At 63.2% G+C, this 57,671-nt stretch carries 46 protein-coding genes and 1 tRNA gene (2 of these 47 running past the window's edge); 32 read left to right on the top strand and 15 right to left on the bottom strand.

Annotation, left to right across the window (positions count from 1 at the left end):
• From pheT to BM338_RS09995, 4 genes are all read left to right on the top strand, one after another.
• A protein-coding gene (pheT, locus tag BM338_RS10010; RefSeq protein WP_090450733.1) for a phenylalanine--tRNA ligase subunit beta crosses the window boundary here: on the top strand, positions 1-318 show its 3' end. The gene continues 2,061 nt to the left of window position 1, outside the view; only the last 318 of its 2,379 coding nucleotides appear in the window; its start codon lies off the left edge, out of view; its stop codon occupies positions 316-318.
• 1 nt (position 319) lies between these two features.
• Positions 320-619 carry an integration host factor subunit alpha gene (ihfA, locus tag BM338_RS10005; RefSeq protein ID WP_026635111.1) on the top strand — a complete coding sequence of 100 codons (300 nt, stop codon included), beginning with the start codon at positions 320-322 and terminating at the stop codon, positions 617-619.
• Positions 600-956 (top strand): MerR family transcriptional regulator, encoded by a 357-nt coding sequence (locus BM338_RS10000; RefSeq protein WP_090450732.1) that lies wholly within the window; start codon positions 600-602, stop codon positions 954-956. The genes ihfA and BM338_RS10000 overlap by 20 nt, the downstream gene beginning before the upstream one ends.
• Positions 957-1,020: 64 nt before the next feature.
• A tRNA-Pro gene (locus tag BM338_RS09995) sits at positions 1,021-1,097 on the top strand.
• 60 nt (positions 1,098-1,157) lie between these two features.
• Here the strand turns inward: BM338_RS09995 and BM338_RS09990 are convergent.
• From BM338_RS09990 to serA, 3 genes are all read right to left on the bottom strand, one after another.
• Positions 1,158-1,469 (bottom strand): UBP-type zinc finger domain-containing protein, encoded by a 312-nt coding sequence (locus tag BM338_RS09990; RefSeq protein WP_090450731.1) that lies wholly within the window; start codon positions 1,467-1,469, stop codon positions 1,158-1,160.
• A gap of 13 nt (positions 1,470-1,482) precedes the next feature.
• Positions 1,483-2,490 (bottom strand): NAD(P)H-quinone oxidoreductase, encoded by a 1,008-nt coding sequence (locus BM338_RS09985; protein ID WP_255367253.1) that lies wholly within the window; start codon positions 2,488-2,490, stop codon positions 1,483-1,485.
• 110 nt (positions 2,491-2,600) lie between these two features.
• On the bottom strand, positions 2,601-3,833 hold the full coding sequence (serA, locus tag BM338_RS09980) for a phosphoglycerate dehydrogenase (RefSeq protein WP_090450730.1): 1,233 nt from the start codon (positions 3,831-3,833) through the stop codon (positions 2,601-2,603).
• Between the two features lie 100 nt (positions 3,834-3,933).
• On the opposite strand from serA, the gene BM338_RS09975 reads away from it, so the two are divergent.
• Positions 3,934-5,319 carry an FAD-binding oxidoreductase gene (locus BM338_RS09975; protein ID WP_090450729.1) on the top strand — a complete coding sequence of 462 codons (1,386 nt, stop codon included), beginning with the start codon at positions 3,934-3,936 and terminating at the stop codon, positions 5,317-5,319.
• A 242-nt stretch (positions 5,320-5,561) separates the two neighbouring features.
• A complete protein-coding gene (gene pip, locus BM338_RS09970; protein WP_090450728.1) occupies positions 5,562-6,518 on the top strand; it encodes a prolyl aminopeptidase in 957 nt (318 codons plus the stop codon).
• A gap of 18 nt (positions 6,519-6,536) precedes the next feature.
• Here pip and BM338_RS09965 read toward each other — a convergent pair whose 3' ends face one another.
• From BM338_RS09965 to BM338_RS09945, 5 genes are all read right to left on the bottom strand, one after another.
• Positions 6,537-8,336, bottom strand: coding sequence for an EAL domain-containing protein (locus BM338_RS09965; protein WP_090450727.1), 1,800 nt, complete (start codon positions 8,334-8,336; stop codon positions 6,537-6,539).
• 252 nt (positions 8,337-8,588) lie between these two features.
• Complete coding sequence (locus BM338_RS09960; protein WP_090450726.1) at positions 8,589-11,411, bottom strand: lamin tail domain-containing protein; 2,823 nt, start codon at positions 11,409-11,411, stop codon at positions 8,589-8,591.
• Between the two features lie 136 nt (positions 11,412-11,547).
• A complete protein-coding gene (gene upp, locus BM338_RS09955) occupies positions 11,548-12,189 on the bottom strand; it encodes a uracil phosphoribosyltransferase (protein WP_090450725.1) in 642 nt (213 codons plus the stop codon).
• Positions 12,190-12,689: 500 nt separating this feature from the next.
• Positions 12,690-13,043 (bottom strand): PsiF family protein, encoded by a 354-nt coding sequence (locus BM338_RS09950; protein WP_090450724.1) that lies wholly within the window; start codon positions 13,041-13,043, stop codon positions 12,690-12,692.
• A gap of 159 nt (positions 13,044-13,202) precedes the next feature.
• Positions 13,203-14,699: an aminotransferase class III-fold pyridoxal phosphate-dependent enzyme gene (locus BM338_RS09945; protein WP_090450723.1), complete on the bottom strand. Its 1,497-nt coding sequence runs from the start codon at positions 14,697-14,699 to the stop codon at positions 13,203-13,205.
• A gap of 290 nt (positions 14,700-14,989) precedes the next feature.
• On the opposite strand from BM338_RS09945, the gene BM338_RS09940 reads away from it, so the two are divergent.
• The 13 genes from BM338_RS09940 to BM338_RS09875 all read left to right on the top strand — a co-directional run bounded on the left by BM338_RS09940 (position 14,990) and on the right by BM338_RS09875 (position 33,317).
• Positions 14,990-15,916, top strand: a complete 927-nt coding sequence (locus BM338_RS09940) for an ABC transporter ATP-binding protein (protein ID WP_090450722.1) — start codon at positions 14,990-14,992, stop codon at positions 15,914-15,916.
• Positions 15,916-16,710, top strand: coding sequence for an ABC transporter permease (locus tag BM338_RS09935; RefSeq protein WP_255367252.1), 795 nt, complete (start codon positions 15,916-15,918; stop codon positions 16,708-16,710). The genes BM338_RS09940 and BM338_RS09935 overlap by 1 nt, the downstream gene beginning before the upstream one ends.
• Positions 16,711-16,749: 39 nt before the next feature.
• A complete protein-coding gene (locus tag BM338_RS09930; RefSeq protein ID WP_255367251.1) occupies positions 16,750-17,964 on the top strand; it encodes a sensor histidine kinase in 1,215 nt (404 codons plus the stop codon).
• On the top strand, positions 17,964-19,115 hold the full coding sequence (locus BM338_RS09925) for a sensor histidine kinase (protein ID WP_090450720.1): 1,152 nt from the start codon (positions 17,964-17,966) through the stop codon (positions 19,113-19,115). Before BM338_RS09930 ends, BM338_RS09925 begins: the two co-directional genes overlap by 1 nt.
• Positions 19,112-19,714: a response regulator transcription factor gene (locus tag BM338_RS09920; RefSeq protein WP_090450719.1), complete on the top strand. Its 603-nt coding sequence runs from the start codon at positions 19,112-19,114 to the stop codon at positions 19,712-19,714. Before BM338_RS09925 ends, BM338_RS09920 begins: the two co-directional genes overlap by 4 nt.
• Positions 19,715-19,808: 94 nt before the next feature.
• A complete protein-coding gene (locus BM338_RS09915) occupies positions 19,809-20,996 on the top strand; it encodes a DUF3142 domain-containing protein (RefSeq protein WP_255367250.1) in 1,188 nt (395 codons plus the stop codon).
• Positions 20,997-21,065: 69 nt separating this feature from the next.
• On the top strand, positions 21,066-23,501 hold the full coding sequence (locus BM338_RS09910; protein ID WP_090450717.1) for a hypothetical protein: 2,436 nt from the start codon (positions 21,066-21,068) through the stop codon (positions 23,499-23,501).
• Between the two features lie 72 nt (positions 23,502-23,573).
• Positions 23,574-24,605, top strand: coding sequence for a tRNA preQ1(34) S-adenosylmethionine ribosyltransferase-isomerase QueA (gene queA, locus BM338_RS09905; RefSeq protein WP_090450716.1), 1,032 nt, complete (start codon positions 23,574-23,576; stop codon positions 24,603-24,605).
• Positions 24,606-25,046: 441 nt separating this feature from the next.
• Complete coding sequence (gene tgt, locus BM338_RS09895; protein WP_090450714.1) at positions 25,047-26,171, top strand: tRNA guanosine(34) transglycosylase Tgt; 1,125 nt, start codon at positions 25,047-25,049, stop codon at positions 26,169-26,171.
• Positions 26,172-26,503: 332 nt separating this feature from the next.
• Entirely contained in the window at positions 26,504-26,845 is a 342-nt protein-coding gene (gene yajC, locus BM338_RS09890) for a preprotein translocase subunit YajC (RefSeq protein ID WP_090450713.1), read from the top strand.
• Between the two features lie 86 nt (positions 26,846-26,931).
• The gene (secD, locus tag BM338_RS09885; protein WP_090450712.1) at positions 26,932-28,803 is read left to right on the top strand and encodes a protein translocase subunit SecD; all 1,872 of its coding nucleotides are present in this window, start codon (positions 26,932-26,934) and stop codon (positions 28,801-28,803) included.
• A gap of 16 nt (positions 28,804-28,819) precedes the next feature.
• Positions 28,820-29,776, top strand: a complete 957-nt coding sequence (gene secF / locus BM338_RS09880; protein ID WP_090450711.1) for a protein translocase subunit SecF — start codon at positions 28,820-28,822, stop codon at positions 29,774-29,776.
• A gap of 451 nt (positions 29,777-30,227) precedes the next feature.
• The gene (locus BM338_RS09875; protein WP_090450710.1) at positions 30,228-33,317 is read left to right on the top strand and encodes a TonB-dependent receptor; all 3,090 of its coding nucleotides are present in this window, start codon (positions 30,228-30,230) and stop codon (positions 33,315-33,317) included.
• A gap of 238 nt (positions 33,318-33,555) precedes the next feature.
• Here the strand turns inward: BM338_RS09875 and BM338_RS09870 are convergent, their stop codons facing one another.
• The 3 genes from BM338_RS09870 to BM338_RS09860 form a co-directional block, all read right to left on the bottom strand.
• Complete coding sequence (locus tag BM338_RS09870; RefSeq protein WP_090450709.1) at positions 33,556-34,653, bottom strand: sterol desaturase family protein; 1,098 nt, start codon at positions 34,651-34,653, stop codon at positions 33,556-33,558.
• Positions 34,654-34,803: 150 nt separating this feature from the next.
• On the bottom strand, positions 34,804-35,508 hold the full coding sequence (murU, locus tag BM338_RS09865; protein ID WP_090450708.1) for an N-acetylmuramate alpha-1-phosphate uridylyltransferase MurU: 705 nt from the start codon (positions 35,506-35,508) through the stop codon (positions 34,804-34,806).
• The gene (locus BM338_RS09860; protein ID WP_090450707.1) at positions 35,505-36,518 is read right to left on the bottom strand and encodes an aminoglycoside phosphotransferase family protein; all 1,014 of its coding nucleotides are present in this window, start codon (positions 36,516-36,518) and stop codon (positions 35,505-35,507) included. The genes murU and BM338_RS09860 overlap by 4 nt, the downstream gene beginning before the upstream one ends.
• Positions 36,519-36,628: 110 nt before the next feature.
• On the opposite strand from BM338_RS09860, the gene BM338_RS09855 reads away from it, so the two are divergent.
• The 5 genes from BM338_RS09855 (at position 36,629) to BM338_RS09835 (ending at position 44,335) form a co-directional block, all read left to right on the top strand.
• Entirely contained in the window at positions 36,629-37,915 is a 1,287-nt protein-coding gene (locus BM338_RS09855) for a nucleotide sugar dehydrogenase (RefSeq protein ID WP_255367249.1), read from the top strand.
• A 483-nt stretch (positions 37,916-38,398) separates the two neighbouring features.
• The gene (locus BM338_RS09850) at positions 38,399-38,779 is read left to right on the top strand and encodes a hypothetical protein (protein WP_090450706.1); all 381 of its coding nucleotides are present in this window, start codon (positions 38,399-38,401) and stop codon (positions 38,777-38,779) included.
• A gap of 171 nt (positions 38,780-38,950) precedes the next feature.
• Positions 38,951-40,141, top strand: coding sequence for a TolC family protein (locus tag BM338_RS09845; protein WP_255367248.1), 1,191 nt, complete (start codon positions 38,951-38,953; stop codon positions 40,139-40,141).
• Positions 40,138-41,238: an efflux RND transporter periplasmic adaptor subunit gene (locus tag BM338_RS09840; RefSeq protein WP_090450704.1), complete on the top strand. Its 1,101-nt coding sequence runs from the start codon at positions 40,138-40,140 to the stop codon at positions 41,236-41,238. The genes BM338_RS09845 and BM338_RS09840 overlap by 4 nt, the downstream gene beginning before the upstream one ends.
• A 1-nt stretch (position 41,239) precedes the next feature.
• Positions 41,240-44,335, top strand: a complete 3,096-nt coding sequence (locus BM338_RS09835) for an efflux RND transporter permease subunit (RefSeq protein WP_090451237.1) — start codon at positions 41,240-41,242, stop codon at positions 44,333-44,335.
• Positions 44,336-44,764: 429 nt separating this feature from the next.
• Here the strand turns inward: BM338_RS09835 and BM338_RS09830 are convergent, their stop codons facing one another.
• Both BM338_RS09830 and BM338_RS09825 read right to left on the bottom strand, forming a co-directional pair.
• Positions 44,765-46,117: an ammonium transporter gene (locus BM338_RS09830; RefSeq protein ID WP_090450703.1), complete on the bottom strand. Its 1,353-nt coding sequence runs from the start codon at positions 46,115-46,117 to the stop codon at positions 44,765-44,767.
• Positions 46,107-46,445, bottom strand: coding sequence for a P-II family nitrogen regulator (locus tag BM338_RS09825; protein WP_090450702.1), 339 nt, complete (start codon positions 46,443-46,445; stop codon positions 46,107-46,109). The genes BM338_RS09830 and BM338_RS09825 overlap by 11 nt, the downstream gene beginning before the upstream one ends.
• 237 nt (positions 46,446-46,682) lie before the next feature.
• On the opposite strand from BM338_RS09825, the gene BM338_RS09820 reads away from it, so the two are divergent.
• The 6 genes from BM338_RS09820 to BM338_RS09795 are packed head-to-tail and all read left to right on the top strand — an operon-like array spanning position 46,683 to position 52,429.
• A complete protein-coding gene (locus tag BM338_RS09820) occupies positions 46,683-47,144 on the top strand; it encodes an SUF system Fe-S cluster assembly regulator (RefSeq protein WP_090450701.1) in 462 nt (153 codons plus the stop codon).
• Positions 47,141-48,613 (top strand): Fe-S cluster assembly protein SufB, encoded by a 1,473-nt coding sequence (gene sufB, locus BM338_RS09815; RefSeq protein WP_090450700.1) that lies wholly within the window; start codon positions 47,141-47,143, stop codon positions 48,611-48,613. The genes BM338_RS09820 and sufB overlap by 4 nt, the downstream gene beginning before the upstream one ends.
• Positions 48,610-49,059 (top strand): lysozyme inhibitor LprI family protein, encoded by a 450-nt coding sequence (locus BM338_RS09810; RefSeq protein ID WP_218156325.1) that lies wholly within the window; start codon positions 48,610-48,612, stop codon positions 49,057-49,059. The genes sufB and BM338_RS09810 overlap by 4 nt, the downstream gene beginning before the upstream one ends.
• A 2-nt stretch (positions 49,060-49,061) precedes the next feature.
• The gene (gene sufC / locus BM338_RS09805) at positions 49,062-49,829 is read left to right on the top strand and encodes a Fe-S cluster assembly ATPase SufC (RefSeq protein ID WP_090450699.1); all 768 of its coding nucleotides are present in this window, start codon (positions 49,062-49,064) and stop codon (positions 49,827-49,829) included.
• Positions 49,826-51,145, top strand: coding sequence for a Fe-S cluster assembly protein SufD (gene sufD / locus BM338_RS09800; protein ID WP_090450698.1), 1,320 nt, complete (start codon positions 49,826-49,828; stop codon positions 51,143-51,145). Before sufC ends, sufD begins: the two co-directional genes overlap by 4 nt.
• Positions 51,146-51,184: 39 nt before the next feature.
• Positions 51,185-52,429 carry an aminotransferase class V-fold PLP-dependent enzyme gene (locus BM338_RS09795; RefSeq protein ID WP_090450697.1) on the top strand — a complete coding sequence of 415 codons (1,245 nt, stop codon included), beginning with the start codon at positions 51,185-51,187 and terminating at the stop codon, positions 52,427-52,429.
• 105 nt (positions 52,430-52,534) lie between these two features.
• On the opposite strand, the gene BM338_RS09790 is transcribed toward BM338_RS09795, so the two are convergent.
• Together BM338_RS09790 and BM338_RS09785 are read right to left on the bottom strand one after the other, a co-directional pair.
• Positions 52,535-54,583 (bottom strand): M13 family metallopeptidase, encoded by a 2,049-nt coding sequence (locus BM338_RS09790; protein ID WP_090450696.1) that lies wholly within the window; start codon positions 54,581-54,583, stop codon positions 52,535-52,537.
• 863 nt (positions 54,584-55,446) lie between these two features.
• Positions 55,447-56,121 carry a helix-turn-helix transcriptional regulator gene (locus BM338_RS09785; RefSeq protein ID WP_090450695.1) on the bottom strand — a complete coding sequence of 225 codons (675 nt, stop codon included), beginning with the start codon at positions 56,119-56,121 and terminating at the stop codon, positions 55,447-55,449.
• Positions 56,122-56,205: 84 nt separating this feature from the next.
• Here BM338_RS09785 and BM338_RS09780 point away from each other — a divergent pair, with 84 nt between their 5' ends.
• The gene (locus BM338_RS09780; protein ID WP_090450694.1) at positions 56,206-57,612 is read left to right on the top strand and encodes an MFS transporter; all 1,407 of its coding nucleotides are present in this window, start codon (positions 56,206-56,208) and stop codon (positions 57,610-57,612) included.
• Positions 57,613-57,644: 32 nt separating this feature from the next.
• Positions 57,645-57,671, top strand: the 5' portion of a protein-coding gene (locus BM338_RS09775; protein WP_090450693.1) for a Fe-Mn family superoxide dismutase. It continues 552 nt past the right edge of the window; 27 of the gene's 579 nt are visible here — the first part of the coding sequence; its start codon is at positions 57,645-57,647; its stop codon lies off the right edge, out of view.

Raw genomic sequence — 57,671 nt, 5'->3', positions numbered from 1 at the left:
GCCCGCCGTCTGCCCAAGGCCCAGCCGGTGCCGCGCTTCCCTTCGGTACGCCGCGATATCGCCGTGGACCTGCCGGAAGAAGTGCAGTGGTCACAGATTGAACAGTCCGTCCGCGGGGCCCTGGGCGACCAGCTCAAGGAGCTGCGCCTGTTCGACCGCTACAGCGGCAAGGGGGTCGAGACAGGCCGAAAGAGTCTCGCTATGGGCTTGATTTTGCAGGACGCTTCACGCACGCTTACTGACGACGACGCGGATCGCTGCGTACGTGAAGCAGTAGCTGCGTTGGAGACAGCATGCAAGGCAAGATTGCGAGGATGACATGGCGCTGACCAAGGCGGAGATGGCCGAGCGCCTCTTTCTCGAGGTGGGCCTCAACAAGCGAGAGGCCAAGGAATTCGTGGACGCCTATTTCGAGGTCGTCCGCGAGGCATTGGAAAAGGGCGAGCAGGTGAAGTTGTCGGGTTTCGGCAACTTCGACCTGCGTCAGAAGAACCAGCGCCCGGGACGCAACCCGAAAACCGGCGAGGAGATCCCGATCTCCGCCCGTCGAGTGGTGACGTTCCGTCCGGGGCAGAAACTCAAGGTGAGAGTCGAGAGCTATGCTGGACCAAGGGAATAACACTGAACTCCCGGCCATTCCGGCCAAGCGTTACTTCACCATCGGTGAGGTCAGCGAACTGTGTGGCGTGAAGCCGCACGTGCTGCGCTATTGGGAGCAGGAGTTTCCCGCCCTCAATCCGGTCAAGCGCCGCGGCAACCGTCGCTATTACCAGCGCCATGACGTGCTGATGATCCGCCAGATCCGCGGTCTGCTGTATGACGAGGGCTTTACCATCACCGGCGCCCGTGCCCGGCTGGAAGGTCCGCAGGCCCGCATGGAGGCCAGCATGTCCCACCAGATCGTGCGCCAGGTGCGCATGGAACTGGAAGAAGTGCTGAGTCTGCTGCGCCGCTGAGGCGCGCCAAATAACTTTCATCAAAGTCTGGCGAACTGCTAGACTTGCCCACTTGCCGTATCGTCGGGGCGTAGCGCAGCCTGGTAGCGCATTTGCCTGGGGGGCAAAGGGTCGTCGGTTCGAATCCGGCCGCCCCGACCAATGCGGTGACTCATTCAAAACGGCGCCTTCATGGCGCCGTTTTTTTGTGCCTGATCTTCGCTACGGCACGAAGCGCGGAATCGGCCCCGGATGCGGCGTCTTGCGATCGGTCAGATCGAAGAAAAACTCGTCGACATAGCACCAGCCCCAACCTTCCGGTGGATCGTAGCCTTCGATGATGGGGTGACTGGTCGCGTGGTAATGCTTAGTCGCATGTTTGTTGGGCGAACTGTCGCAGCAACCCACATGGCCACAGGTGCGGCAGATGCGCAGATGGACCCAGGGGCTGCCGGTCTTGAGGCATTCCTCACAACCGGCGGCACTCGGGGTAACGTCGTGGATACCGTCCAGATGGGTGCATGACGTGCTCATGGCATCGCCTCCGTTAGCTGACCTGTAGCACGATCTTACCCACGTGCTCGCCAGCTTCCATTAAACGATGGGCCTCTGCTGCCTGAGTGAGCGGAAAGACGCGGTAGATCATTGGCAGGCAACGGCCCGCTTCGAGCACCGGCCACACGTGACGATGAAGATCGCTCGCGATCTCGGCCTTCTCGGCCGGAGTGCGTGCGCGCATCGTGGAGCCAGTGACGGTCGCGCGCTTGAGCGCCAGCATCTGCAGGTCGATCTGCTCCGCCACGGTGCCGCCCAGAAAGCCGATCACTACCAGCTTGCCATCGCGTGCCAGCGCCGCCAGATTCCGTTCGAAGTAGGCGCCGCCCATGATGTCGAGAATCACATCGACGCCATGACCGTCGGTCTTGTTGAGCACGGCGAGGGCGAAGTGCTCTTCCCGATAGTTGATCGCTTCCGCGCCCAGTTCGCGAATCGCCGCACACTTGCGCTCACTGCCAGCGGTGGCGAACGCGTAGATGCCGAACTCGCGGCATAGCATCAGCGCCGTGGTGCCGATACCGCTGGTGCCGCCATGAATGAGCGCGCGTTGCCCTCTGGTGGCCTGACCGATGCGGAACAGGTTCGCCCATACAGTGAAGAACGTTTCCGGTATCGCGGCGGCCTGTACGGAGGTCAGACCGCGCGGCCGCGGCAGGGTCTGGCCGGCAGGGAGCACGCAATACTCGGCATAGCCGCCACCGTTGGTGAGGCCGCATACCTCGTCGCCCAGTGAGAAGCCGGTGACGCCTTCACCGATGGCGACCACTTCGCCAGCCACTTCCAATCCGGGCGTCGGATGCGCGCCGGGTGGCATGGGATAGTTGCCCAGGCGTTGAATGACATCGGGCCGGTTCACGCCGGCCGCTTCGACGCGCACCAGTAATTCGCCTTGCCCTGGTGAGGGCGTGGATACGATGCGCGGCTGGAGCACGTCGGGGCCGCCCGGCGCGGTGATCTCGATCTCCGTCATCCGTTCCGGTAATGCCACTGTGCTCATGATGCGAACGCTGATAATGCAGGCGACGTCGCCGGCGGGGTCATCACGTTACGCCGCCTGCCAGTGAAGGACGCGTGTGTGTCTGTGCGCGTCCGTAAACTTGCGCCTTGTCAGTACAGCACGCGACTGCGCAGGGTGCCTGGAATGGCGGCGAGCTTGTCCTTGAGGATGCCCGCCTGCGCTTCGTCGGCGGAGACATCGATCACCACGTAGCCCACCTGCGGGTCGGTCTGCAGGAACTGCGCGTCAATGTTGATGTTGCCCGCCGAGAACAGCTCGTTGATGCGCGATAGCACGCCCGGCACGTTGCGATGAATATGCAGCAGGCGGCGGCTGTTCGGATGCTCGGGCAGGGTCACCTCGGGGAAGTTCACCGCCGACAGGGTGGAGCCGTTGTCGCTGTAGCGCACCAGCTTGCTCGCCACTTCAATGCCGATGTTGTCCTGCGCTTCCAGTGTGCTGCCGCCGATATGCGGGGTGAGGATAACGTTGTCCATGCCGACCAGCGGCGAGACAAAGACATCGTCGTTGCCCTTGGGCTCCACCGGGAACACGTCTACCGCGGCACCGGCCAGATGCTCGCTGCGCAAGGCAGCGGCCAATGCATCGATATCCACCACCGTGCCGCGCGACGCGTTGATCAGCAGCGAGCCTTTGCGCATTTTGGCCAGTTCGGTCGCACCGATCATCAACTTGGTCGCGGGCGTTTCCGGCACATGGAGGGTCACTACATCGGCGCGTTCCAGCAGATCGGCCAGGCTGCTGGCGGCACGAGCATTGCCCAGCGACAGCTTGGTCTCGACGTCGTGGAAAATGACGCGCATGCCCAGCGCCTCGGCTAGCACGCCGATCTGCGTGCCGATATGGCCATAGCCGACGATGCCCAGCACCTTGTCGCGCGTTTCGAAGCTGCCCGCCGCCGACTTGGTCCAGCCGCCGCGATGGCATAGCGCGTTCTTCTGCGGAATACCGCGCAGCAGCATGATCGCCTCAGCGATCACCAGTTCGGCCACGCTGCGGGTGTTGGAGTAGGGCGCGTTGAATACCGGAACGCCAAGCGCGCGTGCCGCTTCCAGATCCACCTGGTTGGTGCCGATGCAGAAGCAGCCCACCGCGATCAGGCGGCGCGCGTTTTCCAGAACCTCCTTGGTGAGATGGCTGCGCGAGCGGATGCCCACGATATGCGCCTCGGCGATGCGCGCTTTGAGTTCCGCTTCCGGCAGTGACTTCTCGTGAAATTCGATCTGGCTATAGCCGGCGCGGCGGAAGCTTTCGACCGCATTCTGGCTCACGCCTTCCAGCAGCAGGACCTTGATGTCTTCTTTCGGATACGAGGTTTTCATGAGTGCCGGGCAGAGTTGGCAAAGCGGCACTATGCGGCACCGCAGCACTGGACCGCAACGCCCTTGGCTGGCAGGCTGGGCGGACGTCCCTGGAGCCGCTATGACCGCTACATCCCTGGCCCATCCCGCCCTGGCCGATCTTGCCGGCCGCCTGCCGGCGCTGCGCCTGCTCACCGAGCCTTCCGACCTGGAGCACTACGGCCGCGATTGGACCCGGCGCTGGGTACCGGCGCCGCTGGCCGTCGCGTTGCCGGCCAGCGTGGGGGAAGTGCAGGACATCGTGCGTTGGGCCAATGAGCACCGGATCTATGTGGTGCCTTCAGGCGGCCGCACCGGTCTGTCGGGTGGCGCCGTAGCGGCCAATGGGGAGTTGGTGCTGAGTCTGGAACGGATGAATCGCGTACTCGACTTCGACGCGGTCGACCGCACGCTCACCGTGCAGGCCGGCATCACCCTGCAGGCGGTGCACGACGCGGCGCGCACGCATGGCCTGATCTACCCGGTCGACTTCGCCGCGCGTGGCTCCTGTTCCATCGGCGGCAATATTGCCACCAATGCCGGTGGCATCCGCGTGATCCGTTACGGCAATACGCGCGAGTGGATTGCCGGCCTGACCGTGGTGGCCGGTAATGGCGAATGGCTGCAACTCAATCGTGGTTTGATCAAAAACTCCAGCGGCTACGACCTGCGTCAGCTGATGATCGGTTCCGAAGGCACGCTCGGCGTGGTGGTGGAAGCCACCCTGAAACTCACCGATCCGCCGCCGCCGTCGCAGGTGATGTTGCTGGCATTGCCCGACATGGCTGCGCTGATGCAGGTGTTTGGGCTGTTTCGTGCCAAGTTGAGTCTGCAAGCCTTTGAGTTCTTCACCGACGTAGCGCTCAAGCATGTGCTGGCGCATGGCGCGCAGCGTGCCATCGACGGTGAGCATCCCTACTACGTCGTGACCGAGTTCGACGCCAACGAAGACGCCGCGCTGGCCGCATTCGAGCAAGGTGCGGAGCAGGGCTGGATCAGCGACGGTGTGATTGCCCAGAGCGAAGCGCAGGCCGCCGCGCTGTGGCGCCTACGCGAGGGCATCACCGAAAGCCTCGCGCCGCATCGCCCCTACAAGAACGACATCTCGCTGCGCATCAGCGTACTACCGGTATTCCTGCAGGAAATCCAGGCGTTGCTCGGGCGCGAATACCCGCAGGCTGAAGTGGTGTGGTTCGGCCATATCGGCGACGGCAATCTGCACATCAATGTGTTGAAGCCGGAGGCATTGAGCGACGCGGATTTCATCGCGCAGTGCGAGCACGTCACGAAATTGCTGGCCGATACCTTGCAGCGCCACGGCGGCAGCATTTCGGCGGAACACGGCATCGGTCTGGTGAAGAAGCCTTACCTTGGCAGCACGCGCAGCGAAGCAGAAATCGCGCTGATGCGTGGGGTGAAGCAGGTGTTCGATCCGAAGGGATTGTTGAATCCGGGGAAGGTGTTTTAGCCATCTCTTATCGGGAGATGATGTCGCAAGAGCGCACCCCCTCCCAGCCTCCCCCTGCAGGCAGGGGGAGGGGCTAAGAGCTTGTAACACCCTGCTCCCTCCCCTGCTTGCAGGGGAGGGTTGGGGAGGGGTAAGCCCTTGTGACGACGCCGCCCGACTTCAGGCGATAAGCGCCTGCACCTATCACTATCAACAGCCATGCTAGCCTTCGCGATTTCCATCGCCGTATGAGGAACCCCCACATGGCCCAGGACCGCCGCACGCTTTACCCCGAGATCGCGCCATTTGACAGCGGCATGCTCAAGGTCTCCGACCTGCATACGCTGTACTACGAACAGAGCGGCAATCCCAACGGCAAACCGGTGGTGTTCCTGCATGGCGGCCCCGGCGGCGGCACCAATCCGAAGTACCGGCGCTTCTTCGATCCGAAGGTGTACCGCATCGTGTTGTTCGATCAGCGCGGTTGCGGCAAGTCCACGCCGCACGCGGAACTCATCGACAACACCACCTGGCATCTGGTCAGCGACATCGAGCGCTTGCGCGAGCATCTGGGCATCGATCGCTGGCAGGTATTTGGCGGTTCGTGGGGTTCGACGCTGGCGCTGGCCTACGCGCAGACGCATCCGGACAAAGTCACCGAGCTGGTGCTGCGCGGCATCTTCATGCTGCGCCGCTGGGAGCTCGAATGGTTCTACCAGAAAGGCTGCGATGCGCTGTATCCGGACGCGTGGGAAACCTATCTCAGCGTCATCCCTGAGGCCGAGCGCGGCGACCTGATGAGCGCCTATTACCGTCGCCTCACCAGCAGCGATGCCAAGGTGCGTGTGGCGGCTGCGCGCGCGTGGTCAGTGTGGGAAGGCGCCACCAGCTATCTGTATCCAGACCCGGACCACATCGCCTCCAGCGGTGAGGACGAGTTCGCACTGGCCTTCGCGCGCATCGAATGCCACTACTTCGTGCACGGCGGTTTCTTCGAGCACGACGATCAGCTGCTGCGCAACGTGGAGCGCATCCGCAAGATTCCCGGCGTGATCGTGCAAGGCCGCTATGACGTGGTGTGCCCGATGCGCAGCGCCTGGGATCTGCATCGCGCCTGGCCGGAGGCCGACCTGCGCATCGTGCCGGATGCCGGGCACTCGGCACTCGAACCTGGCATCACTGCTGAACTGGTAGAAGCCACCGATCGCTTTCGCGGTTGAACCCGATGGCTGGCGCAGTCAGACCGGCTGCGCCAGCGATGCCACCGAGCGCGAGAACACATGCAGGCCCACATTGGCGCGCTTGGCATGACGTTTCGCCCGGGCCGCCAGCGTAGCGATGGATTCGGCGCGCTGCGGCAGCGGCGGCAGCACTTGTACGGCGCCGATCACCACCGTGGTGAACGGAAAGAACTGCGGCTCGCCGCGACGATCCTTGCCGCGCAGACCGCCGCGCGCACGGTCGATCGGATCGAACAATGCTCCCGCGCGTGCGTTGAAGCTGTCAATGATGCGCTGGCAGCGCACGACCCAGTCGTCGCTCTGGAACAACACTACGAAATCGTCACCGCCGATATGGCCGATGAAATCCAGCGCCGGATCGATGTGCTCACCCAGCACGCCCGATAGCAGGCGAATCATTTCGTCGCCGCGGAAATAGCCATAGCGATCGTTGAAGGGTTTGAAGTCGGTGAGATCGACATGCGCGACGGCGAATGCCTCGCTACCGCCAAGCAAGCGTGCAAGATGTTCGGTGGTGGGGATGTTTCCCGGCAGGAAAGTAAGCGGGTTGGCGTGGCGTGCCGCGTCGATACGCAGCTCGCTGACTCTTCGCACCAGCGACTCGCCGGTGCCCAACCCGCGATAGCGGCCGCCGCTGGTGACGATGAAGCCGTCGCTCAGATAACGCTGATCTTCACCGCGCAAGACCTCGGCGAGGCTCTCCAGACTTCGCTGCTCATCGCATATCAGCGGCGCGTGATTCATCAGCGCCGTACAGGATTTGCGCGCCAGCAATTCGCGCGCGAAAGGTTGCGCCATGCGCTCGTTGACCAGGCGCCGGTTGATCAGGCCAATCGGGCGACCGTCCTGCACCACCGCCACGGCATGCAGTTCGGGATAGTCCACGAACAAAGCCATCACGTCGTCGTTGCTCTGCCGTGGATCGACTGACGGCGCTTCCATCGCCAGATGCCCGACCTGAGTCGGCCGCTGTGTGACCGGGCCGCGCGGGCGCGGATGTACGGGCACGGAGGGAGTCAGTAGCGCCTGGCGCGCTTCGTCACGCGGTTCCGCGACCGGCGCGCTCGCGGGATAGCCGATCAGGAAACCCTGCGCATAGGGAATGCCCAGCTCGCGGATCAGGCGCAGGTCCGCCGGGTCTTCCACGCCTTCGCCGACCAGGTCGGTGCCCAGTGTTTCGGCCACCTGGCACAGGGCGCGTACGATGGCCAGGCGCTCGGCGCTACGCGAGAGTCCATTGATGAGATAGCGGTCGATCTTGACGATGTCCGGATGGATCTCGTTCCACATCTCGAAGTTGGAATGGCCATTACCGAAATCGTCCAGCGCGATACGCATGCCATGCGCGCGCAGATAACCGAGCGCGTCGGCAAGCAACACCGGATTGGCCACCACGTCGCGTTCGGTGACCTCGATGGTTACGCGAGCGGGATCGAGGCCGCCAGCAATCAGCGCGGCGAGCACATCGTCCGGACGCATCAGGTCCTGCAGGATGGCGCGTGCACTTAGATTCACCAGCAGTCGGCCGTTGGCCGCTGATGCGGTGAAGGCCGTGCTGATAGTGCGCGCGGCGTGCAACTCCAGATCGGCCAGGCGCCCTTCGGCGCGGGCGATATCGAGCAGGTCGAGCATGCTGACTGTATCCGGCGCGAAGGCGCAGCGGCTCAAGCCCTCGTGGGCCACCACTTCAAGGGTGTCTACCCGCACCAGGGGCTGGAATACCGGCAGCAGATTCCCAGGCACCAGCGCGCGCTCCAGCACATCGTGGCGTGAATCCTTGCGCGGTGGCACAGGCATAAGGACAGGACGGCTCGTGCGGGTACGGCCCGGGTGGAGGGGACCATGACGAAGTCGGCCCATCACACGTACTCAATTGGGGTGAACACTGAAACGGCGAGGTGGCCATCCATGGACCGGCAGCGCCGACACGGCGTGCAGTGGGGCAAGATCGCACCCGAATGTGTCGGGTGGATGACTCCCGCCGGGGCCGGAAACGAAAAACCCCCGCCTGTCGCCAGGCGGGGGTGGCTAGAGCGAGGCGTCGCGGCCTCAGTGGCCGTGGTGTTCCTTGCCATGCTTGTCGTCGTGATCGTCGTCACGGTCATGGCCGCGATCGTGATCGTGATCGCCGTGCGGGTCGAACATCGCCGGTGCGAACAGGTCGACCACCAGGCCGTCATGGTCGGAAGCGCCGATCGCCTTGGTCCAGTCCGGTGCGTTGGCGGCATCCATCTCGGTCTGCACCGGAGCGTCGATGTCCGCGCGGCCGTACTGCATCTGGATGAAGCGGCGCGCGGCGGCACGATTCAGCAGGGCATGATCAAGCACCTGCACCGTCGGCACTTCGCGGCCGGAGTTGCCGGTGCCCGCCTTAGTGTAGCCCTGGATCTCGCCGAACTTCTCGGTGAACAGGAACGAATAGCGATCGTTCTCCGGCACCGCTTCCACTGCATTCCACAGCGCCGGCTGCACCAGGTTGCGGCCGAGCTTGAGCAGGTTCTCGCTGTCCTTGTACTTGCCCGAGATCAGGCCGACCACGTCCACCCAGCCATCGCTGAACTGATAGGCGTTGAAGTCGCCCACCACCAGCAGCGGCTGCGAGGGGAAGCGGGTCTGCAGGCTCTGTACCTGACGCGCCAGTGACGTGGACTGCTCGAAGCGCTTCTGACGGTCGCGCGTGGCGCTAGCATCGTTCTTGTCGACATTGGTACGCGCCTTCGGATGCACCGAGATCACCTGGAAGCGCATGCCGCGCACTTCGGCCGTCAACAGCAACGGCGGATGATCGTGGATGAAGGCGGTGCTGCCGTTGTCGTTCCAGGTTTCGTCCGCGGCAAGCTGCTGCACCGACAACACGCGTACGCGGTCGCTGCGCACCAGGAAGCCCACGTTGATGCCGCTCGGATCGTGGCCCGGCACCAGGTAGGCCTCGTACTTCGCCGGGTAATCGTCGCCCAGCTGCTTGGCCAGGCCCTGCAGTACGGCGAGGCTCTTCACTTCTTCCACCGACAGCACGTCCGGCAGCTTCAGCACGCTGCCGATGTATGCCGACAAGCGCTGCGTCTTCAGCGCCACTTCGGCCGGCGTCGGCTCCTTGCTGTTGCCGCTGCAGGTGAAGGTGGTGTTGAACTCGCTGTCGCAGAAACGCTCGGTATTGAACGCACCGATGCGCAGCGCACGCTCCGGTGTCCGTGTGACAGCGCGCGGCATCGGCGCGGCGTGCTTCACTGTGATCGCCGTCGGAATGAAGGTGTACGCACCGAAGTCATACGAGATCACGCCTTCCGCACGGAAGGTGGTGCCGGCGACAAACGGGGTGTTCGCCGATACGGCGCCGAAGTCGGCCGTATTCATCTTGAACACTTCCGGGTTACCACTCCAATTGGGCAGGTCGACGCCCGTCGGCACCGGTACGCCGTAGCGCACACCCGGCTGGCGCAGCGAACGCTTGCCATTGGCGGTGATGCTGACTTCAGCGAACGGCTGCGTGCTGAAGCGCTTGTTGCCCGTATTGATCATGCCGTGCTCGATCACCACGCGCATGCCCACGAAGCACTGGAAGTTGGTGGCGCCGCAGGAAAGCTTGGCGGGATCGGAAGAGGGCGTCTTGCGGTCGAACACCACCGGTGCCGGCAGCGCCGTACCATGCGACGTGACATTGACCTTGGCATTCTTCAGCTCGGTCAGGTGGTAGTAGTTGTCGACCGTGGCGTCCACGTCCACCACATCGCCGATCGCTACCGTCGGCTTGCTGGCGGTGAACACGTAGATGCCGTTAGAGGTGAGTGGATCGGCGTCAGCGCGCGTGTCCGGCGTCTGCATGGTGAAGCCGGCCGGGCCTACTGCGGTCACGATGTTGCCGCTGGTCTTTACCGACTTGCCGACCAGCGGCGAAGTCTGTTCGCGGCCCTGGATTTCCCAGATCTCCGCTACCACCGGGATGTCGTACAGGATCGCGCCGATGGCGCTGTCGCGGGCCAGCGAGGCGCCGCCGGTGGGCTGGCTCAGCTTGACCAGGAAAGCCTTGTCGGGTGCGCCGGTGCTGCGGCCGTGTACGACGACGTTGAAGCTCGCCTGGGTCTGGCCCTCGGCGATGGTCAGCGTGGTATCGACGGCTTCGTAATCGCCGTTGGCGACAGTGGCGCTGTCGTCCTGCGTTGCCACGTGCACGCTGACGCCACCCGCGGGCGCGGGCTGGTTGAGCGTGATAGCGAACGGCATGGCCAGGTTGCCGGCGCCGTGCACGGTCACGCTGGCATCGGCGATCGACAGGGCCAGATTCATCACCACGCAGCTGCTGCTGGCGTTATGTGGCGCGGTGGGTGTTACCACCACAAAGTCCGCCTGGTTGTCGCCGGTGTTCTGCGGCAGGCCAGCGCCATTGGTCTGGCGGCCGTAGCCCTTGTCCGCATTGGTGGAACCCAGCGAGGCCAGCGGCGTGCCGGCCTTGTAGGCGGAGCCAGCGGAAAGACCGACCTGATCCACCATCTGGCCACTGGCGTCGAGGACGGCAATGCCGCCGTCATCGGTCACGCCTGTGTTGTACTTGAGGTCACCGGCGACGCTGCCGGAGTAGCCGCCGCTCGCGCTGTTGGTCAGCAGCAGATGGCAGCCCGGAGCAATCGAGGTGCCCGCCGGAAAGGTCAGGCGCGTGCCTGTGGTGCCGCTGGCGTTGGACGCATTGAACTTGAAGCCGGAAATGTCGAGCGCGGTGCTGCCGCCGTTGAACAGTTCGACGAACTCGTCGTTGCCGCCAGCCGGGCCGCGCAGACGGAACTGGCTGATGCTGAGATCGGCCGCTTGCGCGGCGCCGACCGATACGAGACCTAACAACGCGGCCCACAAGGCGCGCCGGGCGAATCTTGCTTGCATTTCCCCACTCCCTCGCTGGGGGCCGTCGGCCCCTTCTTACGGCGAGGCTAGCAAGAATTTACGACAGTTCTGAGTAAGGGTTCTCGACTCGGAAGGTTGTTGCAGGAACGCACAGGGAGCGCTCCCGCGGGGATGGTTAGCCGGTAGGGAGTTGCTTGGTGCCGAAGATCTTGTCGCCGGCGTCGCCCAGGCCGGGCAGGATGTAGCCGTGCTCGTTGAGGCGCTGGTCGATGGCGGCGGTGTAGATCTCGATATCCGGGTGCGCCGCTTCGATCCGTTTCAGGCCTTCCGGCGCAGCGACCAGGAACAGCCCCTTGATGCGTTTGCAGCCCGCCGCCTTGAGCATGTCCACGGTGGCGATCAGGGTACCCGCCGTCGCCAGCATCGGATCGACGATCAGCGCGATGCGCTCGTCCATGCGGCCGGTGAGTTTCTCGTAGTAGGCGATTGGCTGAAGCGTTTCCTCGTCGCGCTGCAGGCCGACCACGCTGACCTTGGCGGCCGGAATCAGGTCCAGCACGCCGGGCAGCATGCCCAGGCCGGCGCGCAGGATCGGCACGATGGTGATTTTCTTGCCCTTGATCTGCTTCACCGTCAGTGGGCCGGCCCAGCCGTCGATGTGCTGTTCTATTGTTTCCAGATCCTTGGTGGCCTCGTAGGTGAGCAGCGCGGCTACTTCGGAGGCGAGTTCGCGGAATTCCTTGGTGCTGATGCCGGCGCGGCGCATCAGGCCGAGTTTGTGCTGGATCAGGGGGTGGTGGACTTCGACGATCTTCATGGGGATTCCTGCGGGCTGGATTTTCTGATTGTGGCGCAGGAGAGGGCGGGGATGCTCGCGACGTGGCTTCTACTTCGTCATTCCGGCGTAGGCCGGAATCCAGTGGCGTTGTCGCTCGGTTTTAGCGTCTGCGTGTGCTGGCTCGCCTGCCGCGGGCTTCCGAACCGCTGCCGCGGCTCGGGTCACTTTCTCTTTGCTGGCCCAAAGAGAAAGTAACCAAAGAGAAATGGCCTGAGAGCAGGCGGAGTGCTCTGTAGCTGCGCATCTTCCAGTGTCAGACGTCGGGATGGTTTTCTTCGAGGTCCGATCGTCTATCCCTCATCGAAGCGCCACATCTCCCTCTCCCCTCTGGGGGGAGGGTTGGGGTGAGGGGTGGGTGCTCGGGATAGCGTTGCTACTGCGTCGGCGGGTTTTTGCTTTGGCCTTTTCTCTTGCCCAAAACGCGCGAGGCGCCGTTCCTAAGAACGGCGCCTCGCGGCAGCTTGGAGCTGGTATGGCGCTTACGGATGAGCGCTCAGGCAATCCTTCATGAAGGACTTGCGGGCGTCGCCTTTCAAGGCCTTGGTCTTGGCGTCGACGTTACAGCTCTTCATTTTTTCCTGCTGCGTCTGCTTGGCGGTCGGCGCGGCGGCGGTGTCGCCTTTCATGCAGGCGCTGACAGCGGACTTGAACTCGTCACCCTTCTTGCCCTTGGCCTGCTTGCTGCAATCGGACATGTGCTGCTGCGACGAGGTGAGTTCCTTCTTGGCCGGAGCGGCGGCCGTGGTGCTGGCAGCCTGCGGCGAAGCGAACGCGGACGTTGCGGCGAAGGCCAGTACGGCGCTGGCGGCGATCAGGCTGAAACGCAAAGACATGGCGGGTACCCTCCTGGATGACCGGCGAGCGCCGGCGTCGCAAGTCTATGCCGGTGCGCGGTTTTGGCTAGAGGGGGAGGCCAGGTTTCGTGCACTTTCGATTCATGCTGCGACGGGCTGGCGTTCAGCGCCGCCGCAACATGAAGGGGGCGCGACGGCTCAGGCAGCCTCGGCGTTGACCTTCCGTGGGCCCTGCAACAGCGCCTGGCGTACCGCGGCCACGACCAGGTCGACTTCGGCGCTGGTGACGTTGAAGTGCGGGGTGAAGCGCAGCGAATTGACGCCGCCGTGGATCACGCCCACGCCGCGCCCACGCATGTACTCCTCGGTGGAGCCGGCGCCGTAGCACTTGAAGTCCGGCGACAGTTCGCAGGAGAACAGCAGGCCAGTGCCCTGCACCTTGGTGATCAGGCCGCCCAGTTCGTTCTTCAGCAGGTTGAACTTGTCGACGAATTCCTTGCCGCGCTCGCGGATGTTGCTGCGCACCGCATCGGTGAGTTGGTCAAGTGTGGCCAGCGCCACGTCGAGTGCGCGCGGGTTAGCGGTCATGGTGTTGCCGTAGATGCCCTTGCGGTACAGGCCGGCGGTGCGCTCGCTGACCGCAAGTACCGACAGCGGATACTGGCCGGCGTTGAGCGCCTTGGAGAAGGTTTCCATGTCCGGCGCCGGCAGATGCTCGAAGCCGGGATAGTCGGTGATCGAAAGCACGCCGTGCGCACGCAGGCCGGCCTGGATCGAGTCCACCAGCAGCAACGAACCGTGCGACTCGGTGAGCGCGCGCGCCGCTTTGTAGAACTCGGGCGTCAACGCGCGGCCCGGATCGCCTTCGCCCATCACCGGCTCGAGGAACATCGCTTCGATAAACCAGCCGTGTTTGTCGGCGTCGGCGAAAGCGGCTTCGAGTTGCGCCACGTCGTAGGGCGACACGGTGATCAGCGTGTCTTCGTGGCGATAGCTGGCGAGATGCTGCTGGTAGGTCTTGCGTGTGGAATCCGAATACAGTGCCGGCTTTTCGGTGCGGCCGTGAAACGCACCCTTCACCGCGAGGCGCTTGATGGTGCGGTTGGCGTAGCGCGCACCGGCTTCGGTCATCTGTTTGGCGTTGACGTCGGCGATGCGGCAGGCCAGCGACACCGATTCCGAACCCGAGTTGAGGCACAGATAGCGCGCATAGGGATTGCCGCCACGATTGCGGCCGAGTTCGCGATCCAGCGCCTTGGCAAGACGCATCTGCGACACGTTCGGTGTCATCACGTTGGCCATCACTTGCGGACGGCTCATGGCTTCGCGGATCGCTTCATCGTTGTGGCCGAAACCGAGCATGCCGTAGCCGCCGTTGTCGTGAATCACCGCGCCCTTGAGCGTGACGATCCACGGGCCGCGCGCCGCGGCGGGAAGGTACGGATTGATGCCGTCGTCGGGATAGAAATTCACGAAACCGGCCTGCGCCTGCTTCAACTGTTCGGCTTCGTCGAGCTTGAGAAAGTCGCCGAGTTCCGCGCGCAGCGCGCGATGCTGCACCACCGCTTCGTCGATGGCCTGCGCCAACTGGGGATGACTCGCGGCGAAGCGCCCGATGATGACGTCGTCCAGACCGGTGGTCTGCGGCGCGCCGCCGAATTCGCGCAGTTCGCGCAGCTGATCGATCACACCCATGATGGCTCCTCCTCAAAGTACGCAAGCGGGCCATGGGGAAATGGCGCGGCTTGCCAACACCGAAATGAATGCTAGGGAGAACACTTCAGCAGTCCCGTGTTCTCCATGCCTGTCTGGTCCATCCAGTCAGGTGCGTCGCATAAAAAACCGTCGCGACGATTCGTCGAGGATAACGTGCCTTTGTCAGCGCCGTAACCCCCGGTATGACGCCTGTCACCTGCGCAGGCTGACGTCGGCGACTGCCCGCCAGGCCTTGTGCTGCCTAGCATTCAATCCACGGAGGGAGAGCCATGAATACCACTGCGATACCGGTTGCACGCCTGGCGTCTGTCGTAAAACGTTACGGCGCACTCACGGCCGTCGATGGACTCGATTTGATGTTGCATCGCGGCGAATTGCTCGCGCTGCTTGGTCCGAATGGTGCCGGCAAAAGCACCGCCATCAGCCTGCTGCTTGGCTTGGTGCGAGCGGATGCGGGGCAGGTCGAATTGTTCGGCCAGGATCCGCAACAGCTCGTGGCGCGCCGCCGCATCGGCGTGATGCTGCAGTCGGCAACGCTGCCACCGACATTGCGTGTCGGCGAGCTGATTCGCCAGATCGCGAGTTACTATCCCGCGCCGCGCAGCGTGCAGGAAAGCGCTGAGCTGGCCGGTGTCACCGATCTGCTGCGGCGACCCTACGCCAAGCTTTCCGGTGGACAGCAGCGTCGCGTGCAATTCGCGCTGGCGCTATGCGGTCGACCGGAACTGCTATTTCTCGACGAGCCCACGGTGGGTATGGATATCGAGGCGCGGCAGAAACTGTGGGCGGCGATCCGGCACCTGATCGCCGAGGGCTGCAGCGTGGTGCTCACCACGCACTATCTGGAAGAAGCCGAGGCACTCGCCGATCGCGTATGCGTGATGGCGCGCGGCAAAATCATCAGCGAAGGCACGGTCGATCAGCTGCGCGCACGCGTGGCCTTGAAGCGTGTGCGCTGCATCACCCGACTCGATATCGCGGCGGTTTCTGTCTGGCCGGAAGTGGTCGAGGCGCGTCGCGATGGCGAGCGCCTGTGGCTTTCCACTGCCAGTGCGGAAGCGCTGGTGCGGCGCCTGCTGGATGCCGACGCGCAGCTGAGCGAACTGGAAGTGCAGCGCGCCGGCCTGGCCGAGGCTTTCACCGAACTCACCCGTGAGGCCGATGCGTCGGCCGAGCCACAACGCGAGGCCGCCTGATGAACGCCGTGATCTCGACTCTGCCCACGACACATGCGGACACCCGCATGCCGTTGCGCCGTGTGATCGGCGCCTACCTGGAAGAAGCACGCGCCGAATGCCTGCGCTACCTGCGCAGCCCCGGCTTCCTGATACCGACGGTGATGTTGCCCACCGTGTTCTATCTGATGTTCGGCATCGTGCTCGGTCGCGCCAATGGCGCCGATGCACCGCGTTATCTGCTGGCCGCCTATGGCACCTTCGGTGTGATGGCGCCGGGCCTGTTCGGCTTCGGGCTGGCGCTTTCGATGGAGCGTGACAACGGCCTGATGATGCTCAAGCGTGCGTTGCCAATGCCGCCGGGTGCCTATTTGCTCGGCAAGATGGTCATGGCGATGCTGGTTGCGGCGACGGTCTCGGTGTTGCTGCTGCTGATGGCAACCTTTATGGCGCATGTGCCGCTTACTGCGCCGCAGATGCTTTCGCTGTTTGTCACCGATTTGTTCGGCGTGCTGCCGTTCTGCGCCATGGGTCTGTTGCTGGGCACGCTCATCAAAGGGCAGGGCGCACCTAGTGTGGTCAACCTGATCTATCTGCCGATGGCGTTCCTCTCCGGCCTGTGGTTCCCGCTGAGCATGATGCCGAAGCTGATCCAGCAGCTGGCGCCAGTGTGGCCGAGCTATCACCTCAATCAGCTGGCGCTGTCCGCGGTGGGGCTGGGGCAGAGCGCATCCTGGCCGCATGTGGTGACCTTGCTGGTCTACACCGTGGGCTTTGTGATGCTGGCGGCACGCCGCCTGCGCAAGTTCGGTTGAAGTAGCATGCGTAAAAGCGTTTAGGGGACGACGATGGCGATGCTCGGCTGGCTTCATACATGGCTCGTTCCGGCGCCGGATTCGCGCGTCGCAGCGATCCGCCGGCAGGGTAAATCGCCCTGGGCGGAGGCCGTGCATCTGCTGTGGTCGGCATGGGTATTCATCACGCCAGCGTTTGGCGGCGGTTTCACCTGGCGCTGGTTGCTGATCACCCTGGTGTCTTATCCGGTATTCCTGCTGTTGTTCTCCAAAGTGATGTTGGCGCCGCGCCGTACGGCACCGCGTTACGCGCTGAGCCTTGCGGGTCTGAGCATTGTGCTGTTGCCGTGGTACCCGAGCGGGGTCACTTATTTCATTTACGGCTGCGTTTCCAGCAGCCTGTCCAATTCGCGCCGCGTCACGTTGTTTCTGCTATGGCTGGCGGGACTCAATGCAGTGTTCCTCCTGGTGGCGTGGGAGGTGGGCTATCCCTGGCAGGCGTTGTTGGCCGTGCCATGCATGACGATGATCATCGGCACCGTAAGCCACGTCGAGCGCATCGAGCACGAGAAGGATGCCGCGCTCAAGTTATCGCAGGAAGAAGTGCGCCGCCTCGCCGCCACCGCAGAGCGTGAGCGCATCGGGCGTGACCTGCACGACCTGCTCGGCCACACGCTATCGCTGATCACGCTCAAGCTGGAGCTTTCGCGCAAGCTGTTCGATCGCGATGCCGAGGCGGCGCGACGCGAAGTGGCGGAAGCGGAAAAAGTAGCGCGCCACGCGCTCGCGGAAGTGCGCTCGGCGGTAACCGGCATCCGTGCCACCGATCTCGCTGCCGAACTGGCCTCGGCGCGCTTGCTGTTGGAGTCGTCGGCCGTTCACCTGGATTACACGGTGCCGCTGCCGGGGTTGCCGCTGGAAGTCGAGCGCTGCCTGTCACTGGTGCTGCGTGAGGCAGCCACCAACATCGCGCGACATGCGCAAGCTAGCCGGGCGCACATCGAGTTCAAGCGCGACGGCCATGTACTACAGCTGCGTATTGCGGATGACGGTCGCGGCGGCATTGCGCAGGACGGCAATGGCCTGTGCGGTATGCGCGAGCGCGTACGCGCCATCGGTGGCAACCTCAGTATCGATTCGGTCCGCGGCAAGGGCACTACCTTGCTGGTGACGGTGCCCTTGCCGCAGACAACGCCGCCGGTAGCGCATGCGAAACCAGGCAACGGTGAAGCGCAGGATGCGTCCGCCGCCATCGACACGCCGCACGCTGTCTGATGCGCGCCTGGCTTGCCCCGCGTCCGGATTCACTCTTCGGCCAGTTGCGTTCGCCGATGTTCCTGTTGCGCTCGGCTTTCGGGCAGGCGCTGTGGGTGGTGATGCTGATCGTGGTGCCGCTGGGCGCGCAGGGCTTTGCCTGGTCGTGGTTTCTACCCACCGTGCTGACTATACCGGTGTATCTATATCTACAGGCGCAGGTCTATATCGGCCCGGTGCGTCGGCTGCCCTGGTATATCGGCGGCATGGCGGTGCTCGGCTTCGCCTTGTGGCCGGTCAACAGCGTCGCGTTCGGGTACCTGATATGCGCTGGTGCGGCGTTGTCAGTGACCTCGTCGATGCGCGTCTGGATAGCCGGGGTCTTTACGCTAGCGCTGTTGTCGCTGCCTGTGGTGCTGTGGCTGCATGCGCCGCTGTGGATCATGCTGGTGGTGTTGTTCGCCGGCATTCTCGGTGGCTCGAGCAATTTTCTGTACATCCGCAACCTGCGCAAGGATGCGGAGCTGCGTCTGTCGCAGGGCGAGGTGCGGCGACTCGCCACGCTGGCCGAGCGCGAACGCATCGGCCGCGATCTGCACGATCTGCTCGGACACACCTTGTCGCTGGTGGCGATAAAGTCGGAGCTGGCACGTCGCCTTGCACTGGAAGATCCGGCGCGTGCGCAGCGCGAAATGGACGAGGTGGAAAAGGTTGCGCGGCATGCACTGGCGGAAGTGCGCGCTGCCGTCACCGGCATGCGCCGCAGCGATCTGGCCGCCGAACTGGTTTCCGCGCGGCTGATGCTGGAAGCCTCCGGCATGACCTTCGAAGGCGAGCTGCCGGCTGACATCAGTCTGCCGGCAGCCATCGAGGCGCAACTCGCCCTGGTGTTGCGCGAGGCCGTCACTAATATCCACCGCCATGCTCGCGCCACCTCGGCCAGCGTAAGTTTTCTTCTAGAAGCAGACAGGTTCGATATGCAGATCAGCGACAACGGCTGCGGCGGTCTCGCCGCGCATGGCAATGGTGTCAGCGGCATGCGCGAGCGCGTGCGTGCGCTGAGTGGTGTGCTGGAGATCGACTCACCACCCCGGCACGGCACACGGCTGAGCGTGCGGGTGCCGCTGCCACAGGCCGCTGCCGCCATCGAATCACCAAGGAGCGTCGCATGATCCGCGTATTGCTGGCCGAAGATCAGGCGATGGTGCGCGGCGCGCTGTCGGCGTTGCTCAACCTCGAATCGGATATCGAAGTGCTCGGCACCGCCGCCGACGGCGAAGCCGCCTGGCGCGAACTGCAGCGACTGAAGCCGGACGTGCTGGTGACCGACATCGAAATGCCTGGCCTTACCGGCCTGGAACTGGCGCAACGCATCCAGCGCCAGGAATTGCCGATGAAGGTGATCATCGTGACGACCTTCGCGCGCCCGGGGTTCCTGCGCCGCGCACTGGATGCCGGCGTCGCCGGCTATCTGTTGAAGGACGCGCCCGCAGAGAATCTCGCCGAAGCTTTGCGCATGGTGCATCGTGGCGGACGAGCCATTGATCCGCAGCTCGCATTGGAGGCATGGTCGGAGGCCGATCCTTTGAACGATCGCGAGCGCCAGGTACTGCGTCTAGCTGGCGAGGGACAGTCCGCGAGCGATATCGCCACGCAGTTGAATCTCTCGCACGGCACGGTGCGCAATTATCTTTCCGAAGCGATTGGTAAATTGGGTGCGGCTAATCGCATCGAGGCTTATCGATTGGCGCGTCAAAAAGGCTGGCTGTAGTGCCCGCACTCTGGCCTTGGCCTTCATCGAAGTCTCGCGCCTTTCCCGGCCTACAATGATCAACCTTTGATCAGCCGGGTTGGGTAGGAGTGCTATGCGGCGTCTTGGATGTTTGGCGATATGGTTTGCTTTGTGTTTGCTGGCTGCCTGCGACCATGTCACCGCACCGCTCGAACACGACGCCTATGTCTGGCAGCGGCAATGGAATCCTGCCGTAACTTTTGCGTTGAATCACTCGGCTGATCTGGTGCACAAATGGCGTGTGCTCGCCGCGCAGACGGACGCACATGGGCAACTCCAGCCAGTGGCCATCGACCGGGTAGCGCTCCTGGCGACGCGGCGGCCGGTGATCCTGGTGATTCGCATTGAGGGGCAACTGGCGCAGTGGGACGAGGACGCGTTGCTCGCGCAGATAGTCGCGCTGCGTGAAGCGTGGGGGGATGCGGCACTAGCCGGTATCGAGATCGATCACGACTGCGGCACGGCCCGATTGCCCGCTTACGCGCATTTTCTCTCGCGGCTGAAGTCGGCGCTGGGCAAGCTGCCGCTCTCGATAACGGCGTTGCCGGCGTGGCTGTCCTCGGCGGATCTAGACAGGGTGATCGCGCAGGCTGACGAAGTGGTGCTGCAGGTGCATGCGGTGCAATCGCCGCGTGCCGGATTGTTCGACGATGCGTTGGCGCGGGTGTGGATCGACCGCTTTGCCGCGCGAAGCGCCAAACCTTTCCGCGTTGCCTTGCCCAACTACGGCACGCGTGTGAGCTGGGACGATGACGGACGTTTGCTTGCGGTGGAGAGCGAGGCGCCGGTTTTGGCCGGCAGCATGGAAACCAGTGAGCTGGCGGCGTCGCCGGTGGCTGTCGCGCGGTTGCTCGCTTCATTGCGGCGTGATCCGCCGAAAGGACTGGCCGGCGTGGTGTGGTTCCGTCTGCCGACCACCCAGGACACGCGCGCCTGGAGCTTGCCGACCTGGCGTGCGGTAATGACCGGCTTGCCGCTGGCAAATCAGGCGATGGCTCAGTTTCAGGACAGCGCGACGCCGGGGATGGTCGATGTGCTGCTGCGGAACGATGGTGAGGTGGATGTCAGCTTGCCTCGTCGCATCCAGTTGCCAGCGGAATGCAAAGTGGCCGATGGCATCAACGGCTACACCCTGGCCGACCGCGATGGTCAGCGTTATCTGCAGCGTGCGCAGGATGGGTGGTTGCATGCGCATCGGCAGCGCGCGGTGGGCTGGGCACGCTGTGGTGCGACAAACAGCCAACCGGTGGTGGCTTCCTGAGCTATTCCTCTGGCGCGTCTTTCCCCGCATCATCACCGGCATTGACGCTGGTAGAGGGGACGGAATTCCATGTTTGTGCGCAAATGGATAGTGGCTGGTGTGCTCGCCGGCATGACGGGAGCGGTGGTCTGGGCCTGCGGCCCGGATTTCCCTGGTCAGTTGCTCGACCATCGCGAGGCCACGTTGAAGGCTACGCCGCAGAACAGCTTCGCCTTCGAGGCCAGCCATCTGTTGCCACCTACGGATAGCTTGCAGGCCAGCGAAGCGGAGGAAGCGCCGAACTCCAGCGATCAGGCCGCGATGGCCAAGGCGCAGGGCGTATCGCCGGAGCAGTGGGCGCGCGTCCTAAAGCTGCGCGAGGCTGATGACGGCAGTAAAGCCTATGAAGAGGGCAAGGATCTGCCTGAGGATTTGCGTCTGTATACGGCGGGTGCGGTGGACTATGCACTCGCCCAGATGTCCTGCGAAGGCAGCGACGAAGGGGCGGACAAGGCACAGGGCATCTCCTGTGCGCCGGCCACGGACGAAGCGATGAATCACGCTGCGACCCGCTTCGAGCAAGTACTGGCCCTGCCGCCGGCACAGGCGAAGCTGCGCTCAGTCTGGGCCGCTTACATGCTCGGCCGCATTCACGCCGAACGAGCCGACGAGAACGCGACAGACAGCGCGGTGTTTAAGCGTGAGCGCGATGCGGCGGCCAAGGCTTTCGAGCTGGCGCGTACGCGCGCCGTCGATGGCGCCTCGGACGCGCAAGGATTGGCCGTCTCCAGTTTCGGCGAGGAAGCGCGTCTCTATCTATATAGCGATGGCCAGCATTGCGCCTGGCCGCAGTTGCTCAGCGACAGCCAGCCTTGTGGAAAGACGCTGGCAGCGGCCGATCTCAAGCGTGCCATCACGCTCTATGCCGCGCAGGCCGGACATGGTTCGCAGGGCGCGGTGCAGTCGCTGTCGGCAATTGCCGCGAATGTGCTGGATGACGACAAACGCACGATGGAACTGATCGACAGCCCGGTTCCGCAGCGCCTGCTGGTGGCTTATGCCCTGGCGCGGATGGGCGGTGAAGTGACGGAGTCCGACGCGGGGACCCATCAGGTGGGCAAGCCCAGTCCGCGCCTGCTGGCGCTGGTTTCGGCTATCGAGCAGCGTGGGCTTGAGCAGGTGGCCGGTGCCGATCGCCTTGCCGCACTGGCTTATCAGCTTGGCCGTTACGACCTTGCTGCCCAGCTGTTGAGCAAGACGTCCGGCCCACTGGCCGATTGGGTCCACGCCAAGCTGGCTTTGCAGAAGGGTGACCTCGCGGCTGCTGCGTCGGCGTATGCCAATGCCGCCAAAGCCTTTCCCAACGCCGATGATCCAAAGGCCAGCCTCGATGTGGACAACAAGCCGCTGGTGGTTGGCGAGCAGGGCGTGCTTGCACTGGCGCGCGGCGAGTATGTGGAGGCGATGGGGCGCTTGTACGAGGCAGCAAAAGCGGTCGGTGGCAACGGCAACGTCTATGACGAAAGCGAGGCTAGCGGCATCGGTTATGGCAACGATGCTTTCTACGTGGCTGAGCGCGTGCTCACCGTCGATGAGCTGAAAGCGTTCGTGGATGCGCATGCGCCGGCGTCGCCCGCTCCCGCGCCGGCACATGCCACGTCGGCGGCGCCGGAGCCGTACTACGGCAGTCCGCCGCTGGATGACGGCCTGCGCTGGTTGCTGGCTCGCCGCTTGATGCGTGCCGGGCGCTATGAAGAAGCCCTGGGCTATTTCCCGGTAAGTGGCGACCGCCGCTTCGGCGAGGTGGATATGCGCGCCAAGGCACGCGAATACGCCAATGCCGTGCGCGATGGCGAGCACGCCTGGACTGACATCGGCAAAGCCGAAGGGCGTTATGCCGCCGCGGTGATCGAGCGCGAGCAAGGTATGGAACTGTTCGGTTACGAGCAGGGGCCCGACTACACCGATACGGGTGGCAGTTATCCAGGCGGCAGCGGGCATTCGGCCGACGATCTGAAACAGTCCTTCGTTACCGAAGGCGAACGCCAGCGCTTTGCCGGCAGCCAAGCAAAGCCGGATCTGCGCTTTCATTACCGCTATCTGGCCAGCGACCGCGCGGCGAGCGCCGCCGATCTGTTGCCGCCGCGCTCGCAGGCCTTCGCCGCGGTGCTGTGCAAGGCGACGGGCTGGATGCTGGAGGGGCCGCCGGATTACAGCGACCACTACCAGGGCTATGGCGAGCCCGCGCCGACAGCGCCCTCGGAGCGCGAGCGCCGGTCGACCGCGCTGTACCAGCGCTATGTCAAACAGGGACCGTATGTGGACTGGGCGGACAACTTCGGCCGCGACTGCGAGGAGCCCGACTTCGACAGCGCCCGTGCGATGCAACGGCATCACTATGTAGTGCAGGCCAAGCGGATGGTTCGCCGTTATCTGCCGTTCGAGATCGGCGGCCTGGCACTGATGATCGGTGGTCTGGTGTACTGGCGCGTGCGCAAGCGCAAGGCCGCCCGGTCGACACACTGAGGTGCCCTGAAGGCCGGGCTGCGGGATAATGCGCCGTTTCCCGCCGCCCGCGGGCGCCAACCGAGCCAGCCGTTGAAGAAGTCCGATTTCGATTTTGACCTGCCGCCCGAACTGATCGCGCAGGCGCCGCTGGCCGAGCGCTCGGCCAGCCGCCTGTTGCTGCTCGATGTGGATGCGCAGTCCCTCCAGGACCGCATGTTCCGCGAGCTGCCCCAGTTATTGCGTAAGGGCGACCTGCTGGTCTTCAACGACACCCGCGTGTTGCCGGCGCGTCTGTACGGCCGGAAGGAAAGCGGCGGCGCGGTGGAAATTCTGATCGAGCGCGTGACCGGCGCCCACGAAGCCACCGTGCAGCTGGGCGTGAGCAAGAAGCCGAAAGAAGGTGGTCGTATAGAACTGGCGGATGGCAGTCATGCCGTGGTGCTGGGGCGCGATGGCGCGTTCTTCCGTCTGCGTTTCGAGTCGTCCGATCCGTTGGAGCGCTTGCTGTTACGTCTGGGCGAGATGCCGCTGCCGCCGTATATCGAACGCCATGCTGATGCCAGCGACCTGGAGCGCTACCAGACTGTGTTCGCCCGCGAACCCGGCGCGGTGGCTGCACCCACCGCAGGTCTGCATTTCGATGAAGCCATGCTGGCGCAGTTGCGTGAGCTGGGCGTGGAATTTGGTTACGTGACCCTGCATGTCGGTGCCGGTACGTTCCAGCCGGTGCGAGCGGACGACATCAAGGATCATCAGATGCACCGCGAATGGCTGAATGTTGGCGCCGGGTTGGTGGAGCAGATCCGTCGCACGCGCGCCCGGGGTGGGCGAGTGGTGGCTGTGGGCACCACGGTGGTGCGCGCGCTGGAAAGCGCCAGTCGCGAAGGTGAGCTGCAGCCGTTCTCGGGGGAGACGCAGATTTTCATCTTTCCTGGTTATCGCTTTAGCAGCATTGATGGGCTGATCACTAATTTCCATCTGCCGCAGTCGACGTTGTTGATGCTGGTGTCGGCGTTGGCGGGGCGGGATTTTGTGTTGTCGGCTTATCGGCATGCGGTGGGGGAGCGTTATCGCTTCTTCTCTTATGGTGATGCGATGATGATTTTGCCGCGGGGGGATTGAGGGGGCTTGCTCTTCCTTTGGTGGCTCGTAGGTGGTTCCTGTGAGGGGGGAGGGTTTTGCCCTTGAGCCATTTCCTCCTACTTCGTCATCCCTGCGTAGGCAGGGATCCAGTAGTGAAGCGCTTCGATGGTCGCGTCTGCGTGCTCTGGCTCGCCTGCCGCGGGCTTCCGAACCGCTGCCGCGGCTCGGGTCACTTTCTCTTTGCTGGCCCAAAGAGAAAGTAACCAAAGAGAAATGGCCTGAGAGCAGGCGGTGCGCTTTGTAGTCATGCCTTTTCCAGCGTCAGGCGCCGGAAGGGTTTTCTTTTCGGCTTGATCGTCTAGTCCTCACCGCCCGCACGGGTCCAAGATCCAAGGCAAAGACTCGCCATGGGACGGGCAGGAGTGGTTTGGGGAGTCCAAACCAAGCAGCTATCCCTCGAAACACGCGATAATCCCGGTTATGACTTCCCTGCATTTCGACATTTCCGCCACTGATGGCGCTGCCCGACGTGGCCGCCTTACCTTTGCTCGCGGCACGGTGGAGACGCCGGCTTTTATGCCGGTAGGTACTTATGGTTCGGTCAAGGCGATGACGCCGCGCGATATCAAGGACGTTGGCGCGGAGATCATCCTGGGCAATACCTTCCATTTGTTTCTGCGTCCCGGTCTGGAGATTGTCGAGCAGTTCGGTGGTCTGCATAAGTTCATTGGTTGGGACAAGCCGATCCTCACGGACTCGGGCGGTTTCCAGGTGTTCTCGCTGGCGCACAAGCGGAAGATCACGGAAGAGGGTGTGACCTTTGCTTCGCCGGTGGATGGCTCGAAGGTATTTCTGTCGCCGGAAGAGTCGATGCGGATCCAGAAGACGCTGGATTCGGATGTGGTGATGATCTTTGACGAATGCACGCCGTATCCGGCGACGGAGAAGGTGGCTTCCACGTCGATGGAGTTGAGTCTGCGTTGGGCTGAGCGTTCGCGCCGGGCTTTTGACGATTTGCACAATCCCAATTCGCTGTTCGGCATTGTGCAGGGCAGTGTTTATGAGAGCCTGCGTCGCCGCTCGGCCGAAGGGCTGGTGAATATCGGTTTCGATGGCTACGCGGTCGGCGGCCTCGCGGTGGGTGAGCCGGAAGCGGAGCGCAATCACACGCTCGATTTCACCGTACCGCTGCTGCCGCAGGACAAACCGCGCTATCTGATGGGCGTGGGGCGGCCGGAGGACATCGTGGAAGCGGTGCGCCGCGGTATCGACATGTTTGACTGTGTGATGCCTACCCGCAATGCGCGCAACGGTTTCCTGTTCACCGACGAAGGCACGCTGCGTATCCGCAACGCCAAGTACGCGATGGATACGCGGGTGATCGAGGAAGGCTGCGATTGCTACGCCTGCAGCAACGGTTTCAGTCGTGCCTACCTGCGTCATCTGGATCGCTGCAACGAAATCCTCGGCAGCCAGCTCGCCACCATGCATAACCTGCGGCACTACCAGCGCCTGATGGCCGGCTTGCGCGGTGCCATCGCCGCCGGCCAGCTCGACGATTTCGTGGCTGAGTTCTACGCCAAACGGAAGCGCCCCGAGGCTTGATGTGTCTGTAGGAGCCCACCTTGTGGGCGACCGGGGGCATCGCTTCGTCGGGTTCTCGCGCACAGGGTGCGCTCCTACAGAGAGCAAGCGGCGAACGAAATCGCGCCTCCACGGTCCCAGGGTCGGGCAGGGAGCGGTGGCGAGGCGTAGTTCTCAATGTGGGGCAGGGCGCTTGCAAATGGCCCCCGAAGAACCCCATAAGCTAGCGCTGGTGCGCCCTGCCGCCGGATCGGCCGCCGTGCGTGGCACCCGGGGGGCGTGGCATAATCCACGATCTTTTTCAGGCATTTGGCGGAAATTCCTGCCGGTGCCGCAACTTACGAGACAAGCAGATGAATTTTCCGACCACTTTCGTGATCGCTCAGGCCGCTCCGGCGGCGGCTGGCGCCCAGGCGCCGAACCCGCTGATGACCTTCCTGCCGCTGATCCTGCTGTTCGTGGTGTTCTACTTCCTGATGATCCGCCCGCAGATGAAGCGGCAGAAAGAGCACCGTACGATGGTCTCGGCCCTGTCCAAGGGTGACGAAGTGGTGACCAACGGCGGCATCGCCGGTCGTGTGGAGGAAGTGGGCGATGCCTTCATCACCGTCGAGATCGCGCCGAACGTGAAGATCAAGGTGCAGAAGGGCGCCGTGTCTCAGGTGCTGCCCAAGGGCACGCTGAAGTCGTCCTGATCCGGTGCGGGGCGGACGCCCCGTGCTTTCCACGCGAATGATGCTACCGCCGCGGTCCTGTGCCGCGGCTTTGACGGATGCAAGGCATGAGTGATTTTCCACGCTGGAAATATTTCCTGGTCGCCATCGTATTGGTGCTGGGCATCGTGTACGCGTTGCCCAACATGTTTATGCCGGTGCCCGCCGTGCAGATCACGGCCAACCGCAATGGCCTGATCGACCAGGCGCTCGAGCAGAAGGTGGGTGCTGCATTGAAGCAGCAGAACATCGCCTACCAGGATCTCGCCCTCAGTAGCGATCACCTGCTGGCGAGTTTCGCCAACGGCGACGTGCAGAAGAGCGCGGCCGACGCGATCAAGGCTGCGCTGGGCGACAACTACACGGTGGCGTTCAATCTGCGCTCGACCGTGCCGCATTGGTTGACCGCCATCGGCGCGCGCTCCATGCCGCTGGGTCTCGACCTGCAGGGTGGTGTGCACTTCCTGATGGAGGTCGATCAGAACGATGTGATCGACAAGCAGGAAACGCGCTACGCGGACGACATCCGTACTTCGCTGCGCGACAAGCACATCCAATACGACTCGGTGAATCGCAACGCCACCCGTGGTCAGGGCGTTGCCATCGTGCTGCGTTCGGCAGCTGACCGCACGGCGGCGGCCAGCGTCATCGCCGCGGATTATCCGGACCTTGCTACCCAGGATGGTGCCGTCACCGGCGACCGCTTCGTGCTCAATGCTGCGCTGCGTCCCGAGAAGTTGCGCGAGTTCTCGCTCAACGCGATCCGCCAGAACCTGGGCACGCTGCGTAACCGTATCAACGCGCTGGGCGTGTCCGAACCGGTCATCCAGCAGCAGGGTGATAGCCGCATCATCGTCGAGCTGGCCGGCGTGCAGGACACCGCTGAAGCGAAGAAGCTGATCGGTGCCACCGCCACGCTGGAATATCGTGGTGGCTACGGCACGCCGCAGCAGGCCATCGATGCCGCGCGCACCGGCAACGTGCCGCCCGACGCCCGTCTGTACAAGGGGCAGGATGGCCGGCCGTATCTGCTGAGCAAGAAGATCATTGCCCGCGGTGATCAGCTGGTGGATGCCTCCTCCGGCTTCGACCAGCAGTCCGGTACGCCGATGGTCTCGGTGACGCTCAATGCTGCGGCCGCCAAGAGCATGCTGGACTACACCACCGCCAATGTCGGCAAGCCGATGGGCGTGGTGTACATCGAGCGCGTGGTCGACACCAAGATTGTCGACGGCAAGGAAGTGCGCACGCCGAAGGTCACCGAAGAGGTGATTAATTACGCCACCGTCAACGGCGTATTCGGCAAGAACTTCCAGACCACCGGCCTGCGTAGTCCGAAAGAAGCTTCGGAACTGGCGCTGCTGCTGAAGGGCGGTTCGCTGGCCGCGCCGATCGACATTGTCGAAGAGCGCGTGATCGGCCCCAGCCTGGGCCAGGACAACATCGCCAAGGGCCTGAAGGCCGTGCTGATTGGTCTGGGCCTGGTGCTGCTGGCGGCGGCCATCTACTACAAGCTGTTCGGGCTGGTCGCCGACGTGGCGCTGTTCTTCAACCTGGTGCTGCTGGTCGCCGTGATGTCGCTGATCGGCGTCACCCTGACCATGCCAGGCATCGCCGGTATCGTGCTGACCCTGGGCATGGCGATCGACGCCAACGTGCTGATCTGCGAACGCGTGAGAGAAGAACTGCGCAACGGCTCCACGCCGCTGGCTTCGATCCGCGCCGGTTATGAGAAGGCGTGGGCCACCATCCTGGATGCCAACGTCACCCACCTGATCGCCGCGCTCGCGCTTACCACCATGGGCTCCGGCCCGATCAAGGGCTTCGGCGTCACGCTGCTGATCGGCATCCTGACCTCGATGTTCACCTCGGTCACCGTGACCCACGCGATCACTGCGTTGATCCATGGCGGCCGCAAGCTCAAGACGCTGTCGGTCTGAAGAGGAACAGACATTTATGGAAATCTTCAACCACAACAGCAACGTCAACTTCCTCGGCCTGAGGAAATTCAGCATCGGCATCGCCGTGCTGCTGATGCTCGCTTCTATAGCGCTACTTGCCACGCGTGGACTGGATTATGGCTTGGACTTCACCGGCGGTATCTCTGCCGAGGTGAGCTACCAGCAGCCGGTGGCCGTCGCCGAAGTGCGCGAGGCGCTGGCCAAGGCCGGCATGGAAACCGCCGTGGTGCAGAGCCTGGGCGGCACCAAGGAAGTCTCCATCCGCATGCAGCCCACCGCGGCCATGAAGGACGAGGGCGGCAAGGTGAACCTGGACAAGGTCTCTGACGTCGTCAGCAAGGCCCTGCAGGCGGCACGGCCGGACGCCACGCTCAAGAGCCGCTCCTCAGTGAGCTCGCAGGTTGGTGACGAGCTTCGCAGCGACGGCATGGTCGCCGCGGTGTTCGTGATCATCGGCATCGGCCTGTACCTGTGGGTCCGCTTCGAGCGCCGCTTCGCCATCGCCGCGCTGGCGACGGAGGTGCACGACGTGCTGATCACCCTCGGCATCCTGGCCCTGATGCGCCGCGAGTTCGACCTGACCGTGCTGGCCTCGGTGCTGGCGGTGATCGGTTACTCCATCAACGACAAGGTGGTGGTGTTCGACCGTATCCGCGAACTGTTTCGCCTGGCCCGCAAGGCCGAGCCGGAGGAAGTGCTGAACCGCTCGATCAACAGCACCCTGTCGCGAACCATCATCACCTCGCTGTTCACCGGCATCACCATGGCGGCCCTGTACTTCATCGGCGGTCCGGTGGTGCACGGCTTCGCTATCACCATGCTGATCGGTATCGTGGTCGGCACCCTCTCGTCCATCTTCGTCGCCAGCCCGATACTGCTGTGGCTGGGCGTATCGAAGAAGGACCTGATGCCGCAGACCAAGGAGAATCCGGAGCTGGCGCGGCGGCCTTGAGTGCGCTTTTCGTTATTGCTTTATATAAAAAGCCCGGGATCATCCCGGGCTTTTTTATATGCTTCGATTACTTGCATGATCCTCAAATCGAAATTTCTTGCGAATAGGCGCAGGAAATTAACCTGTCATCAAATGGCATGCACTCAAGTGATTACGACTCTCCAATACCGCGCAGATGGCATAACGGCGCCATTCATTAACTAATTGTTGACTTATTGTGAGAGCCAAAGTTATGTTCGAGTTATTCCATACGACAGTTATGCGACAGCTTGCGTTTGTGTGATGCATTTCGCAAGAAATCGTGATCTGACGAAGGGGTACGGAGCGCGGCGATTCGAGGGGGATGCCTACGGATCGCGCCTCAGTAATTGGTTGGCTGTCACCCGTTATTTCGGGTGGCTTTGCTCAATTTCGCCCACTTCCCACGTGGGCTTTTTCGGGGAGATCCACAATGAGTTTTCGTTCGTTGAATCGCGGTTATCTGCGCCATTCGGCGTTGGCGGCTGCGCTGATGATGGGCATGGCCGGTACGGCCTTCGCCCAGTCGACCACCGGTAACATTTTCGGCCAGGCTGAGCCGGGCGATACGGTAACTGTCACCAGCGCGACTGGCCTGACCCGCCAGCTCCAGGTCGACACCAGCGGCCGTTACAGTGCCAACAACCTGCCGGTCGGCTCCTACACCGTGACCCTGCAGAAGGGCGGCGCCACCGTCGATACGCGCAAGGACGTCACCATCAAGGTGGGTTCGGGCACCGAGGTGTCGTTTGCCGCAGCTACCAACGCTTCTTCGCTGTCCGCCGTTACGGTGACCGCGAACGCACTGCCGGCCATCGACGTCTCCGGCGTCGACTCCCGCACAGTGATCACCTCCGAGCAGCTGGCTCGCCTGCCGCTGGCCCGCAGTGCCGAGGCGATCGCCTTGTTGGCACCAGGCGTAGTGCAGGGCAGTGGCTACTTCTCCGGCAATCTCGGCGGTCCGCTGGTGTCGTTTGGCGGTTCGTCGGTGACCGAGAACGCGTACTACATCAACGGCTTCAACACGACCGACCCACTCAGCGGCTTCGGTGGTCTGACCTTGCCGTACGGTGCGATCGATCAGCAGGAAATCCTTAGCGGCGGTTACGGTGCGGCCTATGGTCGTTCCGACGGTGGTGTGATCAGCCAGGTCGGCAAGCGCGGCACGAACGAATGGCACTTCGGTGGTCAGATTCTGTGGACGCCTACCGATCTGATGTCTGATCCGAAGAACTACCACCTTGTCAACAAGGACGGCTCGCAAGGCCGGTTGCGCCAGTACCGTCAGGACAACAAGTCCTGGAATACGACGGTCTCGGCCTATGTCGGCGGTCCGCTTATCAAGGATAAGCTGTTCTTCTTCGCCGCTGTTGAAGGCGAGCGCAATCAAGGTACCAACAGCACTCTCAATACCACTGCTGGCGTCGGCCCATACACTGCGCCGTTTGAGAATCACGGCAAGATTGACAGCCCGAAGTGGTACACCAAGCTGGACTGGAACATCACCGACAGCAACGTGCTGGAAATCACCGGTGCTTCCAGCAAGTCTTCGTACGAAGGTCGCCTGAACAACTTCGACTACACCACCTTGAAGGAAGGCGCGTTCAGTCACTACGACACCTCCATCAAGAACGGCGCCGACCTGTATTCGGGCAAGTTCACCAGCTACATCACCGACGATCTGACTCTGTCGGTCATGTACGGCAAGATGAAGGGTACCTACTACAGCAACACCCCGGGTTTTGATCCGACCTACCCCCACCTGTTCACTCCGGACCAGCAGAACCCGGACCTGAATGGCGGTACGCCGATCACCAATAATCAGACGATCTCCACGATCAACCTGCCGGGCCACAAGTCGACCAACACCAATCTGCGCTTCGACCTTACCTACAAGCTTGGTAGCCACACGTTGACGGCCGGTATTGACAACCAGGACGTGAAGAATACCAACGCGGGCACCATCTTCCCGTCGAACGGCTTGGGCTATGCCTGGGAATACAACGCTCCCGCCGCGGATCCGGGTACCTACATCATTGGTGGTCCGGGTACGGCCCAGCCGGGCGCCGATTGGCACAACTCGCCGTGGGTGGATGCCACCGCAAATTACGCGGGTGGCGGGACTGGTTATTACGTAGCCAAGTACCAGTATCACGACAATGCTTCGGTGCGCGTGGCACAGCGCGCGCAGTACATCCAGGACGATTGGCAGATCAATGATCGCTGGTTGGTCAAGTTGGGTCTGCGCAATGATCAGTTCACCAACTACAACGCCGCAGGTGCGCCGTACCTGCGCTTGACTACGCCGCAGTGGGCGCCGCGCGTGGGCTTCAGCTGGGATGTGAACGGCGACTCCAGCTTCAAGGTCTACGGTAATGCTGGCCGCTACTACCTCGCGATGCCGACCAGCGTGGCCCTGCGTTCCGCCGGTTCGTCGCTGTACACCCGCGTGTACTACACCTACACCGGCATCGATGCCAACGGCATCCCGACCGGCCTGACCCCGATCAACACCAGTCTGGGTGCGGGCACTCCGTTCTCTGCCAACGGCGAATACGGTCAGCCGCGCGATCCGAAGGTGGGTACGGCTCAGAACCTCAAGTCGGAATACCAGGATGAATACATCCTCGGTTTCGACAAGAAGCTGGGCGACTCGTGGGTCTACGGTGCCAAGGCGACCTATCGCAACCTGCGCAACGCCATCGACGATATTGGCGACAACGTCTCGATCATCGCCAAGATGAACGCGATGGGCATTGATCCGAACAGCTACGATGCCACGCAGGTTCCTGGCAGCATCCTGATCAACCCGGGCAAGAATGCCGTCTTCAACGTTCCGAAGCTGGCCGGTGGTTACTATCAGGTTCCAATGGATTGGAAGAAGGACTTTGGCTTCAACACCACCATGAAGCGCAAGTACTACGGCATAAACCTGTACCTGGAGCATCCGTTCGACGGCAAGTGGTACGGCAAGGTCGACTACCTGTGGTCGCGCAGCTACGGCAATTCGGAAGGTCAGGTGCGCAGCGATATCGGCCAGACCGACGTTTCGGCGACGGTGGACTGGGATTACGCCCAAGCCATGGATTATGCCAACGGTTATCTGGCGAACGATCGCAAGCATCAGATCAAAGCGTATGGCTCGTACCAGATCGCTCCGGAGTGGATGGTGTCTGGCAATTTGCAGATTCTGTCAGGTACTCCGCAGAGCTGCCTTGGCCTCTACGGGGCGGGTGAGACCAACCCTGGCCTCGGTTATGGTTCGGTCTATCACTTCTGCAACGGACAGCCGTTCCGTCCGGGCGACAAGCGCAATCCGTGGACCTATCTGCTTAGCCTGAGCGCCGAATACCGTCCGGAATGGGCGGACAAGAAGCTCGGTCTGAACGTGATGGTCTTCAACGTGCTCAACAAGCAGACCACGACGCAGGTTTATGCAACCTCGACCAACTCGAGCTACCTGCGTCCGATCAGCTCGCAGACCCCGCGTTATGTCCGCTTCGGTGTGACGTACGACTTCTGATAGCTGAAAGCCGATCAGACACGGGGCTCACTTAGGCCCCGTGTAAGAAAAGCGAAGCCGTCGGGATTTCCCGGCGGCTTTTTTCTTGATCTGAGTTTGATGGCCGACCAGTTCGGCAACGGGGTGCCGCTAGGTGTTGTCAGTCGAGCAGATCAGACTCCGGGCTATACGAGGCCGCCGTGTGTCCAGTGTTGAGGTATGGCGCAACGTCAGATGGACTGCATCAGCAGGCGCCGTCTCAGACCGTCGATGCTTCCGGGTTGGCAACATTTTGGGGCAGGTTCTCGTGTGGTGCGGGATGATGCCCGCCTCCATGCCCATCCCACTGCTCCACCGGAATCGGCTCATACCCCGGCCCGAACGCCACCTCGCCAAGCTTCCACCCGGCGGGCCGCCGCACGGCACCCCAGAAGCGCTTGAACGCCGCCCAGTGCAAACCGACAAGGCCGTGATTGTTATCTGCGTCGACGGTGGGATCCCCCACGCCCGTAGGCCGCGGCGCCATGCCGTATAGAGACGTCCCGAACAACACATCCCACACCGACAACACCTGTCCGAAGTTGCAGTTGTGCAAGCCGGGGCGCTCCGGATCGACCAGCATGTGGTGCAGACGATGGAATTTGGGATCGACGAATACGCGGCTAAATACGGGGCCGAAGCCGATGCGCACATTCGCGTGCGAGAAGTTCTGCACCAGCTCACCTAGCAGTACCAGCCAGGCGAACTGGTCGGGCTCCACGCCCATCACGATGCCGACGGTAGCCAGCACCATCGATTGCAGGAAGCCGTCGATCAGACTGCCGCGGTCGTTGGTCCAGCAGCTCATCTGGCGTGTGCTGTGATGCATGCTGTGCAGCGCCCACCACCAGGGCAGGGCGTGCTGCAGGCGGTGCATCCAGTAGTACACGAAGTCGTAGATGACGTAGTAGCAGAAGAACAGCAGCCATGGATGCTGCTTGAGCGCGGGCAGCCAGTGGGTGATCGCCAACGGCGACACGCTGGCGTCGCTGGGGCCGGTGTCGGGGCCGCCGAAATAGTTCGCGACTGGGGTGAGCACCAGGAAGCTGAAGACCGGGAAGATGCCGACCAGCATCATCAGCGTGTACTGGAAATCGACGCGGGTAAGTTTGCGGTCGGTCCATTTCTCCGCCGGCACCAGACTTTCCAGCGGACGGAAGATTAGGCCGATGATGCACAACTGCAGGGCGGCAATCAGCAGCGATTCGGCGATGTCTTTCGGGTTGCCGGCCAGCCCTTCGAGATGCAGGAACTGCAGAACGGGAAGCACGCCGTGGCTGGAGAACCAGCTGACCAAATGGGACCACAGTTCGGACATCTTCAACACCTAGCAAGGGGACTGACGCGGCCTGCAGGCGAAAGTGTGGGGAACGACCGGCAGGCGCTCTACAGAACCGAGGAGTTTAGGATACCGCCCGTCAGGGGTGAGGTCCAAACCGGCAGGATTTTGCGCCGCTCGGTCTTTCGCTCAGCTGCCGCGCAGGCGCACGTTGAGTTCGTCCAGGCGCTGCGGCGTGCCCACATCGGTCCAGGCGCCCCGGTGAAGACTGCCGTTCATGGCGTTGCGATGTATGGCGGCCGTCAAAAGTGGACGCAGCTTGAAGCAGGGTTTGGACGCCGTGCCGGCGAAGTCGCCGACGACTTCGCGCCAGTTCTCGAGCAGCTCTCTCCTGAACACGCCGAGGCCGCTAAACGTCAGTCGCGGCTCTCCTTGTTCGTGAAGCGCGCCTTCGGCATCGAGATGGAAGTCGCCGGTTGGGTGATGCGCCGGGTTGTCGACCATCATCAAGTGCGCAAGGCCAGCCGGCTCGGTGGGCAGCGTGCCGAAGTCGGCGTCGGTCCAGATGTCGCCGCTCACCGCAATAAAGGGCTCCGGTCCCAGCAATGGCAACGCATTGAGAATGCCGCCACCCGTTTCCAGCGGCGTCGGTCCCTCATAGGCGTAGCGGATGCGCAAACCCCAGCGCGAACCATCTCCCAGCACCTCGGGAAATTGTTCGGCGAGATGCGATGTGTTGATCACTACATAGTGCACGCCGAGCGCCGCCAGTTTTTCCAGATGCCACACGATCAGCGGTTTGCCGCCGGCTTCCAGCAGCGGCTTGGGCGTGTGGTTGGTCAGGGGGCGCATGCGTTCGCCCAAACCGGCGGCGAAGATCAGGGCGTGCCTCATGCCGTGGTCACCCGGGTCAGGTCTCGGCCTCGCGCGTGGCGTTCAAGCAGCGCGACGAAATCGGCCAGCGCTGGATAACTGCGCGCCACCGACACCACGTACTCGTAAATGCGCGGCACGTCGGCCAGATAGCCGGGTTTGCCGTCGCGATACCACAATCGGTAAAACTGCCCCAGCACGCGGGTGTGGCGATGCAGTCCGGTCAGGTCGAACCAGCGCAGAAAGCGTGTTCGGTCCACTTCGGCAGTGATCAGGCCGGCATCCCGCAGGCGCAACCGGTAGGACTCGGCCCAGGCTTCCACTTTTTCGCGCGGCCAGGCGATATAGCCGTCGCGCAGCAGCGAGGCGAGGTCATAGCTGATCGGCCCGGACAGTGCGCCCTGGAAATCGATGACACCCGGATTGTTGTCCGGCACGATCAGCAGGTTGCGGCTGTGGAAATCGCGATGCACGAAACAGCGCGGCTGTTCCAGCGCGTTCTGGATGATCAGCTCGAAGGCCGCAGTCAGCACGGCTTGTTCATTGCGATCGGGTGTATGGCCAAGGTGCCGCCCCAGGAACCACTCCGGCATCACTTCCAGGCCACGGCTGAGCACGTCACGATCGAACGGCGGCAGCTCGCTGTGATCCATATGCAACTGCATGCGCAGCAGCGCATCCATCGCATCGCCATAAAGGGCGTCGACGTTATCGGCATGCAGTTCGGACAGGTACAGCCGCGTACCCAGGTCTTCGATGAGCAGAAAACCCTGTGTCATATCCGTGGCGCGCACGGCGGGCACATGCAGGCCGGCGACAGCCAGGCGTTCGCCGATGGCCAGCCATGGCTTCGGATCCTCCAGCGCCGGCGGCGAATCCATCACGATCCAGCTGGTGCCGTCGAGTTGCGTACGCCAATAGCTGCGAAAACTGGCATCGGCCGAAGCCGGTTCCAGTGTGAGGTCGGGGGCGGCGAGAACGGAGCGTGCCCAGGCGAGGCGGGCGTCGGCGCGGTCGGTGCTGAGGGTCATGGCAGCTGAAGATTTGTGATGCGATCAGCTTAGCCGGAACTGGGGCGCGATGCGCTGCCGGGAGCTGACCGCCTCCTGTAATCTGCACCGCTTGTCACGGCGGGGGGGGTATGAGCGAATTCATGGAAAGCACGGCAACACGCATCGGCATCATCGGCCTGGGTTACGTTGGCCTGCCGCTCGCTGTGGAATTTGGCAAGCATTTCGATACGGTCGGCTTCGATATCAATGCGGCGCGCGTGGCCGAGCTGGAAGGCGGTAGTGATCACACGCTGGAAACCTCGGCTGAGCAGCTGCGTGCCGCCACGCGGTTGCGTTATGCGCACCAGCTCGAGGGCCTGCGCGATTGCAACGTCTACATCGTCACCGTGCCGACGCCGATCGATGAGGCGCAGCGACCGGACCTCAAGCCGCTGCAGTCCGCCTGCCGCATGCTGTCCGGTCTGCTCAAGCGCGACGATGTGGTGGTGTTCGAGTCCACCGTGTATCCGGGCACCACCGAAGAAGTCTGCGTGCCCTTGCTGGAGCAGGGTTCGGGGCTGGTCTTCAATACCGATTTTTTCTGCGGCTACAGTCCCGAACGCATCAATCCCGGCGATCACGCGCGCCGCGTCACTGACATCACCAAGCTCACCTCTGGCTCCACACCGGAAGTGGCGGAGAAGGTGGACGCGCTATACCGCACCATCATCCGTGCGGGCACGCATAAGACGTCGTCGATCCGTGTGGCAGAGTCCGCCAAGGTCATCGAGAACGTGCAGCGCGACGTCAATATCGCGCTGGTCAACGAGCTGGCACTGATCTTCCACCGGCTCGGCATCGATACCGAGGAAGTGCTGGCCGCGGCTGGCACCAAGTGGAACTTCCTGCCATTCCGTCCAGGCCTGGTTGGCGGACATTGCATCAGCGTGGATCCGTACTACCTCACGCACAAGGCCGAGGTCACTGGTTATCACCCGGAGCTGATCCTCACTGCCCGTCGCATCAATAGCCGCATGGGTAGCTACGTAGCTGATCGCGTGATCCGCCTGATGAGTGAGCGGCGTCTGCATATTGTCGATGCGCGTGTGCTGGTGCTGGGCTTCGCGTTCAAGGAGAACTGTCCGGATCTGCGCAATACGCGGGTGGTGGACATTGTGCGTGAGCTTGAGTTGTCGCATGCGCAGGTGGATGTGTTTGATCCGTGGATTGATGCGCAGGAGGCGCGGGTTGAGTATCGGGTGGATACGATCGGGGAGCTTACCGAGGGGGCGTATGACGCCATCATTCTGGCGGTGGCGCATCGGGAGTTTCGGGAATGGGGGGCGGAGCGGATTCGTGCGCTTGGCAAGCCGGGGGCGGTGATTTTTGATGTGAAGGCGGTGTTGCCGGTGGGGGCGGTGGATGGGCGGCTGTAGCCGTTCTCTCTGTCTCTTCGAGAGAGAATTTGGTTCTTGCAATGTGCTCGCCTACTTCGTCATTCCGGCGTAGGCCGGAATCCAGGGCGTTATCGCTTCGATTGTCGCGTTGTCGCGACCTGGCTCGCCTGCCGCGGGCTTCCGAACCGCTGCCGCGGTCCGGGTCACTTTCTCTTTGCTGGCCCAAAGAGAAAGTAACCAAAGAGAAATGGCCTGAAGAGCAGGCGGTGGGCTTTGTAGCTACGCCTCTTCCAGTGTCAGGCGTCGAGATGGTTTTCTTCGAGACTGGATCGTCTAGCCATCACCGCCGCGCCGAGCTTTTGCTCCCTCCCCTGCTTGCAGGGGAGGGTTGGGGAGGGGTTGGGTGCTCGGGATGGCGCTGCTATTTCGAAGGCGCTGGTCCGCCTGTGTCTGCTCCAACGCACACACTCAACAAGCAAATGAAATTGTCTAACAACGCAGCCCTCGTCTAGAGTGCCGCGCATGTCTTCCCACCAACCCTTGCTGACTCGCCTTCGCCGCCGTTTGTCTGGTGCGGGCTGGCTGTTTGCGTTGTTGATGGTGCTGAAGCTGGCGATGGGCACGGCTTGTCTTGCGGCTGACGGCGGGCAGGTCGATGCAGCAGATGGCGCGAGGACGGTGCTTGTCGAGCCCGGGAAGGCGGTTGCTCAGGATGACGGTGCTGCATCGTGTTGGCATGATGGCGCGGGTGGCTGTCATTGCAATTGCACTCACGCGACGCCGTTGATGAGCGACGCGCTGATGACGTGGCCGGCGCTGCAGCCGGCGCATGCTTTTATCGCCATGCAATCGCGGGTGCAGTCGCTACCTGCGCTGAGTCCGTTGAGGCCTCCGATCGCCTGATCCATCCGAGATGGTCGCGCACGCTTTCGGCGTGTGCGTGGAGGGTATTCAGGAGTTTCTGTCATGCGTTTTTTGTTGCGGGCACCTTGGGGTGTCCTGTGTGCGCTTGCGTGCGCCAGTCTTGGGGCTGGGCCTGCGTTGGCGCAATCTGCCGTCGGTACGGCGGCTCCTGTGAATCAATACGCGCCGGTGGAAATCGGGCGCGCCATTCGCGAGCTGTGGACGTTGAGTCCCGAGGTGCGCGCGGCTCGCGCGGAATTGGAAGTGGCCGGCGCGCGGGCACGTGCCGCCGGGCAGCCGCTCTATAACCCGGAGCTGGCGTTGTCTGCGGAAAATGCGGATGTGGACCGGCGCACCGTCGGCGTCAGCCTTGGGCTGGATCTCTCGGGCAAGCGCACGGCTCGCCGCGCGGTGGGCGAGGCGGGTGTGGTCGCTGCGCGCGCTGGTTATGACCAGATGCGTCGCGATATCGCTGCGCGTTGGCTGAAGGCCTGGTTCGCCGCACGGCTGGCCGTGCGTGAGACCGAGCTTGGCCGGCGGCGTGTCGAGCTGATGCAGCGTTTCGCCGAGTTGGCGGAACGCCGCTTGAAAGTCGGCGACATCAGCATCACCGAGCGCGATCTGGCGGCGCTCGCGCTGAGCGAGGCACAAGCGCAGCAAGCCGCACTGCTCGGACGTGCGGCAGGTGCGCAGGCAACGCTGGCGGCCTTGGGTGGTCCGGCGGATATGCCCGACTCACTGACGTTGCGCAGTTTGCCGGCGATAGTCGGTGAACAGCCCGCAGCATCGGATCAGTTGCCCGAGATGCGCCAGGCGCAGGCGCGTGTCGAGAGTGCCGACGCGGGTATCCGCGTGGCTCAGCGGCAGCGCGTGCCCGATCCGGTGATCGCATTGACTGGCGGTCGCGTGCGTACCGGCCCTGGCGCAGGTATGAATCAGAACGTGATCGGCTTGAACCTCACCGTGCCTCTGCCGGTGCGCAACAGCTATCGCGCGGAGGTTGACTCGGCCCGCGCCGAAGCGGACGCGGCGCTGGCTGGTCTCGATGCGCAGCGGTTGGCCGTGCGGGCGCGACATCGCGAAAGCGAGCTGCGCTATGCCGCGTTGCGCGACGCCAGTGCGGCCTTCAGCGGCAGCCGCGCGGCCGCTTTCGACGAGCGTACTGCCTTGCTGGAGCGCCTATGGCAGGCCGGCGAGATCGGCACCTCCGATTACCTCGTGCAGCTCAAGCAGAGCGTCGATACCGCGCTCTCCGGCATCGCGCTGGAGAACGAGACCTGGCAAGCCTGGATCGATCACCTCAGTGCCGCAGGCCGATTGGTCGCCTGGATCGACGCCGACGACAAGGATTCTTCTCGATGAACAAGATGATTTTCAGCACCGCATCGCTGTGGCTTGCGCTCGCCGCCACATCCGGTACGGCCATTGCCGATGCACAGAGCGCAGAGGGCGCGCTTACCCTCGATGCCGCGGCGATCAAGGCGGAAGGCATCGTCACCGCACCGGCGGCGGTGCGCCGATTGCAGGGCGAGATCAAGGCGCCGGGCGAAGTGAAGGCGAATGGCTATGCCACCGTGCTGGTATCGCCACGCGTGCCGGCACAGGTGGTGAAGCGCCAGGCGCGGCTTGGCGACAGCGTGAAGGCTGGCGCACCGCTGGTAGCGCTATCCAGCGTGGAGGTGGCCGAAGCACAGGGCGCACTGATTGTTGGCGAGCGTGAATGGCAGCGCGTGAGTTCGCTGGGGCCACAAGCCGTATCCGAGCGTCGCTACACCGAGGTAAAAGTGCAGCGAGACCAGGCTAGGGCGCGCCTGCGCGCCTATGGTTTGAGCGATGGTCAGGTCACCGCTTTGCTGCGCGGCGGCTCGTCGCGTGCGGATGGAACCTTTGAGTTGTTGGCGCCCACAGATGGCCGCATCACCACCGACGAATTCATGCTCGGCGAACGTATCGAGCCTGGCCGCACACTGTTCACACTGGTCGACGAAGACAGCGTGTGGGTGCAGGCCCAGCTGTCGCCGGCGGATGCCGTGCGCGTGCTGCGTGGCAGTGCCGCGCGTATCGAGGCGCATGGTCAGACGATCAGCGGCAAGGTCGTCCAGCTGCCGCACCAGGCTAGCGAGCAGACGCGCACGGTGCCGGTACGCATCGAAGCGAGCAATCGCGACGATCTGCTGCACAACGGCGAGTTCGTCGATACCTTCATTGCCGCGGGCGAAGGACGCGATGCGCTGGCAGTACCGGACGAGGCGGTGTTGCTGATGCAGAACCAGCCTACCGTGTTCGTCGCCGTGGGCCAGGGTCGCTTCGATCCAGTGCCGGTAGCCACGGGCGACAGCCAGGGCGGCTGGACAGTGATACGCGATGGACTCAGGCCGGGCGCGGCCGTGGTGGTGAAGGGGGCTTTCGCGCTCAAGGCACGGCTATTGAAGTCGCAGATTGGCGGGGATGGGCACTGACATGTTGACCCGACTCGTCGAACTCTCGCTGCGCTACAAGCTGCTGGTGATCATCCTGTTCGTGGTGATCGGTTTTCTCGGTTGGCGCGCGATGCGCCAGGTGCCCATCGATGCCTTCCCCGATGTCACGCCGGTACAGGTCAACGTCTATACCGAATCGGCTGGGCTCGCCGCGGAAGACGTGGAGCAATTGCTTACCACACCAGTGGAATCGGCTCTGGCCGGCCTGCCGAAGGTGCAGGAGATCCGTTCGGTCAGCCTGTTCGGCCTCTCCTATGTATCGGTCTATTTCGAAGACGATATGGATATCTACTTCGCCCGTCAGCTCGTCAACGAGCGCCTGCAACAGGTGGGCGACCGTCTGCCGGCCGGCTACGGCAAACCGGAAATGGGGCCGAACACCTCCGGCCTCGGCCAGGTGTTCTGGTACACGGTGGAGCGCGCGGACGGGGCGCTGAAGAAACCCGATGACATGGACCTGCGCACGCTGCAGGACTGGACCGTGCGCCTGATCCTACGTACGGCGCCGGGCGTGGACGATGTGGTGTCCTGGGGCGGCGGCGAACGGCAATATCAGGTGCGCATCGATCCGAATCGCCTGATCGCACACGGTCTTGGTTTCCGCGATGTCATGGCGGCGCTGGAAGCCAACAATGCGCAGGTCGGCGGCAACTACGTCGACGTGGGGCGCGAGCAGTACCTGGTGCGTGGACTGGGGCTGGTCCGCAATGCGGAGGACATCGGCAACATCGTGCTCAAGAGCACGGACGGCACGCCGGTCTATGTGCGCGATGTCGCGACGGTGACGCAGGCACCGGCGCCACGCTTTGGTGCAGTCACTCGCGACGGTAAGGAAGTAGTGATGGGGCAGGCGCTCGCGCGTATCGGCGAAAACGCGAAGAATGTGGTCGATGCCGTCAACGCGCGCCTCGACACGGTACGACGGGCCTTGCCGCCAGGCGTCGAGATCAAGCCGGTGTACGAACGCACCGAGCTGGTGAACAAGGCCGTGGGCACGGCAGTGCGCGCCTTGGTCGAAGGCTCGCTGCTGGTGGCGCTGGTGCTGTTCCTGTTCCTGGGCGAGTTCCGCAGCGCGGTGGTGGTGATCGTGGCATTGCCGTTGGCGATGCTGATGGCTTTCATCGGCATGGAGAAGGCCGGGCTTTCTGCCAACCTGATGTCGCTGGCCGGCCTGGCGATCGGCATCGGCATGATGGTGGATGGTGCGGTGGTGATGGTGGAGAACGCCTTCCGCATCATGGCCGAGCAGCGTGCGCACGGCGGCGAGGTGGACCGCACGGCGGCTGTGCTGACGGCCGCGCGCGAGGTCGCCAATCCGATCACCTTCGCCATCGCCATCATCGTCGTGGTGTTCCTGCCGTTGTTCAGCCTGCAGGGGCTGGAAGGCAAGATGTTCAAGCCGATGGCATTCAATATCAGCTTCGCCATGGTGGGTTCGCTGCTGCTGGCATTGACGCTGATTCCGGTGCTGGCAGCGTTGTTGCTGAAGCCGAAGGAAGAAAAGGACACCTGGCTGGTGGCATGGCTCAAGCGGACGTATGTGCCGCTGCTTGGATGGGCCTTGAAGCATCGCCGCGGTGTACTTGCCGGCGCGTGCGTTGCCTTGCTCGGCAGCCTCGCCTTGTTCCCGCTGCTCGGCAAGGAATTCATGCCCAACCTGCGCGAAGGCGCCATCATGTGGCGCGTCACCTCGATTCCTTCCGCTTCGCTGGATGAGTCCATCGCGATCTCCAACAAGATCGCGGCCTTGTTCAAGCGCGACTTTCCCGAAGTCGATACCACGCTATCGATGATCGGCCGCGCGGAGAAAGGCGAGACGGCCGACGTGAACTATATGGAGATCTATACCCCACTCAAACCCAAGGAAAACTGGCGTGCTGGTGTGAGTTTGGAAAGCTTGGAGCGCGATATGCAGGAGGCGCTTGAAAAAGAACTACCCACTGCCGTGGTCGGCTTTACCCAGCCGATCCAGATGCGCATCGAGGAGCTGGTCTCTGGCGTGCGAGCCACCCTAGCGCTCAAGCTTTATGGCGACGATCTGGGACAGCTGGACCGGCTCAGCGCTCAAGTCAAGAATGTTCTTTCCAATGTGCCTGGCGTCGCCGATCTTGCGCTGGAGGCAAACCTTGGCAAGCCGCAGATCCGCATTCACGTGGACCGCGAGGCTCTGGCCCGTTATGGCTTGAATGCGGAAGACGTGTTGACCGTGGTGAAAAACGGCATCGGCGGCGAAGCGGTGAGTAGCCTGATCGACGGCGTGCGCCGCTTCGACATCACTGCGCGGCTCGACGATGCTTCGAAAGCGTCCATCGCCGCGATCCGGCAGATTCCGCTGCGTTCCGTCAACGGCAGCATCGTGCCGCTGGAGAAAGTGGCCGAAGTCAGCACGGCCGAGGGTTATTCCTTTGTGCGTCGCGAGCAGTTGCAGCGGTATGCGGTGATCCAGATGGACGTGCGCGGGCGCGACATCGATGGTTTCGTAAAGGAGGCCAACGCAGCCATTGCGCAACAGATAAAGCTGCCGGCGGGCTACTGGACGGAGTGGGGCGGCGCGTTCGAGAACCAGCAGCGTGCACTGGGGCGGCTGGCGCTGATCGTGCCGGCAACGATTTTCTTTATCTTCATCCTGCTCTATACCGCATTCAATTCGATGCGATATGCCGCGTTGATCCTAGCCAATGTGCCGTTTGCGACGATCGGCGGACTGCTGGCGCTGGCGATCACGGGGCAGTACTTGTCGGTGCCATCGGCGATCGGGTTTATCGCGGTGTTTGGCGTGGCGATGCTCAACGGGATTGTGTTGGTGAGTTTCCTCAACGAGCTGCGCGGCAAGGGAATGGCGGTGCGCGAGGCGGTGGTGCGGGGGACGGCGTTGCGGTTGCGGCCGGTGTTGATGACGGCGAGCGTGGCGATTCTTGGTCTGGTACCGATGTTGTTGTCGAGTGGGGTGGGGGCGGAGACGCAGCGGCCGTTGGCGACGGTGGTGGTGGGTGGGTTGTTGACGTCTACGTTGCTGACGTTGGTGTTGTTGCCGGTGTTGTATGACTGGATGGAGGGACGGGGGCGTCGTTCTTGACTGAAGGCTGCGGCGTAGCCTTTTGGCCCCTCTCCCCTATGGGGAGAGGGTTGGGGTGAGGGGTGGGTGCTCGGCTCAACGCCCCTACTTCGTCACCCTGGCGCAGGCCGGGGTCCAGTAGTGAAGCGCTTCGATGGTCGCGTCTGCGTGCCCTGGCTCGCCTGCCGCGGGCTTCCGAACCGCTGCCGCGGTCCGGGTCACTTTCTCTTTGCTGGCCCCAAGAGAAAGTAACCAAAGAGAAATGGCCTAAGAGCAGGCGGTGTGCTGCGTAGCTGCGCTTTTTCCAGTGTCAGGCGTCGGGATGGTTTTCTTCGGGACCTGATCATCCATTCCTCACGGTGACCCGTTACGGGCTCGCTTCGCATCGCAGAAAAAAGAAAAGCCCGCAAGCATTGCTTGCGGGCTTTTTTTCTTTCTGTGGTTTTGTTTTTACGACAGGTTGTAAGCCTTCTCTTCGTGCAGGGAGATGTCGAGGCCGACCTGTTCCTGTTCGTCGTCAACGCGCAAACCAATGGTCCAGTCGATCAACTTGAGCAAAACAAAGCTCAGTACGGCGCTCCATGCGATGGTGAAGCCGACGCCTTTGGCCTGGATCCACAGTTGTCCCCACAACGAGGTGACGGTGCCGAAGCCGCCGAGGGTGGGGGCGGCGAGTGGGCCGGTGAGGAGGCCGCCGATGATGCCGGCGATGGCGTGGACGCCGAAGACGTCCAGGGAGTCGTCGTAGCCGAGTTTGTGTTTGAGTTTGGTGGCGCTGAAGAAGCACACCACGCCGGCGATGAAGCCGAGTACCAGTGAGCCGCCGGGGCCGGCGGTGCCTGCCGCGGGGGTGACGGCGACGAGGCCGGCGACGGCGCCGGAGACGATGCCGAGGACGCTAGGGCGGCCGTGGGTGATCCATTCGGCGACGAGCCAGCCCAGTGCGGCGGCGGCGGTGGCGATCTGGGTGACCAGCATGGCCATGCCAGCGCTGCCGTTGGCGGCGGCGGCGGAGCCGGCGTTGAAGCCGAACCAGCCTAGCCACAGCAGGCTGGCGCCGACGACGGTGTAGCCGAGGTTGTGCGGTGGCATCGGAGTGTGTGGATAGCCGCGGCGCTTGCCGATCACCAGGCAGGCGATGAGACCCGCGATACCGGCGTTGATGTGTACAACGGTGCCACCGGCGAAATCGAGCACACCAAGATCGCCGAGCAGTGAGCCGGGGCCGCTCCACACCATGTGCGCCACGGGCAGGTAGACAAAGGTGAGCCACAGGCCGCTGAACCACAGCATCGCGCTGAACTTCATGCGTTCGGCGTAGGCACCGACGATGAGGGCGGGGGTGATGATCGCGAAGGTCATCTGGAACATCACGAACACCGCTTCCGGCACGGTCTGGTAGCGCGAATCCGGCTTGAGCCCGGCCAGCATCGCGCGATCGAGGCCGCCGATGATGGAGTGCAGGTTGACGACGCCGGCTTGCATGCCCTCGCTACTGAAGGCGAGCGAGTAGCCGTAGACGATCCACAGCACGGTGACCATCGCGGTGATGGCGAAGCACTGCATCAACACCGAGAGCAGGTTCTTCGCGCGCACCATGCCGCCGTAGAACAGTGCCAGGCCCGGGATCGTCATCAGCAACACCAGCATGGTGGCGGTGAGCATCCACGCGGTATCGCCGCTATCGATATGTGTCGGTGCAGGCGCCGATTGCGCCCATGCCGGCAGCGCCAGCAAGGTACCCATGACAGCCAGCACGATCAGGCCGCTGCGGAGCCCCGTTCCCTGTTTCTCAAAGCGCATCGGTGTCGACCTCCATGGTGCGGATACGGATGGCCTGTTCCAGTTCGCTCACGAAGATCTTGCCGTCGCCGATCTTGCCGGTGCGTGCCGAGGCACTGATGGCCTCGATGGCGTGCTCGAGCTGTTCGTCGGCTACCGCCACTTCCACTTTCAGCTTGGGCAGGAAATCCACCACGTACTCGGCGCCGCGATACAGCTCGGTGTGGCCGTGCTGACGGCCGAAGCCTTTCACCTCGGTGACGGTCATGCCGGTGATGCCCGCCTCGGACAACGCCTGCCGCACGTCATCCAGGGTGAAGGGTTTGATGATCGCGGTGATCCATTTCATCCAGCGCTCCCCAGGTGGTTGATATGTCGCAATGCAGCACATTGCGTGCCAGCCAAGCGCCCGCGGCGGGTTTAATAAAATCAGCAGCTTGCCCCTGATCCTGGATGCATAAAGCGCCAACATGGTGCCATGGACGCAGGAGTTGCGTGCTCTTGGTGCAATGCGCTGCATTGACCGAAGGTGGCTTAATTAGTACCATTTTGGTCCCGATTAGAGTCAGTCGTCCCGATTCCTCTCATGCTTCGAGTCAGCCGCCTAACCGACTACGCCACGGTGGTGATGACCTGCATCGCCGCCCATCCGCACGACGTGCTCAGCACGGCGCAGATCGCCGACGAGGCGCGCCTGGAATTGCCGACGGTCAGCAAGCTGCTGAAGTCGCTGGGGCATGCCGGGCTGGTCGAGTCGTTCCGTGGCGTCAATGGCGGTTACCGCCTGGCGCGGTCGGCGGAAGCGATCTCGCTGGCGCAGATCGTCGAAGCGATGGAGGGGCCCATCGGCATGACCGAATGTGGACTGGTCGAAGGGCAGTGCGATCGCGAGTCGCAATGCACGGTGCGCGGCAGCTGGCAGTTGGTGAGTCATGTGGTGGACAACGCGCTGCGCGCGGTGAGTCTGGCCGACATGCTCAAGCCGCCGGCACGCCCGCAGATCGCGACCGTGGCACTCAGTGAATTGAAAGGCAGGACCCACGCATGACCGCCGAACGCAGCGATATCACTGCCACCACGCTACGCGACAACGCCGAAGTCGCGGAAGCGCTCGGCCGCCGCTACGAAGCCGGTTTCGTCACCGACATCGAAACCACCAGCCTGCCGCCCGGCCTGAGCGAGGACATCATCCGCCAGCTCTCCGCGATCAAGCAGGAGCCGGAGTGGATGACCGAGTGGCGCCTCAACGCATATCGCCACTGGCTTACCATGCCGACACCGGACTGGGCCAGGCTCAAGCTCGCGCCGATCGATTACAACGCGATCAGCTACTACGCCGCGCCGAAGGAAGGCCCGAAGTCGCTGGACGAAGTCGATCCCAAGCTGCTGGAAACCTACGACAAGCTCGGCGTGCCGCTGCACGAGCGCGCCAAGCTGGCTGGTGTGGCGGTGGACGCGGTGTTCGATTCGGTCTCCGTGGGCACCACCTTCCGCAAGGAGCTGGCCGAAGCCGGCGTGATCTTCTGCTCGATGAGCGAGGCGATTCGCGAACACGGTGACCTGGTGCAGAAGTACCTGGGCAGCGTGGTGCCGACCGGCGATAACTTCTTCGCTGCGCTGAATTCGGCGGTGTTCTCCGACGGCTCGTTTGTGTTCGTGCCCAAGGGCGTGCGCAGCCCGATGGAGCTGTCCACCTATTTCCGCATCAATGCGATGAACACCGGGCAGTTCGAGCGCACCCTGATCGTGTGCGAGGACGACGCCTACGTCTCCTATCTCGAAGGTTGCACCGCGCCGATGCGCGACGAGAATCAGCTGCACGCGGCGGTGGTGGAACTGGTCGCGCTCGAGCGCGCGCAGATCAAATACTCGACCGTGCAGAACTGGTATCCGGGCGACGAGAACGGCGTCGGCGGCATCTACAACTTCGTGACCAAGCGCGGCGACTGCCGCGGCAACGACTCCAAGATTTCCTGGACGCAGGTGGAGACCGGTTCGGCCATCACCTGGAAGTACCCGAGCTGCGTACTGCGCGGTGATCGTTCGGTGGGCGAGTTCTACTCGGTCGCGCTGACGCATCATCGCCAGCAGGCCGATACCGGCACCAAGATGATCCACATCGGCAAGGGCACCAAGTCCAAGATCGTGTCGAAGGGCATCAGCGCTGGCCGCAGCTCCAATGCCTATCGCGGCCTGGTGAAAGTGGAGAAGGGTGCCGAGGGTGCACGCAATTACACCCAGTGCGATTCGCTGCTGATCGGCAAGCGCTGCGGCGCACACACCTTCCCGTATATGGAAGTGAAAAACCCGAGCGCCATCGTCGAGCACGAGGCGACCACCTCCAAGATCTCCGACGACCAGCTGTTCTACTGCCGCAGCCGCGGCATCAGCGAGGAAGACGCCGTGTCGATGATCGTCGACGGCTTCTGCAAGCAGGTGTTCCGCGAGCTGCCGATGGAGTTCGCGGTAGAAGCGAAGAAACTACTCGAAGTCTCTCTGGAAGGAGCCGTGGGATGAAGCGCATCGCGTTGTCCGTTCTGATGATGGCGTTGCCGTTGGCCGCCTTTGCCGCTGACGGCCAGATCGGCTGCAACCCCAATGGCTCACAGGCCGAATTGAATGCTTGCTCGGCCGGCGATTTCGCCAAGGCGGACCAGGAGCTCAATAAGGTCTGGAAAGCCATCCAGACCAAGTACAAGGACCAACCGGTGTTCCTGGAGAAGCTCAAGGCTTCCCAGAAGCTGTGGCTCCAATTCCGCGATGCGGAAGTGGAAGCCAACTACCCGGTGGGCAAGAACGAAAACGCGAGCGCGCAATACGGCTCTGTGTATCCGATGTGCGTCGGCACAGTGAAGGCACGCCTGACCCAGCAGCGCACCGAGCAATTGAAAACCTGGCTCGACGGCGCGCAGGAAGGCGATGTCTGCTCCGGCTCGATCAAGAATTCCGCGGAACTGAAGTGACTATGCTGAAGATCGAAAACCTGCACGCCCGCGTCGAGGGCAAGGACATCCTCAAGGGCCTCTCGCTCACCGTGAACCCGGGTGAGGTGCACGCCATCATGGGTCCGAACGGCGCCGGCAAGTCGACGCTGGGTAACGTGCTGTCCGGGCGCGATGGCTATGAAGTCACCGAAGGCTCGGTGCTTTTTGAGGGGCGCGATCTGCTGGCGCTGGAGCCGGAAGAGCGTGCTGCCGCGGGTGTATTCCTCGCGCTGCAGTACCCGGTGGAAATCCCGGGCGTGAACAACACCTATTTCCTGCGCGCCGCGCTCAATGCACAGCGCAAGCAGCGCGGCGAGAAGGAGCTGGATTCCATGCAGTTCCTCAAGCTGGTGCGCGAGAAGCTGAAGATCATGCAGATCTCCGACGAGCTGCTGCATCGCGCCGTCAACGAGGGTTTCTCCGGCGGCGAGAAGAAGCGCAACGAGATCTTCCAGATGGCGGTGCTGGAGCCGAAGCTGGCGATCCTGGACGAAACCGACTCCGGTCTCGACATCGACGCACTCAAGCAGGTGGCGCAGGGCGTCAATGCGCTGCGTTCGTCGGAGCGCGCCTTCCTGATGATCACTCACTACCAGCGTCTGCTTGATTACATCGAGCCGGATTTCGTCCATGTGCTGGCCGACGGCCGCATTGTCGAAAGCGGCGACAAGACGCTGGCGCTGAAGCTCGAAGAACACGGTTACGCCTGGGTTGGCGAGCGCAGCCCGGTGGCCGGAGCGCAGGCATGAATCAGCCGGTGCGCCCGCCGTTCGTCGAGTCGCTGCTCGCATCGGCGGCGCTGTCGCGGCTGCCGGGCAGCGATATCGCGTGGCTGGATGCGGCGCGCCGCGAGAATCTTGCTGCCTTTGAGGCGGCCGGCCTGCCCGATACGCGGGTAGAGGCCTGGAAGTACACCGCCCTTCGCGCGCTGGGTCAGCGCCGTTTTGAACATGGTGACAGCCAGGCGGCGGCGCGTGCCGTCGATATGGCCACGCTGGCGCTGCCGGGTGTGGATGGGCCGCGCCTGGTGTTCGTCAATGGTGTGTTCCGCGCTGATCTTTCCTCGCTATCGAGCCTGCCTGCGGGCGTGACCCTGCAGCCGCTGTCGCAGGCACTGCGGGATGATGCCGAATCCCTGCGCTTTGCCCTGTCACGCCACTACCGCGAGGCGGGCGATGCATTCGCTCGCTTGAACGCCGCGCTGGCGGGTGACGGTGTGGTGTTGCGCGTGGCCGCTGGCACGCGCGTTGAGCAGCCGCTACATCTGCTGTTTGTCGGTGTGCCGGCCGGATCCGATAGCAGCTGGCATCTGCGGCATGTAATCGAGCTGGGCGAGGGTGCCGAACTGAGCCTGGTCGAACACCATGCTTCCACCGGCGAGCAGAACCATCTGGCGACCCTGGTCGCGGATATCGTGCTGCGCGACGGTGCCAAGTTGCAGCATACGTTGCTGCAGGACGCTGCCGAAGGCAGCAGCCTGATTCGCCGCAGCAGCCTGCACCTGGGGGCGCGCGCGCATGCTCTGCTGCACGTGCTTGAGCTGGGCGGTGCGCTGGTGCGGCATGACCTGCAGGCCGAGCTGGTGGGCGATGGCGCGCGTTTCGATTTGCGCGGTGTGTTCGCCTTGCACGGTCGCCAGCATGTGGATACGCAGCTGGTGATCCGTCACCAGGCGCTGAACACCACTTCGGAGTCGCTCTGGCGCGGTGTTGCCGATCAACGTTCGCGCGGTGTGTTCCGCGGCGCCATCGTGGTAGCCGAGGGTGCCGATGGCAGCGATGCCTCGCTGAGCTGCAAGAACCTGTTGCTGTCCGGCCAGGCCGAGATCGACACCAAGCCCGAGCTGGAAATCTACGCCGACGACGTGAAGGCGGCGCACGGCGCCACTGTCGGTCAGCTGGATGAGCGTGCGCTGTTTTATCTGCGTTCGCGCGGCATTCCGAAGGCGGAGGCTCGCGCCCTGCTGACGGTCGCGTTCTGTCGCGCCGTGCTGGAGTCGATGCCGAACGATGCATTGCGGGAACACCTCTCCGGTCTGCTGTTAGCGCACCTGCCAAACGAATAAGCCTGACACCCGGGCGTCCGGGACTCATGGAATACAGCGATGAATGCACAAGCACAGCTACCCACCGTTTTTGATGTGCAGCGCATCCGCGCGGATTTCCCGTTGCTTGCGCGCACGGTGCATGACAAGCCGCTGATCTATTTCGACAACGCCAATACCAGCCAGAAGCCGCTGAGCGTGATCGAGGCGGTGGACGAGCACTACCGTCTGCACAACGCCAATGTGTCGCGCGCCGTGCATCAGCTCGGCGAGGAAGCCACGGCCGCTTACGAGGGCGCGCGCGAAAAATTGGCGCGTTTCATCAACGCCACCTCGCGTAACGAGCTGGTCCTTACCTCCGGCACCACGCAGGCCGCCAATCTGGTGGCTTACAGCTACGCTTTGCCGAAACTGCAACCGGGCGACGCCATCGTCACCACGGTGATGGAGCACCACGCCAATATCGTGCCGTGGCAGATCATCGCCCAGCGCAGCGGCGCCACGGTGAAGGCGGCGCCGATCGATCAGCGCGGCGAGTTGATCGTGGAGGAATTCGTCAAGCTGCTGACGCCGGAAGTGAAGCTCGCCTGCGTTGCTCATGTGTCCAATGTGCTGGGTACGGTGAATCCGATTCGCGAGCTGGCGCGCGAATGCCGCAAGCGGGGTATTCCGTTGCTGGTGGATGGTTCGCAGGCGGTGCCGCACCGTCCGGTGGACGTGCAGGCACTGGGCTGCGATTTCTACATGCTGACCGGCCACAAGATGTTGGCGCCGACGGGCACTGGCGCGCTGTGGGCGCGCAAGGAACTGCTGCAGGCCATGCCACCGTTCTTCGGCGGTGGCGAGATGATCCGCGAAGTGAGTTTCGACGGCACCACCTTCGCCGAGCCGCCGCATCGCTTCGAAGCAGGTACGCCGAACATCGCGGGCTTTGCCGGTCTCTCCGCGGCGATCGACTACTACGACTCCATCGGCTTCGAGGCGATTCACGCCTGGGAGCAGCAGTTGCTGGCCTACGCCACCGATCGCCTGCGCGAAGTCCCGGGCCTGCGCCTGTTCGGCGAGGCGAAAGAGAAGGAGCCAGTGATCTCGTTCCTGATCGAGGGTGCGCAAGCCACCGATATGGCGACCTTGCTCGACCTGCAGGGCGTGGCCGTGCGCTCCGGCCATCACTGCGCGCATCCGCTGATGAAATTCTACGGCGTGCCCGCCACGCTGCGCGCTTCGCTGGCGTTCTACAACACGCGCGAGGAAGTGGATGCGTTCATCACGGCGCTGCTGAAGGTACGCACGCTGCTGATGTAATAGCCGGGCAGGGCGATCCAAGGGACATACCGTGCCACGGCAGGAATAGAAAAAGCCATGGGCTTTCACCCATGGCTTTTTCTGTTGGTCAGCGGTGCGTCGTGCTTACCAGATCTTCACTTGCTTCTCGCCCGAACGGACCATCTTCGCATCCGCCTTGCACTGGAACGCCTGTGCGAAGGCCTGCATGTTCGACGGCGCACCGATAGCGCGGAACTGCGCCGGCGCGTGCGGATCGGTATTGAGCAGGGTCAGCTGCGCTTCGGGACGGATATTGCCGCGCCACACGCGGGCCCAGTTGAGGAAGAAACGCTGGTCCGGGGTGTAGCCGTCGATCTTCTTGTTCGCCTCGGCCGGGTGCTTGGCCAGGGCCATCTGCAACGCATCGTAGGCAGCGTTGAGGCCGCCGAGGTCGCCGATATTCTCGCCCATGGTCAGCTTGCCGTTGACGAACTTGCCCGGCAGCGCTTCATAGCTGTTGAACTGTTCGGCCAGCTTGTCGGTGCGCGACTCAAACGCCTTGCGGTCGGCGTCGGTCCACCAGTTGACGTTGTTGCCCTGCGCGTCGAACTTGCTGCCCTGGTCGTCGTAGCCGTGGCCCATTTCATGGCCGATCACCGCGCCGATGCCGCCGTAATTGAGCGCGTCGTCGGCCTTGGCGTCGAAGAACGGCGACTGCAGGATGGCCGCGGGGAACACGATCTCGTTCTTCTGCGCGTTGTAGTAGGCGTTCACCGTCTGCGGCGTCATGCCCCATTCGCTGCGGTCCACCGGCTTGCCGATCTTGGCGATGCGGTAGTCATAGTTGAACTTGGCGGCCGACATCACGTTGCCGAAGTAGTCGCCTTGCTTGATCTGCAGGCCGCTCCAGTCGCGCCACTTGTCGGGGTAGCCGATTTTGGGCGTGAAGCTGGCCCACTTTTCCAGGGCCTTCTGTTTGGTCGCGTCGCTCATCCATTCGAGCTTTTCGATGCGCGCCTTGTAGGCCACACGCAGATTGTCGACCAGCGCCTGTGCGCGCTGCTTGGAGTCGGGCGTGAAGGTCTTGGCGACATAGAGCTGGCCCAGCGCCATGCCCATGTCTTCGTTGACGGTGTCCAGCGTGCGCTTCCAGCGCGCCTTCATTTCCTTCTGGCCATTGAGCGTCTTGGCGTTGAAGTCGAAGTCTTCCTGCTGGAACGCCTTGGAGAGATACGGCGCGGCACCGTCGATGGCGTGGAAGCGCAGATAGGCCTGCCAGTCGGTAACGGGCACGTCAGCCAGCATTTTGTCGAACTCGGCGAAGAACTTGGGATGCGACAGCGAGAAGCCGTCCTTCACATCCGCGCCCTGTGCCTTGAAGAAGGCGGTCCATTCGAAATGCGGCGTCACCTTGTCCGCATCGGCGATGCTGACGTAGTGGTAGCGATTCTCCGGCTGGCGCAGTTCGGTCGGCACCAGCGAGGCGCCGGCCAGGCGCGTTTCGAACGCCATTACCTCCTTGGCCTGGGTCTGCGCGTCGGCCGCGCTCACACCGGTGAGTTCAAGCGTGCGCGCGATATGCGCAACGTAGGCGTCGCGGATCTTCGCGAAGTCAGGCTTGCTGTAGTAGTCGGCGGTGGGCAGGCCCAAGCCACCCTGGCTGGCGTAGGCGATCTGCTTGTTCGAGTCTTTGAAGTCCGCATTGCCGAAAAAGCCGAACACCACGCCGTCGCCCTTGGCGTAGCTGTCGGTGATGTAGGCCACGACATCCTTGCTGCTCTTCAGCGCGTCGATGCTCGCGAGTTGCGGCTTGATCGGATCGAAGCCGGCTTTCTCGATGGCGGCTTCGTCCATGCCGGAGGCGTAGAGGTAGCCGATCTTTTGTTCGATGGAGCCCGGCTTGGCCTTGGCGGCGCTGCCGGCGGCAGTCTCGACGATGCCGCGCTGCGCGTTGAGGCTGTCTTCGCGCAGGGCGTCGAAGGAGCCCCAGCGCGTGCGGTCGGCCGGGATCGGGTGCGCGGCTACCCACTTCGCATTCACGAAGCCGTTGAAATCGGCGCAGGCGTCGATGTTCTTGTCCAGCTCCTTCACGTCGAAGTTGCCGGAAGGGCCGGCGATGGCGCCGGTGCACAAGGCCAGGCCAACAGCCCATGCCAATGGCTTGGCCATCGGCTTCACGATGCGGTTCTTCATGGAATCTCCCTGAGTACGGTGACGGGCGAGCGAAGCACGCTATCAGCCCATCTTGCAGGCTAGGGAGGGGCGGCGGAAGGCGGCAGTGTCGAAGGTAACTCTCGACATGGTCTGGTTTGGCATCGTAGCCGGGCTTTCTCTGGCCTCAATCAGCAGAGAGGGGGGCTGATTCACAACTCTCCGGGTTGGGGTGTTGCGACCTGGCCGCTTACGCAGCGGGCGTTCCGCCTCGCTGCCGCGAGCCGGGTCACTTTCTCTTTGCTGGCCCAAAGAGAAAGTAACCAAAGAGAAATGGCCTGAAGAGCAGGCGGTGTGCTCTGTAGCTACGCATCTTCCAGTGTCAGGCGTAGGGATGGTGTTCTTTGGCTTGATGGTCTGTCTCGCCTTGAAGCGCAACATCTCCCTCTCCCCTCTGGGGAGAGGGTTGGGGTGAGGGGTGGGTGCTCGAGACAGTGTTGCTAGTGATCACGTCGCGATCACCCGACAGCCAAAGTAGGAAACCGCGAACCAAGTACTTACCCCTCCCCAGCCCTCCCCTGCGAGCAGGGGAGGGGGCAAGGCGAAAAACCATCCCGACGTCTGACATTGGAAGATGCGCAGCTACAAAGCACACCGCGCTCTTTAGACCATTTCTCTTTGGTTACTTTCTCTTTGGGTCAGCAAAGAGAAAGTGACTCGGGCGCCGGCAGGCGTCCGAAATGCCCGCTGCATAAGCGGCCAGGTCGCGACAACCTGACACTCAAAGTAGGAAGCCGCGAACCACGAGCCTATCTCTCACCAACGTTCCCCCGCGAGCAAGAGAGGCAGCTCAAAGCGAGACTCGAGACCGATCAGGTCTAACAAAAGAATTTGTTCAAAGAGGCTTAGTCCTGCAGCCGGACTGGCGTATTCAGCAGACGGCGCTGACTGATCCGATAAACGCAGCGCCGCGCGCCAGCCAGCAGATGTTGCTCGCGGACCACCTGCGCTTCGTCGCCTAGCACCTCGCGGAATAGCTCCAGTTCGGCGCGGCAGAAACCCTGGCAGGTCTGCGCGGCGGCGCAGATGGGGCAGTGGTCTTCGATCAGCAGCCAGTCGCGGCCATCGCGCTCGGCTCTCGCCATATAGCCTTCGCGTTCGCGGATGGCGGCCAGCCGTTTCACGCGCTCGCCGAGGTTGCGGGCGTTGCCGATGCTTTCGAGATAGGTACGGCGATTGTCGTCGCGGCGTGCGTCGATCATGCGATCCACACCGGCATCGCCAAACAGCGCACGCACCGAGGCGATCAGGTCGACGGCGAGCTGTGCGTGCGCATCGGGGAAACGGGTATGGCCGGCGGCAGTAAGTGACCACAGCTGGCGCGGCCGGCCAACACCGGCGGCGCGTTCCTGCTGGCCCGTGATGAGGTCATCGTCGAGCAGCTTCTGTACTTGCTGGCGCACCGCTTCCGCGGTGATGTCCAACGCCTCCGCAAGCGCCGCGGTGCCCTGCGGCCCCTGCGTCTTCAGCTGGCGCAGGATGCGCTCGGCGGGCGGATCGATTTTATTATCCAAGCTCATGCTTGTTTAATTCCACGGGTTCGACTTAATATGCAAGTTGATACTTGGATATTAGGCGCGCATGACGCGCATTGTCGAGGTCGCATGTCCGTTACAACCGAATCTGCCTCATGGTCGGATCTCCTCTCGGGGCGCAATGGCGTCCGCTCCCTCGCCCTGGCGGGTGGCACCGCGCTGCACGCGATCAATGTCTATGTGGTGACCACCATCATGCCGTCGATCGTGGCGGACATCGGCGGCCTCGCTTATTACGCCTGGAACACCACGCTGTTTGTGATCGCCTCGATCATCGGCGCCACGCTGGCAGCGACGCTGGCGGCGCGACGCGGCGGCAAAGGGGCGTACCTGCTGGCGTTGGGTGTATTCACCGTGGGCACCGTGGTCTGTGCAAGCGCTACATCCATGCTGTGGATGCTGGCGGGGCGCAGCTTGCAGGGGTTGGGCGGAGGCGTGCTGGTATCGCTGGCCTATGTACTGATCCGCCGGGTATTCGAGCCGTCGCTATGGTCGCGCGCGATGGGGCTGGTCTCGGCGATGTGGGGCATTGCCACGTTGTCGGGGCCGGCGATCGGCGGTGTGTTCGCGCAGCTGGGTGATTGGCGGGCGGCATTCTGGTGTCTGCTGCCGGAGGTGCTGGCGCTGGCGGTCATTGTTTCGGTGTGGCTGCCTGCGGGCGCGTCAGCGGGCAGTCATTCGCGCGTGCCGGGTGGCCGGTTAGCCTTGCTGGCGCTGTCGGTGCTCGCCGTGTCGCTGGCCAGTCTCAGCACATCACGTGGCATGCAGGCGGCAGGAGTGATCGCCGGCCTGGCGCTTGCCGCATGGATCGTGTGGCTGGACCGTCGCGCCGCAGCGAAGCTGCTGCCGACCGGTGCCTATGCACCGTCGCGGCTGCGCGCGATCTACGGCGTGCTCAGCCTGCTGGTGATCGGCAGTACGGCGGAGATTTTCGTGCCGTATTTCCTGCAGGTGATCCACGGCCATGAACCGCTGGTGGCGGGTTATCTGACGGCGGTGATGGCGGGCGGCTGGAGTTTCGGTTCGATGCTCAGCGCCGGACGCAGCGGCGCTTTCGCCACGACCAGCATTCGCATCGGGCCGCTGTTGATGGCGCTGTCGCTGGCCTTGCTGGCGTGGATGCTGCAACAGCCGAGCGGCTTCGAGCAGGGGGCGGGCTTCGTCTTGTTGTGTGTGGTGCTGGCCGGCGTCGGTCTCGGCGTTGGGCTGGCATGGCCGCATCTGCTTACCGCGCTGCTGGCCTCGGCGCCGGCGGACGAGGGCGCGCTGGCGTCGTCGTCGATCTCGACAGTGCAGCTGTATGCGATGTCGCTGGGCGCCGCCATGGCAGGGCTGATCGCCAATGCGGCAGGCCTCGGCGATCCGGGTGGCGTGGCCGGTGCGCGCTCGGCGGCGCTGTGGGTATTCGGCGTGTTCGCCGTGCTGGTGGCGTGCGCCTTGCCCATTGCGCGACGGGCCGCGCCGCGCGCTCCGTAATGATTTTCCCCCCCAACGAAAGGACCCTGACGATGGCTGTCGAACTGCTTCCCTTGCCG

The sequence above is a fragment of the Dyella sp. OK004 genome, assembly GCF_900114495.1.
GTDB lineage: Bacteria > Pseudomonadota > Gammaproteobacteria > Xanthomonadales > Rhodanobacteraceae > Dyella_D.
Note: the sequence above shows the minus strand (reverse complement) of the source record. Positions and strands in the feature narration are given on the sequence as shown.

Bases quoted from the DNA above. Each gene is read 5' to 3' on its own strand.
- ihfA (WP_026635111.1), top strand. From the start codon at position 320: ATGGCGCTGACCAAGGCGGAGATGGCCGAGCGCCTCTTTCTCGAGGTG.
- BM338_RS10000 (WP_090450732.1), top strand. From the start codon at position 600: ATGCTGGACCAAGGGAATAACACTGAACTCCCGGCCATTCCGGCCAAG.
- BM338_RS09990 (WP_090450731.1), bottom strand. From the start codon at position 1,469: ATGAGCACGTCATGCACCCATCTGGACGGTATCCACGACGTTACCCCG.
- BM338_RS09985 (WP_255367253.1), bottom strand. From the start codon at position 2,490: ATGAGCACAGTGGCATTACCGGAACGGATGACGGAGATCGAGATCACC.
- serA (WP_090450730.1), bottom strand. From the start codon at position 3,833: ATGAAAACCTCGTATCCGAAAGAAGACATCAAGGTCCTGCTGCTGGAA.
- BM338_RS09975 (WP_090450729.1), top strand. From the start codon at position 3,934: ATGACCGCTACATCCCTGGCCCATCCCGCCCTGGCCGATCTTGCCGGC.
- pip (WP_090450728.1), top strand. From the start codon at position 5,562: ATGGCCCAGGACCGCCGCACGCTTTACCCCGAGATCGCGCCATTTGAC.
- BM338_RS09965 (WP_090450727.1), bottom strand. From the start codon at position 8,336: ATGCCTGTGCCACCGCGCAAGGATTCACGCCACGATGTGCTGGAGCGC.
- BM338_RS09960 (WP_090450726.1), bottom strand. From the start codon at position 11,411: ATGCAAGCAAGATTCGCCCGGCGCGCCTTGTGGGCCGCGTTGTTAGGT.
- upp (WP_090450725.1), bottom strand. From the start codon at position 12,189: ATGAAGATCGTCGAAGTCCACCACCCCCTGATCCAGCACAAACTCGGC.
- BM338_RS09950 (WP_090450724.1), bottom strand. From the start codon at position 13,043: ATGTCTTTGCGTTTCAGCCTGATCGCCGCCAGCGCCGTACTGGCCTTC.
- BM338_RS09945 (WP_090450723.1), bottom strand. From the start codon at position 14,699: ATGGGTGTGATCGATCAGCTGCGCGAACTGCGCGAATTCGGCGGCGCG.
- BM338_RS09940 (WP_090450722.1), top strand. From the start codon at position 14,990: ATGAATACCACTGCGATACCGGTTGCACGCCTGGCGTCTGTCGTAAAA.
- BM338_RS09935 (WP_255367252.1), top strand. From the start codon at position 15,916: ATGAACGCCGTGATCTCGACTCTGCCCACGACACATGCGGACACCCGC.
- BM338_RS09930 (WP_255367251.1), top strand. From the start codon at position 16,750: ATGCTCGGCTGGCTTCATACATGGCTCGTTCCGGCGCCGGATTCGCGC.
- BM338_RS09925 (WP_090450720.1), top strand. From the start codon at position 17,964: ATGCGCGCCTGGCTTGCCCCGCGTCCGGATTCACTCTTCGGCCAGTTG.
- BM338_RS09920 (WP_090450719.1), top strand. From the start codon at position 19,112: ATGATCCGCGTATTGCTGGCCGAAGATCAGGCGATGGTGCGCGGCGCG.
- BM338_RS09915 (WP_255367250.1), top strand. From the start codon at position 19,809: ATGCGGCGTCTTGGATGTTTGGCGATATGGTTTGCTTTGTGTTTGCTG.
- BM338_RS09910 (WP_090450717.1), top strand. From the start codon at position 21,066: ATGTTTGTGCGCAAATGGATAGTGGCTGGTGTGCTCGCCGGCATGACG.
- tgt (WP_090450714.1), top strand. From the start codon at position 25,047: ATGACTTCCCTGCATTTCGACATTTCCGCCACTGATGGCGCTGCCCGA.
- yajC (WP_090450713.1), top strand. From the start codon at position 26,504: ATGAATTTTCCGACCACTTTCGTGATCGCTCAGGCCGCTCCGGCGGCG.
- secD (WP_090450712.1), top strand. From the start codon at position 26,932: ATGAGTGATTTTCCACGCTGGAAATATTTCCTGGTCGCCATCGTATTG.
- secF (WP_090450711.1), top strand. From the start codon at position 28,820: ATGGAAATCTTCAACCACAACAGCAACGTCAACTTCCTCGGCCTGAGG.
- BM338_RS09875 (WP_090450710.1), top strand. From the start codon at position 30,228: ATGAGTTTTCGTTCGTTGAATCGCGGTTATCTGCGCCATTCGGCGTTG.
- BM338_RS09870 (WP_090450709.1), bottom strand. From the start codon at position 34,653: ATGTCCGAACTGTGGTCCCATTTGGTCAGCTGGTTCTCCAGCCACGGC.
- murU (WP_090450708.1), bottom strand. From the start codon at position 35,508: ATGAGGCACGCCCTGATCTTCGCCGCCGGTTTGGGCGAACGCATGCGC.
- BM338_RS09860 (WP_090450707.1), bottom strand. From the start codon at position 36,518: ATGACCCTCAGCACCGACCGCGCCGACGCCCGCCTCGCCTGGGCACGC.
- BM338_RS09855 (WP_255367249.1), top strand. From the start codon at position 36,629: ATGAGCGAATTCATGGAAAGCACGGCAACACGCATCGGCATCATCGGC.
- BM338_RS09850 (WP_090450706.1), top strand. From the start codon at position 38,399: ATGTCTTCCCACCAACCCTTGCTGACTCGCCTTCGCCGCCGTTTGTCT.
- BM338_RS09840 (WP_090450704.1), top strand. From the start codon at position 40,138: ATGAACAAGATGATTTTCAGCACCGCATCGCTGTGGCTTGCGCTCGCC.
- BM338_RS09835 (WP_090451237.1), top strand. From the start codon at position 41,240: ATGTTGACCCGACTCGTCGAACTCTCGCTGCGCTACAAGCTGCTGGTG.
- BM338_RS09830 (WP_090450703.1), bottom strand. From the start codon at position 46,117: ATGCGCTTTGAGAAACAGGGAACGGGGCTCCGCAGCGGCCTGATCGTG.
- BM338_RS09825 (WP_090450702.1), bottom strand. From the start codon at position 46,445: ATGAAATGGATCACCGCGATCATCAAACCCTTCACCCTGGATGACGTG.
- BM338_RS09820 (WP_090450701.1), top strand. From the start codon at position 46,683: ATGCTTCGAGTCAGCCGCCTAACCGACTACGCCACGGTGGTGATGACC.
- sufB (WP_090450700.1), top strand. From the start codon at position 47,141: ATGACCGCCGAACGCAGCGATATCACTGCCACCACGCTACGCGACAAC.
- BM338_RS09810 (WP_218156325.1), top strand. From the start codon at position 48,610: ATGAAGCGCATCGCGTTGTCCGTTCTGATGATGGCGTTGCCGTTGGCC.
- sufC (WP_090450699.1), top strand. From the start codon at position 49,062: ATGCTGAAGATCGAAAACCTGCACGCCCGCGTCGAGGGCAAGGACATC.
- sufD (WP_090450698.1), top strand. From the start codon at position 49,826: ATGAATCAGCCGGTGCGCCCGCCGTTCGTCGAGTCGCTGCTCGCATCG.
- BM338_RS09795 (WP_090450697.1), top strand. From the start codon at position 51,185: ATGAATGCACAAGCACAGCTACCCACCGTTTTTGATGTGCAGCGCATC.
- BM338_RS09790 (WP_090450696.1), bottom strand. From the start codon at position 54,583: ATGAAGAACCGCATCGTGAAGCCGATGGCCAAGCCATTGGCATGGGCT.
- BM338_RS09785 (WP_090450695.1), bottom strand. From the start codon at position 56,121: ATGAGCTTGGATAATAAAATCGATCCGCCCGCCGAGCGCATCCTGCGC.
- BM338_RS09780 (WP_090450694.1), top strand. From the start codon at position 56,206: ATGTCCGTTACAACCGAATCTGCCTCATGGTCGGATCTCCTCTCGGGG.